This is a genomic window from Micromonospora sp. DT62, from assembly GCF_049847285.1.
GTDB lineage: Bacteria > Actinomycetota > Actinomycetes > Mycobacteriales > Micromonosporaceae > Micromonospora > Micromonospora reichwaldensis.
This window is the reverse complement of record NZ_JBNCOB010000022.1, coordinates 1-53968: the sequence shown is the minus strand read 5'-3', so window position 1 is coordinate 53968 and position 53968 is coordinate 1. Positions and strand designations below refer to the sequence as shown.

The following is a 53968-nucleotide window of genomic DNA, read 5'->3' as shown; positions in this document are numbered from 1 at the left end:
GGCGCGTGACGACCTCGTCCGGTTCGCCCTGCCGTTCGCGGGCCGGCTGGCCCGCCGCTACCGGGGGCGGGGCGAGCCGTTGGAGGACCTGGAGCAGGTCGCCCGGCTCGGCCTGGTCAACGCCGTCGACCGGTACGACCCGGAGCGGGGCTCCTTCACCGCGTACGCGGCCATCACCATCGTCGGCGAGATCAAGCGGCACTTCCGCGACCGCACCTGGGGCGTGCACGTGCCGCGCCGGCTGCGCGACCTGATCCTGGAGGTCGGGCAGGCCACCTCCGCGCTGACCAGCGAGCTGTCCCGGGCCCCGACGGTCGCCGAGCTGGCGGAACGGCTGGAGACCCCGCAGGAGGAGATCCTCGCCGCGCTGGAGTCGGCCGCCGGCTACAGCCCTGCCTCGCTGAACGCCCCCGTCGGCGGGGAGAGCTCGGCGGAGTTCGGCGACCTGGTCGGCGAGTCCGACAACGCGTTGGAGTCCGTCGACGACCGGGTGACGGTCAGCGGGCTGCTGCACCGGCTGCCCTGGCGGGAGCGGCGCATCCTGGCCATGCGTTTCTACGGCAACCAGACCCAGGCGGAGATCGCCGCCCGCTTCGGCATCTCCCAGATGCACGTCTCCCGGCTGCTGTCGCGGGCGCTGACCTGGCTGCGTCAGGCGATGCTGGCCGACGCCCCGCCGCCGTGGCAGAACGGGACCGCCGAGTCGTCCGAGCCGGCGAAGACCAGGATCTCGGTGCGGCACAACGGCGACCGGGTGGTCGTGGAGGTCGGCGGGGAGGTCGACCGCGACGGCGCGGACCAGCTCCGCCGGGCGATGCTGGAGGCGGTGACCGGGCAGCCCGCCGAGGTGGTGGTCGACCTGGTGGGCGCCGGTGGCTTCGACGCCGGCGGCATCGCCGCGCTGATGGCGGGCCGCGAGGCCGCCGCCCGCACCGGGGTGCCGCTGCGGCTGACCCGCGTCCAGCCGGCCGTGCGCCGCTCACTCACGGCGGCCGGCCTGGCGGCGGCCCGCGAGGGCTGACCACGTCGCGCAGAGGGCCGGCACCCCCCCGGGGTGCCGGCCCTCTCGCGTACGCCCGCTCAGCGCTCGGGCGTGTCGCCGGGCCCGCGCGGATGCCGCCAGCGTTCCCTGGCCGGCGGCTCCCGGTCGGCGCCGGGGCGGGTCTCCTCCGGCTCGTCGGTCTGCTCGAAGCTGGGCCGCCGGATGTCGTTCGGCTCGGGGACGTCCACGGGTCGGGCCCCGGACTGCGCCGCGGGCTGGTACTCGGTGGCCTCCCGCGCGCCGTGCGCCCCCTCGGCGGCCGGCGCCTCGGGCGCGTGCTTCTCGCGGCGCAGCTCGTCGCGGAAGTCCTGCGGCGGCTTCGTGGTGCGCTGGGGCAGGTCCCGGCCGAGATCGGCGACGAGCGGGCCGTACTTGGCGTCGAAGGCGGGCCGCTCCGAGCGGATGCGGGGCATCCGGTCGAAGTTGCGCAGCGGCGGCGGGCAGGTGGTGGCCCACTCCAGCGAGTTGCCGAAGCCCCACGGGTCGTCGACGTTCACCATCGCCCCGTAGCGCCAGGACTTCCAGGCGTTCCAGATGAAGAAGAGCGTGGACGCGCCGAGCACGAACGCGGAGATGCTGGAGATGGTGTTCAGCGCGGTGAACCCGTCGCTGGGCAGGTAGTCGGCGTACCGGCGGGGCATGCCCTCGTTGCCCAGCCAGTGCTGGACGAGGAAGGTGCCGTGGAAGCCGAGGAACATGGTCCAGAAGTGGGCCTTGCCGAGCCGGTCGTCGAGCAGCCGCCCGGTCATCTTCGGCCACCAGAAGTAGAAGCCGCCGAAGAGTGCGAAGACCACCGTGCCGAACAGCACGTAGTGGAAGTGCCCCACGACGAAGTACGTGTCGTGGGTGTGCCAGTCGGCCGGCGGGCTGGCCAGCAGCACCCCGGTGAGGCCGCCGAAGAGGAAGGTGACCAGGAAGCCGATCGCGAAGAGCATCGGCGTCTCGAAGGTGATCTGCCCCTTCCACATGGTGCCGATCCAGTTGAAGAACTTCACCCCGGTGGGCACCGCGATCAGGTAGCTCAGGATGCTGAAGAACGGCAGCAGCACCTGGCCGGTGGCGAACATGTGGTGGGCCCACACGGTCATCGACAGCACGGTGATCGCGATGGTGGCCAGCACGAGGCCGGTGTATCCGAAGATCGGCTTGCGGGAGAAGACCGGGATGATCTCGGTGATGATGCCGAAGAACGGAATCGCGATGATGTAGACCTCGGGATGGCCGAAGAACCAGAACAGGTGCTGGTAGAGCATCGGGCCGGCGGTGCTCGGGTCGTACACGTGGGCGTTGAACAGCCGGTCCGCCGCGAGCGCCAGCAGCGCGGCGGCGAGCAGCGGGAACACCAGGATCACCAGCACGCTGGTGAAGAGCATGTTCCAGGTGAAGATCGGCATCCGGAACATGGTCATGCCCGGCGCGCGCAGGGTGAGGATCGTGGTGATCAGGTTGACGGCGCCGAGGATGGTGCCCAGCCCCGAGATCACCAGGCCGATCACCCACATGTTGGCGCCGACGCCGGGGGAGTGCTCCTGGCTGCTCAGCGGCGAGTACGCGGTCCAGCCGAAGTCGGCGGAGCCGCCCGGGGTGAGGAATCCCCCGAGCACCATCAGGCCGCCGAACAGGTAGAGCCAGTACGCGAGGGCGTTGAGCCGGGGGAACGACACGTCGGGGGCGCCGATCTGGATCGGCACGATGTAGTTGGCGAACCCGAACGCCGCCGGCGTGGCGAAGAGCAGCAGCATGACCGCGCCGTGCGAGGTGAAGAGCTGGTTGTACTGCTCGGCGGAGAGGAACTGCAAGTTGGGCCGGGCCAGTTCGGCGCGCATCAGCATCGCCTGGATCCCGGCGACCAGGAAGAAGCCGAACGAGGTCAGCAGGTAGAGCAGGCCGATCTGCTTGTGGTCGGTGGTGGCCAGGAACCGGGTCAGTTTGCCGCCGGGGAGCGCCTTGCGCAGCGGCCCGGGGTAGCCACCGAAGCGTGCCGGTGCCAGGATCGCCGGTCCCCGGTCGCGTGGTTCCGTGGTTACCCGCTTGGGCATGTGACTCTCACCCCGCCAGACGACAGATAGGACGGCGCGGCTACCCGCCCCGCATCCCCATGAAACCAGGCGACAGGGGTTATTCAGGCGAGAGTGGTAAATTCTGTCAATTCGCGGGCAGGATGGCCCAGACGACCTTTCCGTCGCCAGCCGGCGCGCTGCCCCACCGCTGAGCAGTCTCGCGGACGAGCATCAGCCCCCGGCCGCCCTCGGCCCGCAGGTCGGCGGCGCCGGCCCGGACCGAGGTCCGGCTGCCGTCCGCGACGGCCAGGTGCAGGTACGGCCGGCGCAGGGTCAGCGTCACCTGCATCGGCGTGCCGGCGTGCCGGACCACGTTGCCGACCAGCTCGCTGAGCACCAGCGACGCCGGCCCGACGGCCTCCGGCAGGTTCCAGCGGGCGCACGCGTCGGTGACCAACTCCCGCGCCCGCCGGCAGGCCTCGGCCACCGGTTCGAGCCGGGCGCGCAGCCGGGGCGCCGCCGCCGCGTTCGCCACCCGGGTCGCCTCGTCGCAGTCGCGCCGCACGGGCACCACCCGGCAGGCGGTCGACTGGGCCAGCCAGGTCGCCGCCTCGGGCGGTGGGGCGCACAGCACGACGGGCACCGCCGGCCAGTCGGCCGCCCGACGGGCGGTCGCGGCGAAGACCGAGAGGGCGAGCCGGTCACGGACGGTGACGTCGGTGAGGTCGACCACGAGGGCGTCGGGCTGGCTGGCGAGGCAGTCGTCGAGCACGTCCCGCACCGTGCGCATGGTGTCGACGCCGAGGTCGCCATGGAGGCGTACGACGGTCACTGGCGACTCGTCATGCACCTCGCAGGTGATCCGGCTCGGCATCGTGCCCTCGTTTCGCATCGTCGGGTGATCTGCGAACTACCCGGCCACGCGTTGGGTCAAACCGAACCGGCCGGGGCCCGCCGCCCCGGCCGGTCACGATGCGTCACCGGCGGGTCCGGTCCCGCGTGGTCAGGATGCCGAGTGCGATCATGCCCAGGCCCAGGAACAGGTGCAGCCAGTTGTCGGCGTTGTTGACCGGGATGAAGTTGGCCGCGCTGTCGTGGTCGATCACCAGGCCGTAGAGCCAGAGCACCAGGTAGATCGCGCCGCCGCCGACCAGGTACGTCCGCGCGCCCGTGACGGTGCGGGCCAGCAGCAGCCCGGCCACCCCGAAGAGCAGGTGGACGATGTTGTGCAGCACCGAGACCTGGAACAGGCCGAGCAGCTTGGATTCGGAGTCGTGCCCGGCGAAGCGCAGGTCGCCGAAGTTGCTGGTGATGCCCGGCACGAAGCCGAGCACGCCGACCAGGAGGAAGACCACCGCCACGGCGGTGGCGGCCCGCCGGACGGGAGCCCTGCCGTCGGCCGGGTTGTGCCGGGCGCGAGAGCGCGCCATGGGACCGGTCACCGCCGTCTCCTCACTGTGCGAGAACGCTGAGTGGATCGCGCCTTCCCGCTGCTCCCACCGTCAAACCCCGCCGCCGGGGGAACGCCCCGATCCACGCGATCCGGGCGCCGGCACGCGACCGGGGCCGGCCCACCGTGACGGCGGGCCGGCCCCGGGGCGCGGATCGATCGCCGGTCAGGCCGGTTGCAGGCGCGGGGCGGCGGCGAGCTGGCGGACCCGCTCGTAGAGGCCCACGTACTTCTCGGCCATCACCGCGGGGGTGAAGCGGACGGCGGCCTCCCGCCGGCACTCGTCCGGATCCAGCAGGCCGGCGGCCATCAGCAGGTCGCCCAGCTCCTCCTCGTCGGAGGTGAGCAGGCCGGTGCGGCCGTGCTCGATCAGCTCGGGCAGGCAGCCCCGGGCGGTGGCCACCACCGGGGTGCCCAGGGCCAGCGACTCGACCACCGCCGTGCCGCCCGGCTCCTCCCAGCGCAGCGGGAACAGCGAGGCCCGGGCGCCGGCCAGCAGGTCGTCGCGTTCCTGCCCGGCCACGGTGCCCACCCAGCGGACCAGGTCACCGTCGACGTGCGGCGCCACCTCGTCGTAGAAGAACCGGACGTCCGGGTTCTGCCGGGCCTCGTCCCCGGCGGCGGCCAGGTCCTCCGGCCGGTGGTACGGGCCGACGGGCCCGGCGAGCACCAGCGGCACCCCCACCCGCCGGGCGAGGCGCGCGCCCACGTCCTGGCCCTTGCCCGGGTTGATCCGGCCCAGGATGATCAGGTAGTCGCCCTTCTCCGCCCGGGGCCGACGGTCCGCGTCGACGGCGAGCGGGGTGGACAGGTGCACGTGGCCCACCGAGTGCTCCCGCAACGCCCGGGGCGCGCGGGCCAGCTGCGAGGCGGACACCCCGTTGACCCGGACCCGGTCGCCGCCGTCGACGTTGCCGTAGAGCGCCGGGTGCTTGGCCAGGTCCCAGTGCAGCGTGTGCAGGGCCGGCGGGGCGTCCGGGCCCATCGCGGCGAGCGTCGCCAGGCCGACCGCCTCCACGTGGTCGTGCACCAGGTCGATGTCGTCGCGCGAGTGCAACGCGCGCACCACGCCGTTCAGGTGCGCCTGGGAGATGCCGCAGACCTGGTTGTACGGCCGTTGCAGGGCGTGGAACTGCCCGTCGGGGAAGACGGAGAACTTCTCGTCGACCGGCAGCGTGCTGCTGTCGACCGACGCGAGCACCACCCGTACGCCGAGACGGCGCAGCTCCGGCACCAGCGTCGCGATCACGTTCTCGATGCCGCCGTAGCCGGGCGGCGGCACGGACAGCCACGGACCGGCGTTCATCAGGACGGTGAGGCTCATGCGGGATTCCTTCCCTCGGCGGGGGCCTGGGCCGTCCGCGCCCGGTCGTTCGCGGTCACGGGGGGTCGCGTGGTCACGCCGCGGCGACCCGTCGGCGGGGGATCCGGTGCCGCAGCTCGGCCAGGGGCGGCCGCTCCTCGACGGAGACGTCGCTGACGACGATCTCCCGGTCCAGGTTCGGCAGGGCGTCGGAGCCGCCGCGCCGGAACTGGGTCAGCAGGGCGGCGGGCAGCGCGCCCGGTGCCGCCCAGCCGCGCCGCTGCAACCGCGACCAGGCGGTGAGCATGATCTGGGCCGACATCCGGCCCAGCGCGGCGGTGTCCTGGTGGCGGTGCTTGCGCTCGCCCAGGTCCACCTGGGCCAGCGCGTCCAACCCGACCAGCTCGAGCAGGTCGATGAGCATCGCCGTCTCGACCCCGTAGCCGGAGACGAACGGCACCCGCTCCAGCACCTCCCGGCGGCCGGCGTACTCACCGGCGAGGGGCTGCACGAAGCCCGCCAGCTCGGGCCAGAACAGGTTCAGCATCGGCCGGGCCATCAGCTCCGTCACCCGCCCGCCGCCGTCGGCCTCCACGCTCGACGCCCCGACCAGCGGGCGGTGGTAGAAGCCCTTCACGAAGTCCACCGAGGGATCGGTCAGCAGGGGACCGATCAGCCCGGTCACGAAGTGCGGGCGGAACTCGCGCAGGTCGGCGTCGATGAACGCCACCACGTCGCCCTCGGCCGCGGCCAGCCCCGCCCAGAGCGCGTCGCCCTTGCCGGTCAGCCGAGGCAGGCCCCGGGTCATCGCGTCCTGGCTGACCACCTCCGCGCCGGCGGCGCGGGCCACGCTGGCGGTGCGGTCGGTGGACCGGGAGTCCACCACGATCAGCTCGTCGACCAGGGCCACCCGCTCCATCAGGTGCTCGCGGATCGTCGACACGATCGCGCCGACCGTGGCCTCCTCGTTGCGGGCCGGCAGGACCACGCTGACCCTGCTGTCCCCCTTGGCGCGGATCAGCCGCCGCGCCGGCCAGTCACCCGCCGACGTGGTGCGGTAGGTGGCCCACGCCTCCACCACCGGTGACACCATCGTTTCCGAATTCCGCACAGGCACCCCCAGATCGTGGCGGAAAAACCTTCCCTGTTTTTCCCACTACCGCACTCGCGCTAACCCGCAGCATGCCTAACAGCTTGATCACGGCAGTGACGTGACCGGGTTCCGCCCTGGTGAACGTTTGGTTGCGCGCACGCGGGGGGAGTGCAGTCGCGAACGCGAAACTGTGGCGAAGGGGCTCTTACATGCGCACGTGCCGGGTGGGACTGGTTGGGGCCGGCGGGGTGGCGCAACGCCATGCCCGGGTGTTGGGCGGCTTCGCGGACGTGGAACTGCTCGGGGTGACCGACGTGGTGCCGGAGGCGGCGGCGGAACTGGCGGACGCGCACGGCGCCCGGACCTTCGGCGACGTCGGGGAACTGCTGGCCGCCGGCCCGGACGCGGTCTACGTCTGCGTGCCGCCGTTCGCCCACGGGCCGGCCGAGGAGGCGGTCGTCGCGGCCGGGGTGCCGATGTTCGTCGAGAAGCCGGTCGCCGTCGACCTGGTGACCGCCGAGCGGATCGCCGACCTGGTGGCCGGGCGGGGGCTGCTCACCGGCGTCGGGCACCACTGGCGGTACCTGCCGGTGGTGCAGCAGGCCCGGGAACTGCTCGGCGACCGTCCGGTGCGGATGGTCAGCGGGGCGTGGTGGGACAAGGTGCCCCCGGTGGCCTGGTGGTCGCGGCGGGACCGCTCCGGCGGCCCCGTGGTCGAGCAGGCCGCCCACGTGCTGGACCTCATCCGGTGCCTGGTCGGCGAGGCCACCGAGGTCACCGCGTACGGCAACGGCACCCCGCCGCCCGTCGACGGCGCCGACATCGACTCGGTGACCACCGCGACGCTGCGCTTCGCCGGCGGCGCGGTCGGCACGCTCACCGCCGCCTGCGTGCTCGGCTGGAAGCACCGCGCCGGACTGGAGATACTCGCCGACGGGCTGGCCCTCTCGCTCGGCGAGGACGGCCTGGTCGTGCGCGACGCCGACGGGGAACGCCGCTTCGACGCCGACCCCGAGGCCGCGCGGGTGGCCGTGGACCGGGCCTTCGTCGACGCGGTCCGGGGCGTCGGTGACGACGTCCGCGTCCCGTACGCCGAGGCCCTCCGCACCCAGCGGCTCGCCCTCGCGGTCGCCGACTCCGCCCGCACCGGGCAGACCGTACGGCTGGACACGTCCGTCGCCGCGCCGCTCGCCGCGGGGGTGACCGTCGATGCGTGACCACGTCGTGGTGGTCAGCGGCCCGGGCCGGGTGGAGCTGGTCGAGCAGGACGCCGCCGAGCTGACCGAGGGCACGTTCCGGGTCGAGACGCTGTTCAGCGGCGTCTCCGCGGGCACCGAACTCAGCTTCGTCAAGGGCACCAACCCCTACCTGAACGTCACCTGGAACGCCGACCTCGGGCTCTTCCAGCCGGGCGCGGCCAGCACCCCGTACCCGGTGACCCGGCTGGGCTACATGCAGGTCGGCCGGGTGGTGGAGAGCCGTACGCCCGCCGTCGCCGTGGGCACCGTCGGCGCGATGACGTACGGCCACCGCACCGGCTGGGTCGCCGACCCGGTCGCCGAGCGGTTCGTGCCGCTGCCCGAGGACCTCGACCCGCTGCTCGGCGTCTACGTCGCGCACATGGGGCCGATCTGCGCCAACGGCGTGCTGCACGCCGCCGCCGACCTGCACGGCGCCGACGTGCGGTCGCTGGGCGACGGGGTGCGGGGCCGCCGGGTCGCGGTCGTCGGCAGCGGGGTGGTGGCCCTGCTCACCGCCCTGTTCGCCAAGCGGCACGGCGCCGCCTCGGTGGTGGTGCTCGACCCCACCCCGCAGCGGCGGGCCGTCGCCGAGGCGCTGGGCCTGGAGACCCTCGACCCGGAGGCCGACGACCCGGCGGTGGTGCTCAAGACCCGCTGGGCGCACGGACCTGGCGACCGGGGCGCCGACGTGGTGTTCCAGTGCCGGGGACAGGCGGGGGCGTTGCAGCTCGCGCTGCGCCTGCTGCGCCCCCAGGGCACGGTCGTCGACCTGGCCTTCTACCAGGCCGGCGCGGACGAGGTCCGCTTCGGCGAGGAGTTCCACCACAACGGACTGTCGCTGCGGTGTGCGCAGATCGGCCGGGTGCCGCGCGGGCTCGCCCCCACCTGGGACCGGGAGCGCCTCTCCGCCGAGACGATCGACCTGCTGCGCGCGTACGGGGACGTGATCCGCAAGCACCTCGTCTCGGCGGTGGTGCCGTTCGAGCAGGCCCCGGCCCTGCTGACCGATCTCGCCGAGCGGCGCCGCCAGGAGCTTCAGGTGGTGCTGACCGTCTGAGGTCCCCGCGTCGTCCCCCGGGCGGGTGGCGCGGCCCGATACCGTGCCAGCCATGACCGCCGCCGCTCCCGTGACGACCGCCGACGATCCCGTGCCGACCGCCGCCGGCGGTCCGGGCGCCCGCGTGGACGACCGGCGGGTCGGCCTGGCCGCCCTGCTGCCGTACCTGCGCGCCCACCGCGGCACCCTCGCCGTGGTGGGCGCGCTGTCGCTGGCCGGCGCGGCGGCGTCACTGGCACAACCGCTGCTCACCCGCTCGGTGCTGGACGGGCTCTCCGGCAGCCGATCGGTGGCGGGCCTGGTCGCGGCGCTGGTCGCCCTGGTGCTGGTGGCCGCGGCGATCGGCGGGGTGCGGGACTACCTGCTGCAACGCACCGCGGAAGGGGTCGTGCTGGGCACCCGGCGGCGGCTGGCCGGCCACCTGCTGCGGCTGCCGATCGCCGAGTACGACCGCCGCCGCACCGGCGACCTGCTCTCCCGCGTCGGCTCGGACACCACCCTGCTGCGCGCGGTGGTCACCTCCGGCCTGTTCGAGGTCGTCACCGGCGCCGTGATGGTGCTCGGCGCGGCGGGCGCGATGGTCCTGCTCGACCCGGTGCTGTTCGGGGTGACCCTGCTCGGGGTGGCCGCGGGCATCGCCATCGCCGTCGCCTTCGCCCACCGGGTGCGGGGCCTGGCCCGCGCCGCCCAGGAACGCGTCGGCGAGATGACCTCGGCGGTGGAGCGCGCCATCTCCGCCGCCCGGACGATCCGCGCGGCGCGGGCGGAGCGGCGCGAGGCCGACGCGATCGGCGTCAGCGCCGCGCAGGCGTACGCGGCGGGCCTGCGGGTGGCCCGGGTGCAGGCGTTCGTCGGCCCGGCCAGCAGCGTCACCATCCAGGGGGCGTTCCTGCTGGTCCTCGGGGTGGGCGGGGCGCGGGTGGCGGCGGGCGCGATCACCGTCGGCGACCTGGTCGCCTTCATCATGTTCCTGTTCTTCCTGGTCCTTCCGCTCGGGCAGGCGGTGCACGCCTACACCCAGTTGCAGACCGGGCTGGGCGCGCTCCAGCGCATCGAGGAGATGCTCGCCGTGCCGGTCGAGGGGGCCGCCGACCGGCCCGCGTCCGTCCCGGCCCGGGCGCTGCCCGGCGGGGCTCCGGCATCCGTCGAGTTCGACCGGGTGGGCTTCGGCTACCCCGGCGGCCCGCCGGTGCTGCACGAGGTGAGCTTCACCGTGCCGGCCGGCACCCGTACCGCCCTGGTCGGCCCGTCGGGCGCCGGGAAGTCGACGCTGTTGGCGCTGGTCGAGCGCTTCTACGAGGTCACCGAGGGCGCGCTGCGCATCGACGGGGTCGACGTGCGGGACCTGCCCCGCGACGCGCTGCGCGCCCGGATCGGCTACGTCGAGCAGTCCGCGCCCGTGCTGGCCGGCACGCTGCGGGAGAACCTCCTGATCAGCGCGCCGGAGGCCACCGGGGCCCGGCTGCGCGCGGTGCTCGACGAGGTCAACCTCGGCCACCTCGCCGAGCGCGCCCCCGAGGGGCTGGACGTGCAGGTGGGCGAGGGCGGGGTGCTGCTCTCCGGCGGCGAGCGGCAGCGCCTGGCGATCGCCCGCGCCCTGCTGGCCGGACCGCCGGTGCTGCTGCTCGACGAGCCGACCAGCAACCTCGACGCCCGCAACGAGGCCGCGCTGCGCCGGGCCATCGACGCGGTGGCCGCCCGGCGCACCCTGCTGATCGTGGCGCACCGCCTCTCCACCGTCGTCGACGCCGACCAGATCGTGGTGCTCGACGGCGGCCGGGTGGCGGCCACCGGCACCCACGACGAGCTGACCGGGACCAGCCCGCTCTACCGTGAGCTGGCCACGCACCAGCTCCTGGTGAGCTGAGCGGTACACGCCCGCGACCCGCCCGGCGACGACACCGGCGCGGCGGCGCGCCGGGCGGGCCGCCAACACCGGCTCCGGTCGCGTACCGTTGCCGCTCATGGGTGTGTCGCAACGCTTGAAGACCAGGTTCCGCCGGTTCCTCCAGCGCCCGGGGACGACGGTCGACCTGGGGCCGTTGGAGAAGCTGCTGCCGGCCGTCGAGGCGCGCGAGGACGAGCTGTCGGCGCTCGACGAGGCCGAGCTGACCGAGGCCGCCGGCAAGGCCACGGGCTACGAGGAGATCTGCGCGATCGGCCGCGAGGCCGCCCGCCGCGGCCTCGACCAGCGACCGTACGACGTGCAGCTGCTGGGCGCGATGGCGCTGCTCTCGGGCAAGGTCGCCGAGATGGCCACCGGTGAGGGCAAGACGCTCACCGCGACCATCGCCGCCTACGGGCACGTCCGGCTGGGCAACGGCCCGGTGCACGTGCTCACCGTCAACGACTACCTGGCCCGGCGCGACGCCCTCTGGATGGAGCCGGTCTACAAGCTGCTCGGCCTGAGCGTCGGCTGGGTCAACGAGGCGTCCACCCCGCAGGAGCGGCGCGACGCGTACGCCTGCGACGTCACCTACGTCTCGGTCAGCGAGGCCGGCTTCGACTACCTGCGCGACCAGCTCGTCACGGACGTGGAGCACCGGGTGCAGCCGCCGCTGCGCACGGCGATCGTCGACGAGGCCGACTCGATCCTCATCGACGAGGCCCGGGTGCCGATGGTCCTCGCCGGCTCGGTCGCCGGCGAGCAGGACCCGGTGCACGCCGCCGCCGCGCAGGTGCGGGGCCTGCGCAAGGGCAAGCACTACACGGTGGCCGAGGACGGCCGCAGCGTCGCCTTCACCGCCGCCGGCCTGGCCGCCGTCGAGGCCAAGCTCGGCATCGACCTGTACGACGAGGAGCACGTCGCGCAGCTGTCCGCCGTGAACGTGGCGCTGCACGCGCACGCCCTGCTGCACCGCGACGTCGACTACATCGTCCGCGACGGCTCCGTCGAGCTGATCGACGAGATGCGGGGCCGGGTCGCCCAGCGTCGCCGCTGGCCGGACGGGCTCCAGGCGGCCGTGGAGGCCAAGGAGGGCCTCGACGCCACCGCCGAAGGCGAGGTGCTCGGCACGATCGCCGTGCAGGCGTACATCGCGCTCTACCCCAAGGTGTGCGGCATGACGGCGACCGCGGTGCTGGTCGGCGACCAGCTCCGCGAGTTCTTCGGCCTCGAGGTGGCGGTGATCCCGCCGAACACCCCGTGCGTGCGCGAGGACGAGACGGACCGCATCTACGCCACCCGGGCCGAGAAGGAGGAGGCGCTGGTCGACGAGATCAAGCGCCACCACGAGCGCGGGCGGCCGGTGCTGGTCGGCACCCTGGACGTGAAGGAGTCCGAGGGGCTGGCGGCCGGCCTGAACGCCATCGGGGTGCCCTGCGTGGTGCTCAACGCGAAGAACGACGACGAGGAGGCGACGATCATCGCCGAGGCCGGCGCGTACGGCGCGGTGACCGTCTCCACCCAGATGGCCGGCCGGGGCGTCGACATCCGCCTCGGCGGCAGCGACCAGGCCGACCGGGACCGGGTCGCCGAGCTGGGCGGCCTCTACGTCATCGGCAGCGGCCGGCACGACAGCCGGCGCGTCGACGACCAGCTGCGCGGTCGGGCCGGGCGGCAGGGCGACCCGGGCGGATCGGTCTTCTTCGTCAGCCTGGAGGACGACCTGGTCGCCCGGCACGCCGGCGACGCCGTCCCCGCCTCGCCCCGGATGAACGCCGACGGCCTGGTCACCGACGACCAGGTCGAGTACGCCGTCGAGCACGCCCAGCGGGTCGCCGAGGGCGTCAACCACGAGATCCACCGCAACACCTGGCGCTACAGCGTCGTCATCGAGCAGCAGCGCAAGGCCCTCGCGGAGCGCCGCGAACGGCTGCTGACCAGCGACGTGGCGGCGCTGATGCTGCTGGACCGGGTGCCGGAGAAGGCCGGCGAGATGGACGAGGACCTGCTCGCCCGGGTCGCCCGCTCGATCGCCCTCTACCACCTCGACCGGCTCTGGACGGACCACCTCGCGGAGCTCTCCGAGGTACGCGAGGGCGTGCACCTGCGCGCCCTGGGTCGGCTCGACCCGCTGGACGAGTTCCACCGGGCGGCGGTGCCGGCGTTCAACAACCTGATCCCGGAGATCGAGCGGCGGACGATCGAGACCTTCGAGGAGACCGAGTTCACCGACGACTGGGAGCCGGACGAGGCGAAGCTGGTGCGGCCGAGCGCGACCTGGACGTACCTCGTGCACGACAACCCGTTTGGCTCGGAGCTGGACCGGTTGATCGCCTCGGTGGGGCGGCGGCTCAGCTCCGCGTCGCGCTGACGCCCCCTCCGGCCCCTTCCGGCGCCTTCGGGCGCCGGAAGGGGCCCCCTTTTGCGCCGTTTCGATCCCGGTTTGCGAGGGTAGTAGGCCGGGTCCGAGGAGTCGGGAGAGACCAGACGATGGAACACGTGACGGCGCCGGTCGGCCGTGCGGAAGCACGCGCCGGGACGGTGGGGGCAGTGGAGCGGTGAACCTGGAGATGTGGGACCCGGCGGTGGAGCGGCTCGGTGTCCTGGAGACCGCCGCCCTGCTGCGCGAGCTGACGGCCGCGCTGATCGCGGTCGAGGACTTCGACGAGGCGCTGGACGCGCTGGTGCGTACCGCCCACGAGGCGGTCGCCGGCGTGAGTTGGTGCGGCTTCACCGCGCTGCGCGCCGGCGAACCGGCCGGGGTGGCGGCCTCCGACGCGCGCCTGGCGGGGCTGGACGACCTGCGGCACGGCCCCGACTCGCCGGCGATGGACGCGATCCGGCGGCGGGAGATGATCCTCTCCGACCGGCTGGACCGCGAGGTGCGCTGGCCGTCCTGGACGCCGCGGGCACGGGACCTGGGCGTGCACGGGGTGATCTCCGCGCCGGTCGACGTCGACGAACAGGTGATCGGGGCGATCAACCTGTACGCCGGCCCCGCCGACCTGCTCACCCCGGGGCACCAGCTCACCGCGATGCTGCTCGCCGAGCACGCCGGGCTGCTCCTCGCGGCGGTCCGCGACCGGGCGCGCAAGGCGGCCGAGGCCGGGGAACTGGACCCCTCGGCGCTCGGCGACGGGGTGATCGGGCAGGCGATCGGCGTGATCATGACCCAGCGCGGCTGCCCGGCCGGCGAGGCGCTCGACGTGCTGCGCAGCGCGGCGTCGTCGCTGGACATCCCGCTGCGGGAGGTGGCCGACCGGCTGGTCGCCACCGTGTCGCGTCCCCGGGACAACTGAACCCTCCAGCCCTCCGGGGCCGGGGTGGCGCCGTGCGCCCTGCGTGGCCGGCGTGACGATCGGGACCTGCGTGACGGTGGGGGCCGGTGGGCCGCGTGTCGTTTCGGCGTACGGGCGCCCGGGTAGCACCCTGGACTGGTGACGTGTGCCTACCTGGGGAGGAACCATGCAGAGCCGGCTGCGGGTGCAGGGGCACCCGATCCAACCGATGCTGGTGACGTTCCCGTTCGGGCTCTTCGTGAGCGCGACCGTGTTCGACCTGACCGACGTGCTCGGCGGGCCGGCCTTCCTCGGTGAGGTGGGCTACTGGACGTCCGTGGCCGCCCTGGTCGCCGCCGCGCTGACCGCCGTGGCCGGCATGATCGACCTGTGGGACGTGCCGGTCGACCGGACCCGCCGCACGGCGATCACCTTCAACCTGGTGAACGTGGCGATGGCCGCGCTGTTCCTGATCACCTGCCTCGTCCGCGCGGACGCGCCGCAGCGGGGCGCCTCCGTCGTGCTGCTGCTCACCGAACTGGTGGCCCTGGGCATCGGCGCCGTCGGCGTCGCGCTGGGCGCCCGGCTGGTCCGCCGCTTCGACGCCGGTCGCCGGGCCGAGCCCACCACCTTCGACGCGCTGTCCAGCGCCCCCGACTCCACCGTCGACCTGGCCCACCACCGCCCCTGACCCCCCACCCCACCCGTCCCACCCCGCCTGCCCCGCCCACCCCACCTCGGCCGCCCTGGCGGCGCCGATCATGCAGTTTATGGTGGCCGGTTGAGGCCTGTTCACCCCTTTTGTAAGCACCGCTACTGCATGATCGACGAGTCGGGTCGGGCACGAGGTCGGGCGGGCGCGGGGCGCGGGGCTGGGGGCGGCTAGCGGGGGTGGGACTCGGCGTGGTGGGCGGCGAGGACGTCCGCGCCGAAGTCGCTGGCCGGGCGGCGCAGGACGGTGTGCGCGTGGTTGCCGTCGTCGGTGGTGTTGTCGTACTCGATGAGCAGGTCGTCGCCCTGCACGCGGTAGTAGTGGCGCTGGCCGGGCATCGTCGGGCCGGCCCAGGCGAAGTGCAGCTGCCCGGAGTCCAGCCGGCGCGCCTCCCGGGCCGCCAGCTCGGGTGGAAGCCGGTCCAGGTAGAGCGCCACGAGCTGGTCCAGCAGGGCCCGCCCGGTGGGCCCGAGCCGGTCGGCGGGCACCCCGAGCGGCTCCAGCGGCCCGTCCACCCGGGCACGGGTGGCGCTGATGATGTCCCCGGGCGCCTCGTCGGCGACGATCGCCGCCGTCCGGCCCGCCGGGCCCATCGCGTCGAGCAGGGCGCGGGCCAGGTCCTCCTCCACGCCCAGCGGCCGGGAGACCGGGCGGCTGGCGTACCGGACGGTGGCCGGGTTGGCGCCGAGGAAGATCGGCGCGGGGGAGACCTGGTCGGCCACCACGGTCATGCTCACCGAGAGGTGGTGCCCCTCCAGGCGCCACGCCCAGGCGTCGTCGCGGGCCGGGTCGCCGAAGACGGCCACCCAGTAGTCGCCGCTGTGCCGGCCCCGACGCCATTCCTCGGCCCGGTCCAGCACCTCCTCCAGCGCGACGATGGCCATCGCCTGGGCGTACGCCGGTGGGCTCAGCGCGGTGGCCAGCAGCCGGTGCGCGGCCTTGCGCCCGGCGCGGTCCAGGTCGGCCAGGCAGACCCCGGGCCGGGGTCGCGGCCGGTACTCGAGCCAGCGGCGGGCCGCCTCGTCGTCGAACCGGTGGGCGGCCTGGGCGCGGGCGGGTTCGCCCAGCGCGGCCAGCAGCGCCGTGGCGGCGGTGCGCATCTGTTCGGGCAGCGGATCCTCCACCGACCCTGTATACCGGGCGCGGACCGGATGCGCCGGGCGTCGGCGTCAGCCGGTCGGCGCGGCCAGCAGCGCGAGCATCTCGGGCAGGTCGAAGAAGCGGGCGGTCTCCACCGCCGACGGGTTGCCGTGGTGCGGGTCGGCCCCGGCGGCGAGCAGCGCCCGGACGGCCTCGGCGCTGCTGCGGAAGGTGGCGGCGGCCAGCGCCGTCTGGCCCCGGTCGTTGGTCCGGGAGTGGTCGGCGCCGCGGGCGAGCAGCGCGGCGACGGTCTCGGCATGGGCGTGGTACGCCGCGAGGATCAGCAGGGTGTCGCCCTTGTCGTTGGTCAGGTCGACTGGCAGCCCCGCGTCGACGTAGTCGGCCAGTTCGGCGGTGGCCCCGTCGCGGGCCAGGTCGAACATCCGGTGCGCGAACGCCAGCGTCTCCGCGTCGAGTTCCTCACTCACCGGTCCAGATTAGTCGGACGCCCCCTGGTACGTTGCTCGGCCGGCGTACCGGGGCAGGGGGCGATGGACGACAGGGTGTACGTGGGCAACGCGGGCGTGGACGGGGCGACGAACGCCGGCTGGCTGCTCGGCCACTTCATGCCGGCGGGCGACGCCCGGCACAGTGTCGACGTCGAGGTGAAGTGGGGGGTCCATCCGGCGGGGGAGGCGCGCTCCCGATGGGCCACGCAGGAGCGGCGTACGGCCCTGCTGGTGCTGGTCAGCGGCCGGTTCCGGGTCGAGTTGCCGGACCGGACGGTGGTGCTCGGCGAGCCCGGCGACTACGTGGTGTGGGGGCGGGGCGTGGACCACTCCTGGTACGCCGAGCGCGAGTCGGTCGTGTTGACGGTGCGCTGGCCGTCGATCCCCGGCTACCGGGTGGATCCGCCGGTCCGCCGTTGACGCGTCCCAGCCCCTGGGAAAGCATACTAAACCAATAGGGTTTGCAGCCTATGCTTGGTCGACGCACCGCCGAACCGCGAGGACCGCCATGGCCGACCGACGTCCACCCGACCTGCTCGCCACCGCCCGGCGGTGGGCCGCCGACCCCGCCCGCTGGCCGGTGCCGCTGAGCTTCGACCCGGTCTCCCGCTGGTACGCCCGGCTCGCCCACGAGACCGACCACGAGGTGTGGGCGTTGAGTTGGCTGCCCGGCCAGGGCACCGACCTGCACGACCACGGCGGCTGCGGCGGCGCGTTCCTGGTCGTCTCCGGAGTCCTGACCGAGGAGACGATCGGCGGGGGCGTGCTCCGCCCGCACCGGCTGCCGGCCGGGTCCGGACGTCGCTTCGGCCCGCGGCACGTGCACCTGGTGTCCAACCGGGACGACGAGCCGGCGGTGAGCGTCCACGCCTACCGGCCCGCACTGCGCCGGATGACCAGCTACCGGCTCACCGACGGCCGGCTGCGCGTCGCCGAGGTGGCCGAGGCCGGGGTGGCCTGGTGAGTGCGACGCCGTCGCGCCCGGGCCGCCCGCGATCCCCTGCGCGCCCGCCCCGCGCCGGCGGCCCGCCGTCATACGTGAACCGTCAGCAACCAGTGGAGGGAACGACCATGCCGCAGACCGACGACCCGCACGCGTGTCCGGCCCCGGTGGCGCCGCCGGGCTCCCGGGGCATCGACGAGATCCTGGCCGCCGCCCGGGTGCGGCTGGACCGGCTGGACCCGGAGCGCGCACACCTGGCGTACCGGGGCGGGGCCCTGCTGGTCGACATCCGCCCGGCCGCCCAGCGGGCCGCCCACGGCACCGTGCCCGGCTCGCTGGTGATCGAGCGCAACGTGCTGGATTGGCGGTTCGACCCCCGCTGTCCGGCCCGGCTGCCGCAGGCCGTCGGCTACGACCTGCGGGTGATGGTCATCTGTCAGGAGGGCTACACCTCCTCGCTGGCCGCCGCCGCCCTCCAGGATCTCGGGCTGCGCCACGCCACGGACGTCGTCGGCGGCTTCGTCGCCTGGCGGCTGGCCGGCCTGCCCGTGCTCGGCCCCACCCCGCCGCAGCCCACGTCCACCCCCGCGCCCCCGGTGACCGCCGGTCGGGCGCCGTCCTGACCGTCACGCTCCACCGGGCGTGGCGGCACCGCCGCCCAGGAGGCTCCATGTCCCTCGTCGCCATCCCCACCCGACACCACTCGACCGCGCGCCCCGAGCGGATCGGAGCGGTCCGACCGCGCTCCGCCCCGACCGTCACCATCACCCTCGACCTCGTCCCGGGGCCGGTGAGCCCCCGCCTGGCCCGGCTGCTGGAGCTGATCGGCGAACTCGCCGAGTCGGGGGAGGGGCGGCTGGGTCCCGGCGTCGCCGAGGACCGGCCGGCGGCGCCCCGGCCGGTGCCGGCCGTCGTGGACCCCCAGGCGATCCGGATCGCCACCGGCTCGCGGGTGGTCCACCAGGGCTCCCGCGTGATCCCGCTGACCCGCATCGAGTACGACCTGCTGCTGTTCCTGGTGGAGCAGCCCCGCCGGGTGTTCACGCGGCTCCAGTTGCTGAGCCGGGTGTGGGGCTACGAGCACGCGGTGGCGCGCACCGTCGACGTGCACGTCCGCCGGCTGCGCGCCAAGCTCGACCCGGACATGCCTGTGGTGACTACCGTCTACGGCGTGGGCTACCGCCTCGCCGACGAGGCCCGCATCGAGATCGAGCGCAGTCGCTGACGGCGCCACCCGCGTGGCGTGCCCGGCCCCGGGCGCGCCACGCCGCCGCGTCCGTGACCGCGGTGTCCCGTCGCCGGTACGCCGCGCGGCACCCCGGTCGCGTTCCCACGGCCCTCCGGAGGGTCGACGCGATCCACGCTCATCCATTCCCGGCGCACCCGCGCCGACCACCGTGAACCGGGCGGGGACCCCCCTATCGGGTCAACCCGGCGGCTCTGCTGTAATCATCAGGCTTCGTACGCAGAGCGAGCATCCGGCTCCGATGCGTTCGTCAATTGTCACATTCATGCAACGCAGCCGCCCCTTGACCCTCGCCCGGGCGCCGGGAAGCATCGATGGAGCGGCGTCCCGGGCCGTGGGGAGATACCCGGACCAGCCAAGGAGGACCATGTCGGTCAGCCCCGCCTCGTCGCGCGCCGGATGGCATACGTCCCAGCCCGCTGTTCCCGGACGACCCCCGGGGGGCCAGCGTCGCCCTGCCAACACCGCCGCGCCGATGCTCACGGTGACCCTGAACATCCCGTTGGCATCCGAGGAGTCGCTGACCGCGCCCGCCCGACGGCTGCTGGAGGCCGCCCGGGAGATGCTGGAACGCGGCGAGGGCACCATCATCACCGCCACCGTCGAACGCCGCCCCGACCCGGTGCCCGCCGGCCGTGCGCCGTCGCGCCCGGTCGCCGCCACCATCCCGACTCTGCACATCCTCGCCTCGTCCCGGTCGGTGCTGCGCGACGGCGAGCCGTTGCCCCTGACCCGGCTGGAGTTCGATCTGCTGCTGCACCTCGTCGCCCACCCCCGCCGGGTCTTCACCCGGTTGCAGCTGCTCAACGCGGTCTGGGGCTACGAGCACGCCGGCGTGCGCACCGTGGACGTGCACGTCCGTCGGCTGCGCGGCAAGGTCGGCGTCGACGTCCCGCTGGTCACCACCGTCTACGGCGTCGGCTACCGGCTCGCCGACGACGCCCGCGTCACCATCGACCGCAACGGCTGACGCCGCCCGCGCGAGCACCGGCCACCGCGCGAGCACCGCCCACCGCGCGAGCACCGTCCACCGCGCGAGCACCGTCCACCGCGCGAGCACCGTCCACCGCGCGAGCACCGGCCGTGCGAGCTGCTGGCCGCGTGAGCACCGGCCGCGTGAGCACCGGCCGGGCGGGCACCGGCCGCCGCGTCCCGGCCGGGGCCGCCGGCGGGGCACCATGGTCGGATGCGGATCCGACCCATCTCCCCGGAGCTGCTCGTCGCCGAGCTGACCGAGCGCCTCGCCGGCGCCGACACGCCCGGCCGGCTGCGGGTGGCCGTCGACGGCGCCCCGGCGGCCGGCCCGGACGAACTCGCCGCCGCGCTGGTCGACCCGCTGCGCGCGCTCGGCCGGCCCGTGCTGCACGTACGCGCCGCCGACTTCCTCCGCCCCGCGTCGGTGCGCCTCGAGTTCGGCCGGACCAACCCCGACGCGTTCTACGAGGGCTGGGTCGACGAGCCGGGGCTGCGCCGGGAGGTGCTCGACCCGGCCGGGCCCGGCGGCTCGGGGCGGGTGCTGCCCTCGCTGTGGGACGCCACCACCGACCGGGCCAGCCGCGCCGCGTACGTCGACCTGCCGCCCGGGGGAGTCGTGCTGGTCAGCGGGGCACTGCTGCTCGGCGGGGGCCTGCCCTTCGACGTCACGGTCCACCTGGTGCTCTCCCCGGCCGCCCTGGCCCGGCGCACCGATCCCGCGCAGCGGTGGACGTTGCCCGCCTTCGCCCGGTACGCCGACGAGGTCGCACCGGCCTCCTTCGCCGACGTCGTGGTCCGCGCCGACGATCCCCGGCACCCGGCGCTGGTGGAGTCCCCGGTGTCGCCCTGACGCCGTGGCACGGCGGAAAATAGTCGGTTTGACCGTCGGCGTGCCGGGGTATTCGCCCGGCTCACAGAGCGCGGGTGATCCGCCCGCGCGCAGACCACCACGGCGCCGGGCGCACGTACCCGGTGCCCCGGCGGATCCTCCAGGCCAGAAAGGCAGGCAGCGATGCTCGTCCACGACACGATCGGTACGGGCCGATCCCAGGCGGAGATCGACCAGATCCGGCGCTCCCTGCAGGCCCGCTACGACGAGATGTCCGCGGAGTACGAGCAGGCGGTGCTGCAGAGCCAGGTGCTGCGGCTGGTGGAGGTGGGTGACACCGCCGGTGACGACCAGGCCGACAGCGGCACCAAGACGGCGGAGCGGGACACCGCGCAGTCCCTGCTGCGGACCATCCTCGACCGCCGCGCCCAGTACGAGCACGCCCTCACCCGGCTGGAGGAGGGCACCTACGGCTTCTGCGAGGGCTGCACCTCGGCGATCCCCGTCGAGCGGCTGGAGATCTTTCCCTCCGCCACCACCTGCGTGCAGTGCAAGCAGCACCGGGAACGTCGGGCGGCCTGATCCCCACCAGCGGTTGCCGGTCGGTCCGGACCGCGGCGAGGTCGACTGATGGGTGAGATCAAGGTCGGCACCGCCTCCTGGACCGACCGGACCTTGTTGGACTCCGGCTGGTACCCGCAGACCGCCGACACCCCGGAGAAGCGGCTGGCGTACTACGCCCGCCAGTTTCCGCTGGTCGAGGTCGACGCCACCTACTACTCGCCGCCCGCCGAGCGGACGGCGAGACTGTGGGCCGAGCGCACCCCGGCCGGCTTCACCTTCAACGTCAAGGCGTTCAGCCTGCTCACCGGGCACCCGACCCGGGTCGGCGCGCTCTACAAGGACCTCCGGCCGGACACGGGGAAGAAGAACCTGTACCCGGACGACCTGCCGCCGCAGGCGTACGAGGAGGTGTGGACGCGCTTCCTCGCCGCGCTGGACCCGCTGGTCGAGGCGGGCAAGCTCGGCGCGCTGCTGTTCCAGTTCCCACCCTGGTTCACCATCAAGCGGGACAACAAGCAGTACCTGCTGGAGGTGGCGAAGCGCTGCGCCCCGCTGCGCCCGGTCTACGAGTTCCGGCACGCCTCCTGGTTCGACGGCGACAACGCCGACGAGACCCTCGCCTTCCTGCGCGAGCACCGGCTGTCGTACGTCTGCGTGGACATGCCGCAGGGGCACCGCTCGTCGGTGCCCCCGGTGCTCGCCGCCACCGCGGACCTCGCGGTGGTCCGCTTCCACGGGCACAGCGACAAGTGGACCAGCAAGGACATCCACGAGAAGTTCGGCTACCGCTACGCCGAGAGGGAGCTGCGCGACTGGGCGCCGAAGCTGCGCGAGCTGGCCGGCTCCGCCAGGGAGACGCACGTCCTGATGAACAATTGCTACCGGGACTACGCGCAGACCAACGCCGCGACCCTCGCCGGGCTGCTCGACGCGGCCTGAGCCGGGCGGTTCACTCCATCGGGGTGAGGGCCGCTCACCCCGGCGCCCCGCAGCATGGACGGTGTGTGCGGCCGACCGTGGCCGCGGCAGGCGACACCACGGAGGTGGGTGGAGATGACGGTTCGGGTGGTCCCGGGTCGACGACGCGGCCCCGTGCTGCACGTCGTCGGGTCGTCCCCCGACGCCCGGTGGGCGCCGCGCCCCGCCCGGGTCGGTCCGACCCGGCAGCCGCGCGGCCCGGTGGGGCCGCCGCGACGTGACGACGACCGACGGTGGGAGACCGACGTACGGGGGTGGACAGATGGCTGAGCAGCTGCATTCCGCGTTCGAGTCCTCGATGGACAAGACCAACCTGATCCTCAAGGACATCGAGCAGGCCTACGGCTGGCCCAAGGCGCAACGCAACCAGTCCTACTGCGCGCTGCGCACGGTGCTGCACCTGCTGCGCGACCGGATGCCGGTGCAGGAGAGCGTGGAGTTCGCCGCGCAGCTCCCGGTGCTGGTGCGCGGGATCTACTTCGACGGCTGGAAGCCGTCGGACGTGCCGATCAAGCTCAACCGGGACGACTTCCTGCTGGAGGTCCGGCAGGGCTTCCCGTACGACGCCGAGGGCGGGCCGGAGCGCGTGGTGCAGGTGGTGCTGGACACCCTGCGCCGCCACGTGACCCAGGGCGAGTGGGAGGACGTGAAGGCCACGATGCCCCGGGACATGGCGAACATGCTTCCCTGACGCGCCGCACGTCCGCGACGGTCCGCTCCGCCCGGCGGAGCGGACCGCGCGGCCGTTCACGCCGGCCGTACCGGGGTCAGGGGTCGGCCTGTCGTTACCAGAGGTCGAAGTGGAAGACCTCGAAGGCGGTGCCGTGGCGGACGCCCAGTCGGGCGCCGACGGGGCGGCAGAGCCCTTCGAGGAACTCCTCGGGGTCGAAGCTGCCGTCGCCCAGCCCGCTCAGGTACGCGTCGTGCGCCCGCAGCGAGGCCACGCCCCGCGCGAAGGTGTCGGTGACGTCCACCCCGTGCGCGGCGAGGGGTGAGGAGGCGGCCCAGACCTGGCGCACCCCGTTCCACGGCTCGATCCCGTCGACGAGCTGCTCCGGGAACACCCACCGGTTGCCGGCGTCGCGGACGGCGTCCAGCACTGCCCGGCCGGTGGCGATGTGGTCGGCCTGGTTGAGGGCGTACGCACCGTCCCAGGTGTCCCGGAAGTTGTTGGTGAGGACGATCTCGGGGCGGTGCCGGCGGACGACCCCGGCCAGGGCGCGACGCAGCGGCACGCCGTACTCCAGGACGCCGTCGGGCAGGCCGAGGAACTCCACGGTCTTCACCCCGACCAGGGCGGCGGACTCGCGTTGCTCCCGCTCCCGGACCTCCCTCGCCTGCGGCGGGGGCAGCGCGTCGATGCCGGCCTCGCCGCTGGTGACGAGACAGTAGACGACCTGTCTGCCCTGCGCCGTCCAGCGGGCGACCGCGGCGGCGGCGCCGAACTCCAGGTCGTCGGGGTGCGCCACGATCGCCAGGGCGCGCTGCCACTGCTCGGTCACCGGTTCCAGCGGGCGCGGCCCGGTCGGCTCGGTCATCGCCACCTCCTGCTCGGGCAGCACCATCCTGTCACCGTCGGGGCTGCCGCGCCGGGCGGCGCGAACCCCGGCGCCGTCGACGTCCGACCCGCACCGCGGGCTGCGACGTGCCTGCTGGCGTCCCTGGCCGGGCACGGCGAACCACCGGTGTGAACCGGAAAGGACGTCTACGGTGTGGTTAGAGAAGATCGCGTGTGGGGTACCACCCGCTGCACGACGGACCCCGGCGTAACGGCGGGGCGGCACATCCCTAGGGAGCACCGATGGCACTCAACGACGACGACATGCAGACCAGCAGCGGTGGCGGCCCCGAGGGCCCGGCCGACGGCGGCTCGACCCCGGGCCAGCAGGACGGTGGCGCCGACGGCGGTGCCGACCGCGGTGCCGAGCGTGGCGCCGACCAGGGCGCCGACCAGGGCGCGGAGGGTCCCGCCGACGGCGGTGCGACCCCGGGCCAGCACGACGGTGGCGCCGACGGCAGCGCGGAGGGTCCCGCCGACGGCGGTGCCACGCCGGGCCAGCACGACGGTGGCGCCGACGGCAGCGCCTGACGGATCGCCGTGACCGACATCGACCCGCCGGGCGGCGACGGCCGCCCGGCGGTCCCGTCCGAGGCTGCGGCCGCGCTCGCCCGCTGCGTGTCGGTCGAGCCGGCGAAGTTCGCCGCCGCCCACTGGGGACGCACCCCGCTGCTCTCCCGCGCCGACGAACTGCCCAACTCGGCCGGCTTCACCGACCTGCTCAGCCCCGCCGACGCCGACGAGCTGCTCAGCCGCCGCGGCCTGCGTACGCCGTTCCTGCGGATCGCCAAGGACGGCCAGCTCGTGCCGGCGGCCCGCTTCACCGGCGGCGGCGGCGCCGGCGCCGAGATCGCCGACCAGGTCCTCGACGAGCGGGTGCTGGAGCTGTACGCCGGCGGCGCCACCCTCGTCCTGCAGGGTCTGCACCGCACCTGGCCGGCCCTGACCGACTTCACCCGCGAACTCGGCACCGCCGTCGGGCAGCCGTTGCAGGTCAACGCCTACCTGACCCCCGCCGGCAGCCAGGGTTTCGCCACCCACTACGACACCCACGACGTCTTCGTCCTCCAGGTCGACGGCCGCAAGCACTGGCGGATCCACCCGCCGGTGCTGCCGGACCCGCTGGAGAAGCAGCCGTGGGGCGGCCGGGCCGACGAGGTCGCCGCCACCGCCGACGGGCCCGCCGCGCTGGACGTCGTGCTCGCCCCCGGCGACGCGCTCTACCTGCCCCGCGGCTGGCTGCACAGCGCGCAGGCCCAGGAGTCCAGCTCGCTGCATCTGACCGTCGGCGTCCGGGCGCTGACCCGCTACGCCCTGGTCGAGGAGCTGCTCGCCCTCGCCGCCGAGGACCCGCGGCTGCGCGCCACGCTGCCGTTCGGCACCGACGTCGCCGATCCGGACGCGATCGAGCCGGAGCTGACCGAGACGGTGGAGGCGCTGCGGGACTGGCTGCTGCGGGCCGACCCGGCGGCCGTCGCCGCCCGGCTGCGGCAGCGCGCCTGGCCGGCCGCCCGGCCCGCGCCCATCCGACCCCTGGCCCAGGCCGCCGCGCTGGCGGCGCTGGACGCCGACACCCGTCTCGCCCCGCGACCCGGCCTGCGCTGGCGGCTCACCCCTCGGGGCGACCAGGTCGCGCTCGTGCTGTTCGACCGCACGATCACGCTGCCCGCGTCGTGCGCGCCGGCCGTGCACGCCCTGCTCGGCGCCGGGTCCGTCCGGGTCGGCGACCTGCCCGGCCTGGCCGACGACGCCGACCGGCTCACCCTGGCCCGCCGCCTCCTGCGCGAGGCGGTGCTGGTCCCCGCCTGAGCGGGCCACCGCTTCGGCGGCGGGGCGACGACCTCGGCTGCCGCCGGCCGCGCGCCCGCCCGGCCGGCCGGCCGGCCGGCGACGGCACGGCGGCGGAGTCGTGGTTCAGCGGCCGGCGTCGGCACGGCGGCGGAGTCGTGGTTCAGCGGCCGGCGACCAGCAGCGCCACCGTGGTGACCAGCCCGGCGACGAGCACGACGGTCATCGGCCGGGGGCCGAGCACGGCGTGCCGACGGTCGGCGAGGACCTTCGCCGGCACCAGACCGACCAGCGGACCCAGCAGCGTCACCACCAGGGCCAGCACCGGCAGCCCGACCCCGAGCTCGCCGCCGTACCGCTCGCCCGCCGCCCGGGCCGCGCCACCGAGGGCGTACGCGAGCACCGCGCCCGCCACCCCGCACAACGCCAGCAGCGGGTTGACCGAGCCGGGCAGGTCACCCGGCTGGCGGGTGCGGTTGAGCAGGTCCCGCACGCCGGCCAGCAGCGGAGCCGGGTCGCCCGTCGCGCCGGGCACCGGCGCCGGTGGCCCGCCCGCCCGGCGACCCGAGCCGCCGAGCCGGCCACGCAGCAGTTGCCACAGGTCGGCGACCTCGGCGTCCACCCGTTCCTGCTCCTCCCGCGCGTCCACCAACTCCCGCTCCGCGCGCCGCAGCTCGGCCTCCGCCTCGGCGACGGCCCGCTCGGCCGCCGCGCACTGCTGGGCGTGCCAGGTGTGCGCCTCGGCCCGCTGGACGCGCACCCGCGCGCTCAGCTCGGCCAGCCGACGGATCTGGGCCGCGTACGACTCGCTGGTCACCGGTTCGTTCATCGCGCCGGCCCGTAGGGGATGATCACCTGGCCGGTGCGGTGCACCGCCCGATCGAAGAACAGCCCCCGCCAGGGGCGGGGATACCAGTCCGGGCCACCGGTGCCCGGATACAGCGACGAACCCAGCTCGCCGCCGTGGGCATCCAGCGCCACCCAGGCGCCGATCTGGTCCGTCCGGGCCGCCGGCCCGCCCAGGTCGGCCCGCATCCGGGCGACGCCGCGCCACCAGGCCAGCACGTGGGTGCGCCGCTCCGGCCCGTCGTGCAGGATCCGGCGCAGCTCCTCCAGCCCGGTGCGCCGGCCGATCCGCGTGGCCAACGCCCCGGCCGCCGCGTCGACGGCGAACAGCAGCAGGTAGTGCGGCATGCCCGGCGCACCGAGCCCCTCGGCGGTCTCGGCCATCAGCTCGCCGACCGTCTCCTCGTCGTACCAGGCGGCGTCGTCGGCGAGATCCTCGTAGAGGGACCGGGCGGCCGGGTCGGCGTCCGGGTCGAGGCAGGCGATTGAGAACCGGGCCGTGCCGGGGCGGTGCTGGCGGGCCAGGGATCGGGCCGCCGCGTCGAGCACCGCGCACGCCTCGTCCACCCGGGTGCCGAGCACCGCCAGGTTGCGGCCGGGAGCCCGGGGCAGCCGCAACGCCGCCGAGCGGGACTGCACGTCGATGATCTCGCCGAGCAGCGCGACCGGCGTACGCGGGTGCCCCGTCTCCGGCGCGGCCAGCGCCCGGAAGTCCGGCGCGTCGGCGAGGCGGGGGATCGCGTCGCCGTCGAAGAGCCGGGCCGGGGCGGCGTCCTGCGGGCGCATCCGCCACAGCCGGTGCTGCAACTCGCTCCACGTCTCCCAGTCGCTGGCCGACGGGATCCGGGCCACCTGGTTGCCCTCCGCCATGCCGGACTCCGCGTTGACCACCGCGTGGTGGCGCGGCAGGGACTGGGCGGCGTCGTTGCGCTCGGCGAGGATCCGCAGCGCCTTCGGCAGCGCGATGCGCAACGTGAACTGCGCGACCAGGGCCGGCCGGCCCCACAGCGCCTCGATGCCGCGTACGTCCTGCGAGGCGAGCACCAGATGGATGCCCTGGGACCGGCCGCGCCGGGCCAGGTCCTCCAGCAGGTCGGCGGCCTCCCGGGCGACCACGTCCCGCCCGGCCAGCAGCATCTGGAACTCGTCGACCACCGCGACGATCCGCGGCCAGTGCCCCGTGGGGTCGACCGCGCGCAGCTCCGCGAGCTTGGTGACCTCGTGCTTCTTCGCGGCGTCGGCCCGCCGGCGCAGCTCCTCGGCGAGGAAGCGCAGCAACGCCAGGCCGAACTCCCGGTCGGTGTTGACGTTGATGCCGACGAGTCGCATGTGCGGCAGCCAGCTCGGGTCCCGCCGGCCCTTGGCGAACCGGGCGAAGGACACCCCCTCCTTGAAGTCCAGCAGGTAGAACTCCAGCTCGGCGGGAGAGTAGCGGGCGGCCAGCGCGCCGATCCAGGCGAAGATCAGGTTCGTCTTGCCGGTGCCGGACGGGCCGCCGATCAACGCGTGCGGCGGGTAGTCGCCCAGGGTGAGCAGCACCGGCCGGCCGTGCGGCCCCTCGCCGATCGGGGCGGTCAGCCCGGTGGCGGAGTCCTCCCGCCACATCTGCTCCACCGGCGGCAGCAGGTCGGTGAACGGGGTCGGGGCGGGGCCGGCGTTGACCCGCGCCGCCACCTCCCGGCAGGTCTCGGTGACCAGGACCGGCGGGGGCGGCGGGTCGAGGCGTACGGGCAGGCCGTTCGGCCCGCCGATCCGGGCGCCGTCGGCGTGCGCGCCCACCCGGGTCACGGTGGGATCCTCGGGCAGCGACACGCCCCGCACCACCAGGTGCACGCCGCAGGCCGCCCCGGTGCGGACCACCCGGTCGAGCTGGCCGCGTTCGTGCCGCGACAGCTCGTCCCCGCCCAGCAGCACCGCCACCCGCCACGGCTCGGGCCGGCGACCGGTGGCGGCGGCCAGCTCACGCAGCGAGACGTACTCCCCGGCCAGCACCGTCTCGTTGATCCGGCGGATCTGCTCCACCAGGTCGTCGAGGAGCCGGGCCAGCCCGCCCGGGCCGACGAAGGTGAGCAGCCCGGCCGTGCCGAGGGGAGCGAAACCGGCCAGGCCGCCGCCCAGGTGCTCGGGGTCGTAGCCGACCAGCCGTACGGCGCCCGGATCGGCGCGCCCGACACTGCGCAGCAGCAGCGCCGACACCACCGCGTCGCAGCCCTCCCGGTCGTCCCCGGTCAGCTCGACGTGGCCGGCGTCGAGCAGCGGCACCAGCGCCGGAACCGGTTCGGCGCCGGGGATGCGTACCGTGCCGATGCGCAGCGCGCCCGGCGGTTCGGCCCGCCGGGTCGGGGTCGGCCGCCACCGCGTCCAGTCCGCGGAGGCCGCCCCGGGGGCCTCCCGCTGCGCCGCGTCCGCCGCCCGCCGGGCCAGCTCCGCGATCCGCGCGGCGTGCCGATCGTCGATCTCGGCCAGCCGCCGGTCGCGCTGCGCGCCCACCCGCTCCGGTACGACCGACGCGGCCCGCCGGACCTTCGCCAGCCGCTCCCGGGCCGTGGTCAGCTCGGCCTGCGCGCTGGACAGCCGGGTCCGGGTGGCGCCGAGGGCCTCGCCCAGCATGCCCCTGACCCGGGTGACCAGCTGACTCCGCCGGTCAGCCATCGACGCCCCGCCCGCGCGGGCCCGGGGTGCCGCCCGACGCCGGCCGGCCCGCGGGCGGGCTCGACCAGACGCGGCCGGCCGATCCGGGCCGTTCCGCGGCGGCACCATCGGCGGCCGGTCCACCGCGGCGCGCCGGCGCGCCGCCATCGCCCGTCGACCCGCCGGGTCGGCCGGCGGTCGCCGCCCGCTCCCGGGCCGCGGTCGCCTGGTCGTGTGCCGCCTCCGCCCGGTCCCGGGCCGCCGCGACCCGCTCCCGCGCGGCGGCCACCCGGCCCTTCGCGGCGGCGGCGCGTCGCTGCCACTCGGCGTCGTCGGCCCGGTCGCGGGCCGTCTCCGCCTGCCGGTCCCGCTCGGCGGCGGCGCGTCGCTCCCGGGCCGTCTCGGCCTGCCGGGCCCGCTCGTCGTCGGTGGGCAGGTCCCGGCCGAGCCGGGCCAGCAACACCCCGGTGAGCACCCCCGCGGTGACAGCCGGGTCGGCGGCGTGGGGCTGCTCCGCCTCGCCGCGCCGGGGCGGGGGCATCCGGCAGATCCGGGTCAGCAGGGTGTCCAGCACCGCGGGGGGCAGGCCGGGCAGCAGGTCCCGCACCCGGCCGTCCAGCTCGCGGTGCAACCGTCCGAGGTCCTCGGCGCGCGGCGGGTGCCCGAGCAGCTCCCCGGCCAGCTCGCGCAGCAGCGGCGGGGCGACCGCCGCCAGGCCGAGGCCGACGTCGGCGTGCGCGCGACGCAGCTCGGTGTGCAGCCGGTCGCGGTCGCCGGCGCGGACCCCGCCGACGACCCGGCGCAGCAGCTCCCGGGCGTCGTCGATCTTCTCGTCGGGCTGCTCGGGCGCGCCCTCCCGGCCGCCCGTCAGCTCGGCCACCCGTACCGCCCACCAGCGGCGGGGCGTCGTCCTGGCGGCCGGCTCCGGCGCCGGCTCCCCGGGGGCCGCCTCGCGCGGCGCGTCGTGCGCGGGCCGGCGCTGCTGCTCCTGCGGCCCCGGGGCGGGGGAGCCGTCGCCGGCCAGCCCGATCGCGGCGAGGTACGCCGAGAGCTGCTCCTGCGCGACGCGCAACGCGTAGCCAGCGGTCTCGGCGTGCTCGGTGGCGGCGGAGAGCTCCGGCACCCCCATCGGGTCGGCCGACTCCTGGCGGACCCAGCGCAGCCGCTCGGCGGCCAGCCCGAACTTCTCGAGCGCCAGAGCCAGCTGCGCGAGCGGCAGGTCATCGGCGGCGGCGCGGACCTGCGCGCCGACGTCCTCGACGATGGACACGGCCGAGCCTCAGAGCGTCGCGACGTAGAGTTGCGCCTGCTCGACGGCGACGAGTGTCGCGGCGAGGCACTCCTCCAGCTCCTGGCTGGCCTGGGTCAGCGAGGACTGGGCCGCCTCGACGGTCTCGTGCCCGCTGCCCTCCAGCGCGCCGGCCAGGGTCTGCTGCGCCTCGGCCAGCTTCTCCCCGGCCGCCTGCACGGCGCTCTGGCCGTCGCCGATCTGTTGGAGCGCGACATCGATGGCTGCCTTGAGCTCGGCGACGCTCGCCACGGCGAAACCTCCTGGGGGCGGGGAGGCCTCCATTAGAGCCTATCCCTCACGGTGAGAGAACATCCGCCCTGTCAGTGTTCCTGCCCCGCTGACCGGTTGTCGACCGGAAGCGCCGGTAGTCCGGTTGACGGGACTACCCGGGCGGTGCCGGCCGGTCCCGGAGCCAGCGTGGCCCGTACACCTCCGCGCCCTGCGCGACGACGCGTTCCCGCAGCTCACGGTCGGCGGTGACGACCAGCCGTCGGCGCTGCGGCGCGGCGGCGACCAGGTCGACGACGGCGTCGTCGCCGGACCCGGGCGCGGCCACCACCCGGACCTCGGCCGTGCCCGCCACGTCCCGCGCCCGGCCCTCCACCACCAGCACCACCTCCACCGGGGGCGGCAGCTGCGGGGGTAGCCCGGCGGCGGCCACCGGGGCCAGCGAGTCGCGCAGCCGGGCGGTCGCGCCCGCGCGGTCCCGCCACCAACCGTCCGGGCGGGATCCCACCACGTTGGCGGCGTCCACGATCAGCAGCGGCATCGTCGGCTCCATCCCGCCAGCCTCCCACCCACCGCCCGATGTGCAAGGAAGGGACCCTTCCGCCACCGCAGGCGTTGACAAGGGGGCCTTCCTCGCACATCGCCCGGGGGACCCTCGGGGCGGGTCGCGGCGCGGGTGGTGGCGTTTGTCGGGCGGACCGCCGGGTAGCCCCTGGCGACCGTCGCGCCCGACTGCGGAGGACAGACATGATGGGACCCGGTGACTTCGGCTCCGACCCCTGGGACGAGTTCCTGGCCCGGTACTTCGGCCGGGGCGAGGGTGGGCGCCGACCCGCGCACCGGGTCGACATCACCCGGCTGATGACCGCCGACGCCAGGGAGATGCTGGCCGACGCGGCCCGCCGGGCCGCCCAACGGAAGAGCAGCGACCTCGACACCGACCACCTGCTCTGGGCCGCGCTGCAACGCGAACCGCTGCGCGACCTCGTCCGGCGCGCCGGCGCCGACCCGGACACGCTGCTCAACGCGCTCGGTGGGCGCGGCGATGGCGCGCCCAAGGGCGAGGTGCCGCCCAACCTGTCGCTCACCCCCGCGGCCAAGCGGGCGCTGCTCGACGCCCACCAGCTGTCCCGGGCGATGGGCGCCAACTACATCGGCCCCGAGCACATCCTGATGGCGCTGCCGCTGAACCCGGAGTCCCCGGCCGGCCGGATGCTCGCCGCCGGCCGGATCCAACCCGAGTCGTTGCAGGCGGCCAGCGCCGAGCGCGGGCCGATGACCGGGCCGAAGCCCGACCGGGGCACGCCCACCCTCGACCAGTACGGCCAGGACCTCACCGACCTGGCCCGCAACGACCAGATCGACCCGGTGATCGGCCGGGCCGACGAGATCGAGCAGGCCGTCGAGATCCTGTCCCGGCGGACGAAGAACAACCCGGTGCTCATCGGCGAGGCCGGCGTCGGCAAGACCGCGATCGTGGAGGGCCTGGCGGAGCGGATCTGCGACGGCGACGTGCCGCAGACGCTGCTCGGCAAGCGGGTGATCCAGCTCGACCTGGCCGGCCTGGTGGCGGGAACCCGGTACCGGGGCGACTTCGAGGAACGGCTGAAGAAGGTCATCGACGAGATCCGGGCGCACCGCGACGAGCTGATCGTCTTCCTGGACGAGATCCACACCCTGGTCGGTGCGGGCGGGGCGGGCAGCGAGGGCGGCATGGACGCCTCGAACATGCTCAAGCCGGCGCTGGCCCGGGGCGAACTGCGGGTGATCGGCGCGACCACGCTGGACGAGTACCGCAAGAGCATCGAGAAGGACGCGGCGCTGGCCCGCCGGTTCCAGCCGGTGTTCGTGCCGGAGCCCACCGTCGACGACACCGTGGCGATCCTGCGCGGCCTGCGCGACCGCTACGAGGCCCACCACCAGGTGCGGTTCACCGACGAGGCGCTGGTCGCCGCGACCGAGCTGTCCGACCGGTACGTGACCGACCGGTTCCTGCCGGACAAGGCGATCGACCTGATCGACCAGGCCGGCGCCCGGGTCCGGCTGCGCACCCGCACCCCGGCGTCCGACGTGCGGGAGCTGGAGACACAGCTCGAGGAGGTACGCCGGGACAAGGAGCAGGCTGTCGCCGACGAGCAGTACGAGAAGGCGTCCGCGCTGCGCGACCAGCTCGCCGAGCTGGAGGAGCAGATCCGCCGGGCCCGGGGCGACGAGGACGGCCCGTCGCAGGTGCCGGCCGTCGGGCCGCAGGAGATCGCGGAGGTGGTCTCCCGCGCCACCGGCATCCCGATCAGCCAGCTCACCGAGGAGGAACGCGACCGGCTGCTGCGCCTGGAGGGCCACCTGCACGAGAAGGTGGTCGGCCAGGAGGACGCGGTCACCGCGGTCGCCGAGGCGGTCCGCCGCTCGCGTGCCGGGCTGGCCGACCCGGACCGCCCGATGGGCAGCTTCCTCTTCCTCGGGCCCACCGGTGTCGGCAAGACCGAGCTGGCCCGGGCCCTCGCGGAGGCACTGTTCGGCGAGGCCGACCGGATGGTCCGGGTGGACATGAGCGAGTTCCAGGAGCGGCACACGGTCAGCCGGCTCGTCGGCGCCCCGCCCGGGTACGTCGGCTACGAGGAGGCCGGCCAGCTCACCGAGGCGGTCCGCCGCCGCCCGTACGCGGTGGTGCTGCTCGACGAGATCGAGAAGGCCCACGCCGACGTGTTCAACATCCTGCTCCAGGTGCTCGACGACGGGCGGCTCACCGACAGCCAGGGCCGTACGGTCAACTTCAAGAACACCGTACTGATCATGACGAGCAACCTCGGCTCGGAACTGATCACCGGCGCCCAGCGCGCCGTCGGGTTCGGCACCGGCGCGGAGGGCGGCGAGCAGGAGCGCGACGAACTGCGCGAGCGCCTGATGCGCCGGCTCCAGGAGAACTTCCGGCCGGAGTTCCTCAACCGCATCGACGAGGTGATCATCTTCCGCCGGCTGGAGGCCGAGCAGCTGCGCCAGATCACCGGCCTGCTGCTGGAGGAGACCCGCCGCCGCCTGCACGCGCAGGACATCCAGGTCCACTTCACCACCGCCGCCGTCGACTGGATCGCCGAGCACGGCTACCAGCCGGAGTTCGGCGCCCGGCCGCTGCGCCGGGTCATCCAGCGGGAGGTGGACAACCAACTGTCCCGGATGCTGCTGGAGTCGGCGGTCTCACCCGGCCAGAAGATCACCGTGGACGCCCGTGACGGGCGACTCGCCTTCGACGTGACGGCCGGCGAGCGCGGCTACACCCCGGCCACGACGTCCCATCCCCGATGACCGGAGGTCGGACATGAGCGAACCCGAGGAGACCCGGGACGAGAGTGAGCGCAGCGATCCGATCGTGGCCCCGCCGACCGCCAACCCCGCCCGGGTGCGGATGCCGCCGGAGGGCGTGGGCCAGCAGGGCGAAGACCCGGAGCCGGCGGAGTCCGACCGCCGCCGTCGAGAGGAGGGCTGATGGTACGCGAGCAGCGGCTCGAACCCGAGGTGGAGGTGCTCTGGGACGACTTCCACGCCCAGGTGAACGTCCCGTCGGAGCAGTTGCGGCAGTGGTTGCTCACCCGCGGCTCCGGGGAGGAGTCGTTCGGGCCCGACCCGGACCTCGACCTGCCCGGGATGGGCCGGCGGATCCTGCGGGTGCTGGCCAAACGCAAGGTGGACCTCACGCCGGAGGACATCCGGTTGATGCGGGACGCGATCGACGAGATCCAGTCCCTGCTGGACGAGAAGCCGCCCCGCGGCAACGCCGACGACGAGTGGCGGCACGCCCTGCTCGACCTGGGCCACGACGTCCTCGTCGAACGCTGAGCCGGCGGTCGGGCGGTGCCCGGGAGGACCGGGCGCCGCCCGCCGTGGTCAACCGTGGTCGCTCTCCAGGCTGCCGATCGTCAGGCCCGCGGCGTCGGCCGCCGCCTCGCGGTCGGCGCGCGCCCGCTCCTCGCGGGTCAGCAGGTTGGCGTACTCCGTGACGTCCGCCGGGTCGGGCACCTCGGGCAGGCGACGCAGGAACGCCTCCACGTCGCGGGCGGCGGCGGTGTGCGTGGCGGCGGCCTGCCGGAGGATCTCCCGATCGTCGGCGGCGGGGTAGGCATCGGTCATGTCCGCCTGATACCCGGCGCTACGCCGTTCGCACCCCGTCGGCCCCGGCGGCCGTCAGCCGCCGCGCCCCGTAGCTCGGGTTGCGCAGCAGCCAGGCCAGGTATTCCGGGTGCGCCGCCAGCGAGTCGGTGTACGCGGCCAGCGCGAACTCCAGCACCAGTTCGGCGTCGCGGGCGGCGGGGGAGTCGGGATGCCAGCCCAGCATCAGCCGCCAGCGCAGCGGCGTCCCCGTCAGCATCCGGGTGACCAACCCGGCGACCGGGCGGAAGGTGGCCTGGCAGAGCGCGATCGCCTCGCCGGAGTCCACCATGTCGATGCAGCAGCGCACGTCGGTCTCGTACACCTTGCGGGGGGTGAAACCGGCGCGGGCGCAGGCGGCGGCGAAGCAGTCGCCGAAGCAGCCGTCGCCGGGGGCGGCGACCCACTGCTCGTGGCTCAGGTCCACCAGGCCCACCTCGGCGTGCCCGGCCAGCGGGTGCTGCTCCGGCAGCAGCACCAGCACCGGGTCGACGGCCACCTCCCGCCAGCTCAACCCGAGCTCGGCGGGCGGGGCCGCGTCGCCGCACACCCCGATCAGCGCGAAGTCCAGCCGGCCGCCCGCGACGAGCTGGGCCAGCTCGTCGGCCGACCAGGAGGCGTGGGTGGTGATCTGGGCCGGTGGGGGCTCTGCGGCGAGCCGGTGCACGAGCCGGCCGAGGATGGGGCTGTTCACCCCGCCGAACCGGTAGCGGCGGGGCGCGTCCCCGGCCCCGGCCAGCCGCGCCGCCTCGTCCTGCAGGCCCTTCATCGCCGGCAGCAGCACCCGCGCCCGGGCGAGCACCAGCTCGCCGAGGGCGGTCGGACGGGCGCCGCGGCGGTCCCGCTCGAACAGCGGCCCGCCCAGGGTCCGCTCGATGCGCTGGAGCTGGGCGGTGAGTGCCGGTTGGGCCAGGCCGAGCGTCGATGCCGCCTTGGTCACGCTCCCCGTCTCCGCGATCGCGCAGACCACCCTCAGGTGTCGCAGCTCCAGATTCATACCGTGACGGTATGACCCCGTAGCGGCCGACGGAAGGCCCTGAACGGATCAACGCCCCCCAATGTGTGCCCGATCTGCTCCGGCGCGCCGCGCCCGCGCCCGCCGCCGGCTCAGCCCGGCGGCCGCTCGGTGAGGTCGGCCAGGTAGGTGGGCCGGCCGGTGACGGCGTCGCGGACCTTGTCGACGACGCCCACCGCGGGCTCGACGACCCGGTTCCACGGCGGCGTCGCCGGGGTGCCGGGGTGCGGGCGCGTCGGCGCCGCCTCCTCGGCGATCTCCAGCCGGTTGCCCAGGCGGATCAGCTCCTCGGCGCTGGCCACCTCGCGCAGCGCCGCGACGAGCGCGTCGGCCTCCTCGACGTGGCGGTGGACCCGCGCGGCGACGTCGGCGAGCCCCTCGTCGGCGAGCGCCTTCAGGGCGGTCAGCAGGGCCCGGTCGTCCGCGATGGCCCGGTCGATCCGCTCCGCCGCGTCGGGCAGCGCGGCCCGGACGGCGGGCAGCAGGTACTGCTCCTCGGCGGACAGGTGCCGCGACAGCGCCGCCGTGAGCACCTCCAGGCCGCGCTCGGGGGCGGGCTCCGGGTCCGGGTCGGTGAGCCGCCGCAGCAGCTCCCGCAGTTGCCGGTGCTCGGCGTCGAGGATGTCGGCGATGCTGCGGCCGCCCGGCCGGAAGCCCTCGTCCTCTCCGGTCGGCGGCAGCGGTGGCAGGGGAACGGTCATGGTGCCCTCCTCTGTGGCGGGCGGTGCAGGTGGTGGGGAGCGGGTCGCGAGCGGCGGTACCCGGCGGCGTCGGCGGCGAAACCGCCTGGATCGGCCGCCGAGTGCCGGTCGATCCGGCTGGTATGAAGAACCGTTGACATCCTCCCCGCCCTAGAGGGCGCGGGTTCCCTGGGTCGCCCCAGGGGTTTCCTGCTTTATCGCCGACCGCCTCGTCCGGGAGGGTTCCCGTTGAGGTCTTACACCGGCTCCACAGGCAGCAGCCGCCAGCCCGGCGGCCAGGATGTTGCGTGCCGCGTTGACGTCGCGGTCGTGGGTGGTGCCGCACCGGCACGTCCAGGCCCGCACTTTCAGCGGCATGTTCCGCGCGACGGCTGCGCAGGTCGAGCACACCTTGGAGGAGGGGTACCAGCGGTCGATCACGGTGAGGTTCCGGCCGTACCAGGCGCACTTGTAGGTGAGCAGCTCGCGGAACTGGTGCCAGGCCGCATCGTTGATGGCACGGGCCAGGCGGTGGTTGCGGACCATGTTGCGCACAGTCAGGTCCTCGATCACGAGCGTTTGGTTTTCGCGCACGAGTCGAGTGGTGAGCTTGTGCAGGTGATCACGCCTGCGATCGCCGATGCGGGCGTGGACGCGGGCCACCTTGAGCCGGGCCTTGGCCCGGTTGTGGGAGCCCTTCTCCTTGCGTGCCAGCTCTCGCTGGGCGCGGGCCAGCCGAGTGCGGTCGGCCCGTTCGTGCCGGGGGTTGGCGATCTTCTCCCCGGTGGACAGGGTCAGCAGGTGCTCGAGGCCGGCATCGATGCCTACTGCGCTCTCGGCGGCCGGGAGGGTCTCGATCCGGTCCTCACAGAGCAGGGACACGAACCAGCGGCCGGCCGAATCACGGGACACGGTCACGGTGGACGGGGACTGCCCTTCGGGCAGCGACCTCGACCAGACGATGGCCAACGGGTCGGTCATCTTGGCCAGAGTGAGCTGGCCTTCTCTCCAGCGGAACGCGCTGGGGGTGAACTCGGCCGAAGCTCGCGACCTACGCTTGGCCTTGAAGCGCGGATAGCGGGCGCGCTTGTCCCAGAACGCCGCGAAGGCGCCTTGCAGATGCCGCAGCGTCTGCTGCAGCGGCACGGAGGAGACCTCGTTGAGGAAAGCCAACTCCTCAGTCTTCTTCCAAGCGGTCAGCATCGCGCTGGTCGCGTTGTAGTTGACCCGTTCCTGCCGCTGGTACCACGCCTCGGTCCGGGCGTGCAGGGCCAGGTTGTAGACCTTGCGCACACACCCGAACGTTCGGCTCAACAGCTCTTCCTGCTGAGCAGTCGGGTAGAAGCGGAACTTGTATGCCCGCTTCACCCTTGAGGTCACTTTCACAAGCTAACACGATAGTTTGGAACCGGACCTGCGGTATCCGTGCGGTACTTCTGTCGGCCTTGACGGCGACCCTGCCATCCCTGACCTGTCTTGCAGGAGGTCCCGTTCCCCCTCCCCGGCCCGAAGGCCCGGGACACTCACAGAAGGAGTCTGATGACGAGCGACTTCGCCCGACCCGACCCCACCGACGAGGTCGTCGACCTCTGCCGTGACCTGCTGCGGATCGACACCACCAACACCGGGGACAACGACACCAGCGCCGGGGAACGCCTCGCCGCCGAGTACGTGGCGGAGAAGCTGGCCGAGGTGGGCGTCGAGTCCGTCATCCACGAGTCGGCGCCCGGCCGGGCCAACCTGGTCGCCCGCATCCCCGGCACCGACCCGAGCCGCGGGGCGCTGCTGGTGCACGGCCACCTCGACGTCGTCCCCGCCGACGCCGACGAGTGGTCGGTGCACCCGTTCTCCGGTGAGCTGCGCGACGGCTACCTGTGGGGCCGGGGCGCCATCGACATGAAGGACTTCGACGCGATGGTGCTGGCGGTGGTGCGGCACTGGCAGCGCACCGGGGTCCGCCCGCCCCGGGACATCGTGCTCGCGTACACCGCCGACGAGGAGGCGGGCAGCGACTACGGCGCGCACTTCCTCGTCGAGCGGCACCGTGGTCTGCTCGACGGCTGCACCGAGGCCATCGGCGAGGTCGGCGGCTTCTCGTACTCGGTCAACGACAGCCAGCGGCTCTACCTGATCGAGACCGCCGAGAAGGGCATCGACTGGCTGCGCCTGCACGCCAGGGGCCGCCCCGGGCACGGCTCGATGATCCACGACGACAACGCGGTCACGGCGCTCGCCGAGGCGGTGGCCCGGGTCGGCCGGCACCGCTTCCCCGTGGTGGTCACCGACACCGTCCGGGCGTTCCTGGAGGAGGTCTCCGACCTGCTCGGCATCGAGCTGGACCCGGAGGACCCGGAGACCGCCATCGCCAAGCTCGGGCCGATCGCCAACATCATCGGCGCGACGATCCGCAACACCGCCAACCCGACCCGGCTCGCCGCCGGGTACAAGGACAACGTCATTCCCGGCCGGGCCACCGCCACCATCGACTGCCGCAGCCTGCCGGGGCAGTCGGAACTGCTGGAACGGCAGCTGCGCGAGCTGGTCGGTCCGGACATCGTCATCGAGTACCTCCAGCGCCAGCCGGCGCTGGAGACGACGTTCGACGGCGACCTGGTCGACGCGATGTCCGCCGCGCTGCGCGCGGAGGACCCGGGGGCGCGGCCGGTGCCGTACATGCTCTCCGGCGGCACCGACGCGAAGGCGTTCTCGCAGCTCGGCATCCGCTGCTTCGGCTTCGCGCCGCTGCGGCTGCCCGCCGACCTGAACTTCTCCGCGCTGTTCCACGGCATCGACGAGCGGGTTCCGGTGGACGGACTACAGTTCGGCGTGCGGGTTCTCGACCGGTTCCTCCGCACCTGCTAGCCCCCGCCAGGAACCCCGGTGTCCCGGCGGGAACCACTGATCGTGAAGGGACTGACCCACATGACCGACCAGCACGGTGAGCTGGACGCCGCCCTCGAGCGCGTGATCGATGCGGCCCGCCACCACCTGGCCGCCGTCCGCGCCGCACAGGGCCGCGTCGACGACGACGACGTCTGGCAGGCGTACGTCGCGCTCAACAACGCGTCCTTCGCGTACGACGAGCAACTCCTGGACGCCTTCGGCGAGGTCACCCCGTGGGACGTCGAGTCGATCGACCCGGAGGAGGCCGACCAGCGCTTCGGGGCCGCGGAGGGCGTGGAGCCCACCGACCCGCACCCGCGGGTGATCTCGGTGCGCCAGCGGCGCGACTACCGGGTGCCGAGCGTGTCGGCGCTGATCCGGGTCGCCGAGGCCGCCCGGCGGGAGGGCACCCCGGCCGAGGACGAGCCGGAGCCCGTCGAGGGGGTCGGCGAGGCGGTGCTGGAGCTGCTGCAGAGCGGTGACGGCTCGCTGGGCGCGCTGGACGTGCCGGAGCTGGAGGCGCTCGACGGCGTGGTGATGGTCAGCGAGGTCGGCACCCCGGTGGACCTGGAGTCGTTCGACGACGACGACCCGGTGGGCCCGTTCCAGCCGGCCGCCGACGACCGGCTGGTCGGCCGACTCGACGAGCACCCCTTCATGGAGCTCGACGAGGAGCACGACCACGCCCACTAGGCGGTGACGGCCCGCCGGTCAGGCGGCGCAGGCCCGGGGCTCGACCGGACGGTCGGCCCCGGGCCTTGCTTTCGTGGTCAGTACGACAGTCCCGGCTGCGGCTGGTTGACCCGGCGGCGGCGCAGCACCACCTGCCGCGTGCCGTCGCGGTACAGCCGCACCCGCGCCAACTCCCACCCGGAGAACTCCGCCTGGATCGCCAACTGCGCCGCGGCGGTCAACCGGTCGACGTCCGGCGGCAGCCGCAGCGGCGCGTACTCGTAGTCCATGACCTCCATGCTGCCCAGCCCAGCAGGCCTTCGCCACCCCCTCGCCGGTGAGCCGCGCCGCTGCGAGGCGTGGTCGCCCGGCTTCCCGACCATCGCCAAACCGATTGACTTTCGATAGGTTGAGAGCGATAGTCGATGTATGTTCAACGAGCATCGAGCGGTAGCCCCGCTCAGAGTCTTCCTCGTCGTGCTGTTCGGGATCCTGGTCATGCTCCAGACCTTCTCGCTGCCCGGGCAGTTCGCCCACATGGCCGAGGAGTCCCCGGAGCAGGCCTACCTCAGGTGGCCGATGACCGCCGTCGCCGTGTTCTGGGTGCTGTGCGTCCAGGTGGTGGTCGTGTCCACCTGGAAGCTGCTCACCCTGGTCAAGCGCGACCGCATCTTCAGCGACGCCTCGCTGGCGTGGGTGGACGCGATCGTCTGGGCGATCGTCGCCGCCTGGGTCGTGCTGCTGGGCGTCTTCCTCTACGTCGGCTTCAACGCCACGGACCCCGGGCTGCCGCTGCTGCTGTTCCTGCTGCTGGTGGGCGTCGCCGTGCTGGGCCTGCTGATGGTGGTGATGCGCGCGCTGCTGCGGCAGGCCACCACGCTGCGCACCGACATGGAGGCGGTGATCTGATGCCCATCGTCGTCCGCATCGACGTCGAACTGGCGAAACGCAAGATGAGCGTCGGCGAGTTCGCCGAGCGCGTCGGACTCACGCCGGCGAACGTGGCGGTGCTGAAGAACGGCCGGGCCAAGGCCGTCCGGTTCAGCACCCTGGAGGCCATGTGCCGGGTGCTCGACTGCCAGCCCGGTGACCTGCTCGAGTGGGTCGACGAATGAACCCGCGCGCCACGCCCCGGACCGACGGCCACGTACCGCGCGCCGGCAGGTCCGGGACCCCGGCCGCCACCGGGGAGACACCATGAAGTACCTGCTCGCACTCCTCGCCGGCGCGCTCGGCGTCGCCGGCGTCGTGCACGGGGAGGCCGACGACTCGCCCGGCCTCCAGCTCCTGGGCGTCGTGCTCGTCGTCGGCGCGGTCGTGTTCGCCGTACGGCTCGCGCGGCGCGGCCGGTTGCGGTAGGCCGCCGACCGGCGGTCAGCCGGTGGGCGGGTTCGCCGCCAGCAGGGCGGCCAGCGACGCCGCCCCCAGGGCCAGGGCGCGCGGGGTGCCCGCGTCCACCACCAGCCCCCACGCCGGGTCGGGCCAGTCGGCGAGCAGGTCCGCGCAGGGCACGGCGACGAACGGCACGCCCTCCCCGGCGAACGCGGTCAGCGCGTCCGGGGAGGTGAAGACGGGCAGCAGCGGTGCGCCGGTCGGGTCGGTGACGATCGTCCACGGCACCTCGCGGTCCGGCCCCGGCTCCGCCGCCAGCGGTACGCAGACCGCCGCGGCGGCGAGGACGCCGAGGTAGCCGGGCAGGTCCCGCCGCGCGCCGACCTCGCTGAGCAGGTCGAGCACGGACGGGCCGCCGCCCGGGTCCGCCCCGCTCTGCGCCTCGTCCGTGGCGGGGCCCGCGGACGAATCCGTGGGCAGTTCCGCGGGCGGCTGGGCGGGCACGCGCGCGGCCCCGGCGGCGGGGTGCTCGGCTTCGGCGGCGGGCTTCTCAGCTCCGGCAGCGGCGTGTTCGGCCCCGGCAGCGGGGTGTTCGGCTTCGGCGGCGGGCTGCCCAGCTCCGGCGACGGGCCGCTCGGCCCCGGCGACGGGCTCCTTGGCCTCGGAGGCGGGCCGCTCGGCTTCGGCAGCGGCGTGCCCGGCCCCGGTGACGGGTACCGCGGCCCGGACGCGGGGCACGGTCGGCTCCGGGCGCACCCGGGGACCGGTGGGCGGGAGGATCTGGCAGGACAGCGCTCGGGGCTCCGTGGTGAGCACCGTGGCGGCGGTCTGCGCCGCGAACCCGCTCCACCAGCGCAGGCCCTCGGCGGTGCGCGGCGTCTCGTACCACCAACCGCCGGCCCCGCGCGGCGCCTGCCAGCCGAGCTCGGCCAGGCGTCGCTCGTCGTAGGGCGGGCAGACCCCGCGGACGGTGTCCCGGCGCACCATCAGGTGCAGCCGGCGGGGGCCGGCGGCGATTTCCAGGTCGGTGTCGCGGTCGCAGCCCGACAGCGTGTCGTGGAGCCGGGCGACGATGTCTGGCCAGCCCGGCGACGTCATGCCGGCGGCCCCGGCAGGCGGCCGTCGAGCCGGCCGAGCCGTCCCATCGCCTCCTCCAGGCGGCCCAGCGAGGCGAAGTCGCCGGGGGTGCCGAAGATCCCGTTCAGGCCCGCGCCGAGCGTCGCGTCGAGACCCCCGGTGCGCTCGTCGAGCTGCGCGGTCGCCGCCGCGCGGGCCTGCCGGTACGCCTGCAGCACCATGGCCGCGAGGTCCTCGGTGCCCACCCGCAGCGCGGTCGGGGCGAGACTCAGGTCGCTCAGCTCGCCGGTGGCGTCGACGGTCGCGGTGACCAGGCCGCTGTCGTCGGTGGCGGTGGCGCTCAGCTCGTCCAGGTCGTCGGTGAGCCCGGCGAAGCGGCGTTCGATGTCGGCGAGCCGTCCGGCGAGTGCGTCGAACGCGGACAGCGGGTCAGACATGAGAACCTCCCGTGCGCGGTGCCGTCCGGGGTGGCGCCCGGCGGCGGCATGATCGTATCGTCGTCCCGCCGGGCGAGTGGGGGAGGAACGGCGTGCCTGACATCGACGTCGACGTGCAGGCGGTGCGTCGGCTGGAGGCGGCGGCGAAGCGGGTGGCCACCTCGCTGACCGCGCTGGAGAGCCGGATCACGTCAGCGGGCGACATACCGGACGGGGCCTTCGGGCACCTGCCGTTCGTCAGCGACATGCTCCGCGAGAAGTACGCCGAGCAGGTCACCGGGGGGATGGAGCTGTTCCGGTCCGGCCACGACGCGTTCGAGCGGGTCGGCGGCGCGCTGGGCGGGACGGCCGAGGCCTACGAGCGCAACGAGCAGGACATCGACGCCTCCTTCCGCGCCATCGGCGCCGGGATGCCCCGGTGAGTGGGCCCGCGGGCACCGCCGTCGAGCTCTGGAACGGCATCGACACCGCCCTGTCCGGCGTGGACAAGGTGGTCGACAGCGTCTGCCGCACCCTCGCCTGGCCGCTGATCCAGCTCGTCGACCTCGTCGACGGCGAGCCGGCCGCGCTGCGCGCCAAGGCCACGGAGTGGGACGCGCTGGCCGCGCAGGTGCGGGAGTTGGCGATGGGCCACCGCAGCGTGCGCGAGGCCGAACAGGCCGGCTGGCGCTCCCCGTCCGGCCAGGCGTACGGGAGGCGGTTGGCCGAGGTCGAGCAGCAGCTGCTGGACGTCGCCGCGCAGTTCGCCGCCACGGCCGAGTACCTGCGCGGGGTGGCCGACGCGCTCCAGACGGTGCACGACGTCCTGGTCGACATCTGCGTCGAGTTCGTCAACTTCCTGCTGGTGACGCTGGTCACCGCGCTGCTGATGGCCCCGTTCACCGCCGGGGCGTCCTGGGCGGCCGGGGTGGCGCTGGGGGTCACCCGGGGCATGATCGCGCTGACCCGGATGTTGAAGATCATCCGACCGCTGGCGACGCACCTGCAGAAGGTCATCCGGCTGCTGCAACGGGTCCTGCTCCACCTGCGCAAGCTGCGCAACCACCTGGACAAGCTGGTCGACAAGCAGAAGGCGCTGCGCGCCGGCCAGAAGTACGCCGACAAGCGCCGCGCCGCCGGCGACGCCGACAAGTGGCACCACAAGTTCATGGACCCCGCGAAGGGCACCTGGAAGCTCGGCAAGTCCGGCTCGCCGTTCGACATGAGCACGTTCGAGCGCCTCGGGGCGCTGCGGGCGCACGGCATGGCCGACGGGGCGCGGATGATCGGCCGGGACTGGGCCACCAACCTGCCGTGGAACATCCCGAACTCCGTCGTGCACGGCGCCACCTGGGGCACCGTCGCGATGGTCTCCGGCCTGTCGGTGCCCGGCATGGACCAGGTCGGCGACAAGGTCGACGCGGCGGTGCAGGGCGGCGCCGAGTGGATCGACCAGAATGTCTTCGGGCAGCCGCCGGCGCAGCAGCCGGCCGGCAGGTGACGGCCGATCGAGGGGGTGGGGCGTGTCCGAGGGGCGTAGCCGGCTGGGCCGGCTGACCGACGCGGTGCTGGGCGGTGCGCGGACCGCCCGGGACAAGGCCCGTGAGCTGCGCGACGAGTTCCGCACCACCGACGAGCCCGAGCGCGCCCTGGTGGCGCCCCTGCTGCCCGACGAGGAGATCCGCTACGTCGGCCTGGCGCCGGTCCGGGCCCCGGAGAACCACCGGGCCGGCAGCCAGCTCGCCGACCGGGTCAACGCCGAGCTGGCCGAGGCGCTCGATCCGCGCGCGCTGTTCGGGCTGCTCAACATCGTCAACCCGGTCGCCTGGGTGGACGCCGTGCTGACGCCCGTACGCATCGCCGCGGGCGTCCTGCTGCTGCCCGGCAAGGCCGCCGTGCTCGCCGCGGGCACCCCGGAGCCGGCCGAGCCGGAACCGGCGCCGGGCGGCGCGCCCCGGGAACCGCTGCCGCTCACCGACGAGCAGGAGGCGTTCCGCGCGCTGTTCCGGCTCAGCCGCTACCGACCGCTGGCCGACCAGCTCGCCGAGATCGCCTACCGGCGGCGGTACGTCTTCAGCGGCGACCTGGCCACCCTCGCCGGCAGCCTGCTGCTCTTCCTCGAGCGCTACACCGGCACCCCGCTGGCGGTCACCGACACCCACCTGCACCTGCTGCGGATGGGCCGCCGCCCCGACCTCGACCGCGAGGACCGGCGGCGCCCCCAGGTGCTGTGGAGCGTGCCGCGGCGGCGCATCGCCCGCATCGAGTCCGAGCACGGGGCCCGCCTCATGCAGTTCCCGTCCACCATCGTGTTCGACGACGGGTCCTGGATCCGGATCGTCAACCCGGCCACCCGCGACGACCAGTCCCGCTTCCTCGCCGCCGTACGCGACGTGCCCGGCCAGCGCCCCACGGCCTGACCGCGCGCTCGCCCCGCGCGACGCGGGGTCAGCCGTCGCGCTCGGGGTAGCCCACCGGCACCGCCGACACGTCGTCGAGCGCGGTGACGATCTCCTCGGGCAGGGTCACCCGCTCGACCTGGAGCGCGCCGAGCAACTGCCCGACCGTCCGCGCGCCGAGGATCGGGGCCACCACCCCGGGCCGGTCGCGGATCCAGGCGAGCGCCACCTCCGTCGGGGAGACACCCAGCCCGCCCGCGGCGATGGCGACCGCCTCCACGATGCTGGAGCAGCGGGGCTCCAGGTAGGTGGCGACGAAGCGCTCGAAGTGCGGCGAGGCCGCCCGCGAGTCGGCGGGCCGGCCGTGCCGGTACTTGCCGGTGAGCACCCCGCGGCCCAGCGGCGACCACGGCAGCACCCCCAGCCCGAGGGCCTCGCACGCGGGCAGCACCTCCCGCTCCACGCCCCGCTCCAGCAGCGAGTACTCCACCTGCGCGGCCACCACCGGGGCGCGCCCCGGCCAGGCGGTCTGCCAGGCCGCGGCCCGCGCGGTCTGCCAGCCGGCGAAGTTCGACACCCCGACGTAGCGGACCCGGCCGCTGGCCACCGCGTGGTCGAGCGCCGCGAGCGTCTCCTCCAGCGGCGTGTCCGGGTCGTAGCCGTGCAGTTGGAACAGGTCCACGTGGTCCGTGCCCAGCCGGCGCAGCGAGGCGTCCAACGTGCGCAACAGGTGCCCCCGGGAACCGTCCCGCCGCCGGCCGCTGCCCGGTCGCAGCCCCGCCTTGGTGGCGATCAGCAACTCCTCGCGCGGCACCAGGGAGCCCAGCAGCGACCCGATCACCGACTCGGCGTCGCCGTCGCCGTAGACGTCGGCGGTGTCGATCAGGTTGCCGCCCGCGTCGAGGAAACTCTTCAGCTGGGCGGCCGCATCGTCGGCGTCGGTGTCCCGGCCCCACGTCATGGTGCCGAGCGCGAGCCGCGAAACCGCCAGCCCGCTTCGGCCGAGCGGTCGCTGTTGCATGGGTGAACCTTATTTCGAACGAGGGCCCGCCGATATCCTCGCTCCCGTCAAGTGTGCCGGGGGCGTCGCGTTTCCGACCGTCCGGGCATCGCCCCCGGTGGTGGCGACCGGTGAACGGGTCGACTTGCGGCATTGCGTAACCTGATGCGACCTGTGGTGCGGATGGGGGAGGACCTAGTGCGACTCGGGCTCAGCCTCGGATACCAGACGGCGTGGAGCACACCGGCCGATCACCTGGCTTTCGCCCAGGAGGCGGACCGGCTCGGCTACTCGGTGGTGTGGGCGGCGGAGGCCTACGGCTCCGACTCGCCGAGCATGCTCGCCTGGATGGCCGGGCAGACGGAGCGGATCGACCTGGGCAGCGCGGTGATGCAGATTCCCGCCCGTACCCCGGCGATGACCGCGATGACCGCGGCGACCATCGACGCGCTGTCCGGCGGCCGGTTCCGGCTGGGCCTCGGCGTGTCCGGCCCGCAGGTCTCCGAGGGCTGGCACGGCGTACGGTTCGCCAAGCCGCTGGCGCGGACCCGCGAGTTCGTGGACATCGTCAAGCTGGCCGTCGCCCGCAAGTCCGTCGCGTACGACGGCGAGTTCTACACGCTGCCGCTGCCCGACGGCCCGGGCAAGGCGCTGAAGCTGGGCTTCCACCCGCCGCGCGAGCACATCCCGATCTACCTCGCCGCCGTGGGCCCGAAGAACCTGGAACTGGCTGGCGAGATCGCCGACGGCTGGCTGGCCGTCTTCTACGCCCCCGAGTTCGCCGAGGAGCAGCTCGCGTCGGTGCGTGCCGGTCGGGCGAAGGCCGGCAAGGAGCTCGCCGGCTTCGACGTGGTCCCGTCGGTGCCCGTGGTGGTCGGCGACGACATCGCCACCTGTGCGGAGCTGGTCCGCTGGTACGCGGCCCTCTACGTCGGCGGCATGGGCAGCCGCCAGCAGAACTTCTACAACCAGCTCGCCACCCGGATGGGCTACGGCGACGCCGCCCGCGAGGTGCAGGAGCTCTACCTGGCCAAGCGGCAGCGCGACGCCGCGGCCGCGGTGCCGATGGAGTTCATCGACCGCACCTCGCTGCTAGGCCCGAAGGAGCGCATCGCCGAGCGGATGCGGGAGTACGCCGCCGCCGGCGTCACCACCCTGTCCGTGACCCTGTTCGCGGCCGACCGGGACAGCGGCGTGCAGACCCTGCGTACCGTCGCCGAGGCGCTGGACCTCTCGGGAGTCGGGGAGTGACCTGGGTCGAGGCCATCGTCCTGGGCATCGTCCAGGGACTGACCGAGTTCCTTCCGGTCAGCTCGTCCGGTCACCTGCGGATCACCTCGGCGATCTTCTTCGACCGGGACGCCGGGGCGTCGTTCACCGCGGTCACCCAGCTGGGCACCGAGGCGGCGGTGCTGATCTACTTCGCCAAGGACATCTGGCGCATCACCCGTACGTGGCTGGTCGGCATCAGGGACAAGTCGGTGCGTTCCAGCCTCGACTACCGGATGGGCTGGTACGTCATCGTCGGCTCGATCCCGATCGGGCTGTTCGGTTTCCTGTTCAAGGACCAGATCCGCACCGCCGGCCGGAACCTGTGGCTGGTGGCGACCACGCTGATCGTGTTCGCTTTCGTGCTGGCGTTCGCCGAGTACTGGGGGCGGCAGACCCGCACCCTGGTGAACTTCAAGATGCGCGACGGCGTGGTGATGGGCTTCGCCCAGGCGATGGCGCTCATCCCGGGGGTGTCGCGCTCGGGCGGCACGCTCACCGCCGGGCTCTTCCTCAACCTCACCCGGGAGGCGGCGGCGCGCTACTCGTTCCTGCTGGCCATCCCGGCGGTGGTGATGTCCGGGATCTTCAGCGTCGGCGACGTCTTCGAGCCGGCGGCGCCCGGCACGTCGGTGCCGAGCATGGCCCAGATGGTCGTCGCCACGATCATCGCCTTCGGCGTCGGGTACGCGGCCATCGCCTGGCTGCTGCGCTACGTCGCCCACCACACCCTGTACGTCTTCGTGCTGTACCGGGTCGCGGTGGGCACCCTGGTGCTCGCCCTGCTGATGACGGGCACCATCAGCGCCACCTGATCCGCCCGCGCCTGCCCCCGCGACCGGCCCCCGTCCCCGCACCACCGGACGGGGGCCGGTCCGTGTCCGACCACCGCCGGCCGTCACTGCCTGCCTGGCGCCTTGGCGCTCTGGCGTCTGGCGCCGCGATTCGCACCCGGACCACAACCCCGGCGACCCGAAGGCCGAGGAGCGTATTCGCTCTCGCTGGATTGCGTCAGCCGCGCTCGCCGTCCTTACGTCGAAATCTTGGACAGTTGCCGTTGGCGGTGAGCGGTAACTGTCCAAGATCTCGGGCTGGAGATGCCGGCGCCCCTGTCGGGGTGCCGGCCGTGGGGTGGTGGGTGGTGTCGTGGTGGATGTGCCGCTGGCCGGCACCCCGTGTTCGGGTGCCGGCCAGCGATCCCCCTTGTGGTGAAAGTCTGTGTCAGCTGTTCCAGTGCTCGGTCACGAGGTCGGCGGCCTGCTGCTCCCACTGGGCGTAGTGGTCGGGGTACGCCGACACCTGCACCGTCTGCGCGGCCTTGGTCAGCGGCATGTCCTGCCACCCGTCGACCTGCTTGAGGCCCTTGAGGAACGCCGTGGTGGAGTACTCGGGGTCGGTGATCTGCTCGATGGTGCCCCAACCCGAGGACGGGCGCTGCTGGAACAGGCCCTGCGAGTCGTGGTCGTTGCGGTCACCCAGGTGTCCCAGGTTCTCCAGCTTCGACTCCTGCAACGCCGTCGCGATCGACACCACCGCGGCGCGCTCGTCCATGCCGGCCTTCTTCGTCGCCGCGATGATCGCCTTCACGTTCGCGACCTGCTCGTCGGACAGGTCGACGTGCGACTGGGCGCCCTGCACACCGTGCGGGACCAGCTTGCCCTTGTCCACGGCCGGCTTGTCAGCCTGCATGGCCACAGCCGCCACGGGCGTGGTGTCGACAGTCGTCGGGGTGCTGTCGGTCATCGGGCCGGCAGCCACGCCACCGGCGAACGCGAGACCAGCAATACCGAGAACGCTGTTACGAATGAACGTGTTCATGGGGGACGCTCCATTCGGGGGTTGGCACCACACACCGAAGGGGGATCGGCTCTGTGTGCGGGTGCAAGCACCGTCCGGCGCTCGATGAACAACGGGGAACCTCCGGCGTCCTGCCGGAGGAAAGATCAGAGTCGGCCGCGTGGGGCGGAGGGGGATGCCCTGCACATGGGCCGGGACCATGTGTAACGACCTGCCGGCCGCCATCATTCCGGGGCCCGGGCTGGCCACCTGCCCGGGAGGCGGGGCGTGCCCTTGCTCGGTCGTACGCATGGTGTAACGACCCGGGGCCGGCCACGATTCCGCCCCCACGATGCCCCCGGTCACACCTCGAAACCGGACATCCGTCTCGATGTCGACTCGTTTCGGGTGGGTGTGGTGCGGGTTGTGGTAGGCGTTCCGGATTGGTGTCGGTCGGGGTAGAGGGGCGGCGAAGCCGCGTGCCAGGGGATGAACCCGACATGTGGGTATCGGGTGATGTCCGTTGGTGGCTTCCGCGGGCGGTCATCCGGTTCGCGGTCACCACGCCCACCGCCACGTCCGGCCCGGCGCCGGCCCGGGGCATGGTCAACGGTTAGCCGAGCCTGTCTGGCCGTCCCCGGTTGCGAGATCTTGGCGAGGATCGGCCCCTGAAGGGGCACTCTCGTTCCAAGATCTGCCGACGCCGACGCCGACGCCGACGCCGACGCCGACGCCGACGCCGACGCCGACGCCGACGCCGACGCCGACGTGGTGTGGGCGCGGGGCCGGCAGGCGCGGGGCGATGCGGGATACGTGCGGGCCGGGGGTGTTACGCCTGGTGTGGGGCCTGCCATCGCCGATTGGGCGGTCAGCGCCGTCGAGGTGAGTCGGGCTCGGGGCCGTAGCGCAGATGGGGAGCGCGGGTCATACCCCGCACCGGGGAGGCAGCCGTGGCCGGACACAGGTCATAGGGTGGTCCCGTGGCGACCCTTCTGCTTCTGCGACACGGCCGGACGACCGCGAACGCCGACGGCGGGCTGGCCGGCCGTCAGCCCGTGGAACTGGACGAGACGGGCCGGGCCCAGGCGACCGCGGTCGGCGAGCGGCTGCGGACGGTGCCGCTCGCGGCGGTGGTGACCAGCCCGCTGATCCGGTGCCGGCAGACCCTGGAGCTGGCGTTGCCCGGGGTCGCACCGGTGGTGGAGGAGGGGCTGATCGAGTGCGGCTACGGCTCCTGGGAGGGGCAGCCGCTGAAGAAACTCGCCAAGGAGCCGCTCTGGCCGGTGGTCCAGCAGCACCCGAGCGCGGCGGTCTTCCCGGAGGGGGAGGCGATGGCGGCGATGGCGGCGCGGGCGGTCACCGCGGTGCGTACGTGGGACGCCCGGATCACGGCGGAGCACGGCCCCGAGGCGGTCTGGCTGGCGTGCAGCCACGGCGACGTGATCAAGGCGATCGTCGCCGACGCGCTCGGCGTACACCTGGATCTGTTCCAGCGGATCGTGGCCGACCCGGCCTCGGTGACGGCGATCCGCTACACGCCGCTGCGGCCGTTCCTGATGCGGCTCAACGACACCGGCGGCGACCTGGCCGGGCTGGTGCCGCCGCCGCGCAAGCGGCGCCGACGGGCGGCGCGGGCGGCCGGCGCGGCCGACTCGGACGCGCCGGTCGGCGGCGGCGCGGGAGCGGGCCGGTGACGGCCCGGCGGCGACCCGACCCACGGCCTCGCGGCAGGGTGCCGCGTCCGGCGGGATGGCGCCGGTGCGTGGCGGCCGTCCCGCCCGCGAGGCTCGCCCCGGCCGACGAGGAGTCCGCGCGCCGGTGCCGGCCGAGGGTCCCGTCCGCGACCACGCTGCGGTGCGGGCCCGGGGTCTCGCCGGCCGCCACGCCCGGGTGCGGCGCACGGTGTGCCGGGCGCGGCGGGGGTACGGCGATTCGCGTCGGTGGGGTGCGCGGCGCTGTGGCGCGCCGGATAGGGTCGTGGGTATGACCCACCAGGTGCACGCCTTCGAGCCGCCGGAGCGGTTCGTCGCCGGGACGGTCGGGCCGCCGGGGGAGCGCGCGTTCTTCCTCCAGGCGCGCGGCGGTGGCCGGCTGGTCAGCGTCGCGCTGGAGAAGGTCCAGGTGTCGTTGCTGGCCGAGAAGCTCGAGGAGCTGCTCTCCGAGGCGCAGCGCCGCTTCGGGGTGGACCTGCCCGAGCCGGTGGCCGTCGTCGGCGACAACGACCCGCTGGACACGCCCGTCGACGAGGAGTTCCGGGTCGGCACGCTCGGGCTGGCGTTCGACGTCGACACCGCGACCGTGGTGATCGAAGCCATCGCCGTGGGCGAGGCGGAGGTCGAGGTCGAGCTCGGCGAGCCCGACGACGACGAGGACGCCGAGGACGAGGACGAGGAACCGGACGAGGACCTCGACCGGCTCCGGGTGCGGCTGACGCCCGAGGCGACCCGACAGTTCATCGAGCGGGCCCGGCGGGTGGTCAACGCCGGCCGTCCGCCCTGCCCGCTCTGCGGCCAGCCCCTCGACCCCGCCGGCCATCTCTGTCCGCGCCACAACGGCTATCACCGGTGACGTCGTCGGATCTCCAGCCCCGACAGGACGGCGAGGCCGCGCTCCGCTTGCTGCGTGACGGCCACCTCGACCTGGAGGGGCGGCTCGTCGACGCCTCCAACACCACCCTGCGCGGCATCCTGACCCTCGACGGGGTGACGGCCCGCTGCGTCTACAAGCCGGTGCGGGGCGAGCGCCCGCTGTGGGACTTCCCGGACGGCACGCTGGCCGGCCGCGAGGTCTCGGCGTACGTGGTCTCCCGGGCCACCGGCTGGGATCTGGTGCCGCCGACCGTGCTGCGCGACGGCCCGTTCGGCCCGGGGTCGTGTCAGCTCTGGATCGACGAGCCGGAGGAGGCCGAGCCCCTGGTCGGGTTCGTGCCGGCCGACGCGCTGCCGCCCCGGTGGTTCCCGATCGCGGCGGCCCGCGACGACGACGGCACACCGTACGCGCTGGCGCACGCCGACGATCCGCGGCTGGCCCGGCTCGCGGTGCTCGACGCGGTGATCAACAACGCGGACCGCAAGGGCGGGCACGTGCTGGTCGGTCCGGACGACCGGATCTACGGCGTCGACCACGGGGTGTGCTTCCACGTCGAGGAGAAGCTGCGCACGGTGCTCTGGGGCTGGGCCGGGCGGCAACTGCCGGCGGACGCCGTGGAGATGCTCGACGCACTCGCCGGCCAGCTCCCCGGGGCGCTCGGCGCCGAGCTGGCCGACCACCTGACCATCCGGGAGGTCGCCGAGCTGGCGGCGCGGGTCGACCGGCTGCGGCACACCGGCCTGTTCCCGCAGCCGTCGCAGGACTGGCCGGCGGTGCCCTGGCCCCCCATGTGAGCGCGTCCGTTCCGTCCCACGGGGCTGTCATGTTGATCACTATGGGCCGGGCCTGCCGCGCCGCGTCGGCTGGTTAGGCTGACGGTCATGGACTCTTGGGCGGGACATGAGGTGCCGCGGCTGCCGGGCAGGGGCCAGCCGCTGTCGTTGTTCGACTCTGCGCGGCAGGGCGCCCACCCGAGCGATCCGGCCGGCACCGCGACCATGTACGTCTGCGGCATCACCCCGTACGACGCCACGCACCTGGGCCACGCCGCCACCATGATCGCGTTCGACCTGGTGCAGCGGGTGTGGCGGGACGCCGGCCGGGACGTGCACTACGTGCAGAACGTCACCGACATCGACGACCCGCTGCTGGAGCGGGCCGAGCGGGACGGCGAGGACTGGAAGGTCCTGGCGATGCGGGAGACCGCGCTGTTCCGCGAGGACATGGAGGCGCTGCGGATCATCCCGCCGGCGCACTACGTCGGCGCGGTGGAGTCGATCCCCGACATCGCCGACAAGGTCCTCCTGCTGCTCAAGGACGGGGCCGCGTACCGCCTGGAGGACGGCACCGGTGACGTCTACTTCGACATCGCCGCCACCCCCCGCTTCGGCTACGAGTCCAACCTGACCCGGGAGCAGATGCTGGAGATCTTCCCCGAGCGCGGGGGCGACCCGGACCGGGCCGGCAAGCGCGACCCGCTCGACCCGCTGCTGTGGCGGGGCGCCCGCGAGGGCGAGCCGTCCTGGCCGGGTGGCGAGCTGGGCGCCGGCCGTCCCGGCTGGCACATCGAGTGCACGGTCATCGCGCTCAATCTGCTCGGCGACCGGATCGACGTGCAGGGCGGCGGCAACGACCTGATCTTCCCCCACCACGAGTGCTCCGCCGCGCACGCCGAGCGGCTCACGGGCGCCGCGCCCTTCGCGCAGCACTACGTGCACGCCGGCATGATCGGCCTCGACGGCGAGAAGATGTCGAAGTCCCGGGGCAACCTGGTCTTCGTCTCCCGGCTGCGCGCCGACCAGGTCGACCCGATGGCGGTCCGGCTGGCCCTGCTCTCGGGGCACTACCGCACCGACCGCGCCTGGACCGACGAGCTGCTCGCGACGTCGCTGGAGCGGCTGGACCGCTGGCGGCGGGCCGCCGCCGCGCCCGCCGGCCCGTCGGGCGAGGAGTTCCTGGCCAGCGTACGCGCCCGCCTCGCCGACGACCTGGACTCGCCGGGCGCCCTGGCGCTGGCCGACGGATGGGCCGAGGCCACCCTCGCGGGCACCGCCGACGACCCGGCCGCCCCCGCCCTCTTCGCCGCCACCCTGGACGCCCTCCTCGGCATCCACCTCTGACAGTGATGATGTGGGAGCGGGTCACCCGGTCGGTCTGACTCAGCCTCTGACTGACCGTGGTGTCTTCTAG

Annotated in this window: 57 protein-coding genes (1 of these 57 cut by a window edge); 35 read left to right on the top strand and 22 right to left on the bottom strand. The window is 74.2% G+C overall.

All coding sequences use genetic code 11. The features are described from left to right. Nucleotides 1-1021, top strand: the 3' portion of a protein-coding gene (locus tag ACPXCB_RS24730; protein WP_425877893.1) for a SigB/SigF/SigG family RNA polymerase sigma factor. The gene continues 122 nt to the left of window position 1, outside the view; only the last 1021 of its 1143 coding nucleotides appear in the window; its start codon lies off the left edge, out of view; its stop codon occupies nt 1019-1021. 59 nt (nt 1022-1080) lie between these two features. Here the strand turns inward: ACPXCB_RS24730 and ctaD are convergent, their stop codons facing one another. The 5 genes from ctaD to ACPXCB_RS24705 form a co-directional block, all read right to left on the bottom strand. After that, complete coding sequence (ctaD, locus tag ACPXCB_RS24725) at nt 1081-3081, bottom strand: cytochrome c oxidase subunit I (RefSeq protein ID WP_425877892.1); 2001 nt, start codon at nt 3079-3081, stop codon at nt 1081-1083. 106 nt (nt 3082-3187) lie between these two features. Beyond that, nucleotides 3188-3916, bottom strand: coding sequence for an ATP-binding protein (locus ACPXCB_RS24720; RefSeq protein ID WP_425877891.1), 729 nt, complete (start codon nt 3914-3916; stop codon nt 3188-3190). Between the two features lie 103 nt (nt 3917-4019). Next, complete coding sequence (locus ACPXCB_RS24715; RefSeq protein ID WP_132238116.1) at nt 4020-4472, bottom strand: DUF4383 domain-containing protein; 453 nt, start codon at nt 4470-4472, stop codon at nt 4020-4022. A gap of 186 nt (nt 4473-4658) precedes the next feature. Then, the gene (locus tag ACPXCB_RS24710) at nt 4659-5816 is read right to left on the bottom strand and encodes a glycosyltransferase (protein ID WP_425877890.1); all 1158 of its coding nucleotides are present in this window, start codon (nt 5814-5816) and stop codon (nt 4659-4661) included. 73 nt (nt 5817-5889) lie between these two features. Further along, nucleotides 5890-6888, bottom strand: a complete 999-nt coding sequence (locus ACPXCB_RS24705; RefSeq protein WP_396888661.1) for a glucosyl-3-phosphoglycerate synthase — start codon at nt 6886-6888, stop codon at nt 5890-5892. A gap of 209 nt (nt 6889-7097) precedes the next feature. Here ACPXCB_RS24705 and ACPXCB_RS24700 point away from each other — a divergent pair, with 209 nt between their 5' ends. The 6 genes from ACPXCB_RS24700 (at nt 7098) to ACPXCB_RS24675 (ending at nt 15040) form a co-directional block, all read left to right on the top strand. Continuing rightward, nucleotides 7098-8105 carry a Gfo/Idh/MocA family protein gene (locus ACPXCB_RS24700; protein ID WP_425877889.1) on the top strand — a complete coding sequence of 336 codons (1008 nt, stop codon included), beginning with the start codon at nt 7098-7100 and terminating at the stop codon, nt 8103-8105. Beyond that, on the top strand, nt 8098-9186 hold the full coding sequence (locus ACPXCB_RS24695) for a zinc-dependent alcohol dehydrogenase (RefSeq protein WP_425877888.1): 1089 nt from the start codon (nt 8098-8100) through the stop codon (nt 9184-9186). Before ACPXCB_RS24700 ends, ACPXCB_RS24695 begins: the two co-directional genes overlap by 8 nt. Before the next feature lie 52 nt (nt 9187-9238). Beyond that, nucleotides 9239-11053, top strand: a complete 1815-nt coding sequence (locus ACPXCB_RS24690) for an ABC transporter ATP-binding protein (protein ID WP_425877887.1) — start codon at nt 9239-9241, stop codon at nt 11051-11053. 97 nt (nt 11054-11150) lie between these two features. Continuing rightward, nucleotides 11151-13442: an accessory Sec system translocase SecA2 gene (gene secA2, locus ACPXCB_RS24685; protein WP_425877886.1), complete on the top strand. Its 2292-nt coding sequence runs from the start codon at nt 11151-11153 to the stop codon at nt 13440-13442. A gap of 187 nt (nt 13443-13629) precedes the next feature. Continuing rightward, the gene (locus ACPXCB_RS24680) at nt 13630-14370 is read left to right on the top strand and encodes a GAF and ANTAR domain-containing protein (protein WP_425877885.1); all 741 of its coding nucleotides are present in this window, start codon (nt 13630-13632) and stop codon (nt 14368-14370) included. A 166-nt stretch (nt 14371-14536) separates the two neighbouring features. Further along, nucleotides 14537-15040: a DUF2231 domain-containing protein gene (locus ACPXCB_RS24675; protein WP_425877884.1), complete on the top strand. Its 504-nt coding sequence runs from the start codon at nt 14537-14539 to the stop codon at nt 15038-15040. 191 nt (nt 15041-15231) lie between these two features. Here ACPXCB_RS24675 and ACPXCB_RS24670 read toward each other — a convergent pair whose 3' ends face one another. Together ACPXCB_RS24670 and ACPXCB_RS24665 are read right to left on the bottom strand one after the other, a co-directional pair. Then, nucleotides 15232-16185 carry a DUF3500 domain-containing protein gene (locus ACPXCB_RS24670; RefSeq protein ID WP_425877883.1) on the bottom strand — a complete coding sequence of 318 codons (954 nt, stop codon included), beginning with the start codon at nt 16183-16185 and terminating at the stop codon, nt 15232-15234. A 45-nt stretch (nt 16186-16230) separates the two neighbouring features. Continuing rightward, complete coding sequence (locus tag ACPXCB_RS24665) at nt 16231-16629, bottom strand: ankyrin repeat domain-containing protein (protein ID WP_132237950.1); 399 nt, start codon at nt 16627-16629, stop codon at nt 16231-16233. 63 nt (nt 16630-16692) lie between these two features. Here ACPXCB_RS24665 and ACPXCB_RS24660 point away from each other — a divergent pair, with 63 nt between their 5' ends. The 9 genes from ACPXCB_RS24660 (at nt 16693) to ACPXCB_RS24620 (ending at nt 22876) form a co-directional block, all read left to right on the top strand. Then, nucleotides 16693-17070 (top strand): signal peptidase I, encoded by a 378-nt coding sequence (locus ACPXCB_RS24660; protein ID WP_425877882.1) that lies wholly within the window; start codon nt 16693-16695, stop codon nt 17068-17070. Between the two features lie 88 nt (nt 17071-17158). Beyond that, a complete protein-coding gene (locus tag ACPXCB_RS24655) occupies nt 17159-17614 on the top strand; it encodes a cysteine dioxygenase (protein ID WP_425877881.1) in 456 nt (151 codons plus the stop codon). A gap of 107 nt (nt 17615-17721) precedes the next feature. Beyond that, the gene (locus ACPXCB_RS24650) at nt 17722-18216 is read left to right on the top strand and encodes a rhodanese-like domain-containing protein (RefSeq protein WP_425877880.1); all 495 of its coding nucleotides are present in this window, start codon (nt 17722-17724) and stop codon (nt 18214-18216) included. A 47-nt stretch (nt 18217-18263) separates the two neighbouring features. Then, entirely contained in the window at nt 18264-18818 is a 555-nt protein-coding gene (locus ACPXCB_RS24645; RefSeq protein ID WP_425877879.1) for a winged helix-turn-helix domain-containing protein, read from the top strand. A 388-nt stretch (nt 18819-19206) separates the two neighbouring features. Next, nucleotides 19207-19809, top strand: a complete 603-nt coding sequence (locus ACPXCB_RS24640) for a winged helix-turn-helix domain-containing protein (RefSeq protein ID WP_425877878.1) — start codon at nt 19207-19209, stop codon at nt 19807-19809. A 216-nt stretch (nt 19810-20025) separates the two neighbouring features. Next, nucleotides 20026-20664 carry a uridine kinase gene (locus tag ACPXCB_RS24635; protein ID WP_425877877.1) on the top strand — a complete coding sequence of 213 codons (639 nt, stop codon included), beginning with the start codon at nt 20026-20028 and terminating at the stop codon, nt 20662-20664. A gap of 162 nt (nt 20665-20826) precedes the next feature. Beyond that, nucleotides 20827-21225: a TraR/DksA family transcriptional regulator gene (locus ACPXCB_RS24630; RefSeq protein WP_425877876.1), complete on the top strand. Its 399-nt coding sequence runs from the start codon at nt 20827-20829 to the stop codon at nt 21223-21225. Nucleotides 21226-21273: 48 nt separating this feature from the next. After that, nucleotides 21274-22146, top strand: coding sequence for a DUF72 domain-containing protein (locus ACPXCB_RS24625; RefSeq protein ID WP_425877875.1), 873 nt, complete (start codon nt 21274-21276; stop codon nt 22144-22146). Nucleotides 22147-22447: 301 nt separating this feature from the next. Then, nucleotides 22448-22876 carry a DUF2267 domain-containing protein gene (locus ACPXCB_RS24620; RefSeq protein WP_425877874.1) on the top strand — a complete coding sequence of 143 codons (429 nt, stop codon included), beginning with the start codon at nt 22448-22450 and terminating at the stop codon, nt 22874-22876. A gap of 94 nt (nt 22877-22970) precedes the next feature. Here ACPXCB_RS24620 and ACPXCB_RS24615 read toward each other — a convergent pair whose 3' ends face one another. Continuing rightward, the gene (locus ACPXCB_RS24615; RefSeq protein WP_425877873.1) at nt 22971-23750 is read right to left on the bottom strand and encodes a PIG-L deacetylase family protein; all 780 of its coding nucleotides are present in this window, start codon (nt 23748-23750) and stop codon (nt 22971-22973) included. A 236-nt stretch (nt 23751-23986) separates the two neighbouring features. On the opposite strand from ACPXCB_RS24615, the gene ACPXCB_RS24610 reads away from it, so the two are divergent. After that, on the top strand, nt 23987-24274 hold the full coding sequence (locus ACPXCB_RS24610) for a hypothetical protein (protein WP_425877872.1): 288 nt from the start codon (nt 23987-23989) through the stop codon (nt 24272-24274). Between the two features lie 9 nt (nt 24275-24283). After that, entirely contained in the window at nt 24284-25552 is a 1269-nt protein-coding gene (locus ACPXCB_RS24605) for a cupin domain-containing protein (RefSeq protein ID WP_425877871.1), read from the top strand. A 142-nt stretch (nt 25553-25694) separates the two neighbouring features. Here the strand turns inward: ACPXCB_RS24605 and ACPXCB_RS24600 are convergent, their stop codons facing one another. The 5 genes from ACPXCB_RS24600 to ACPXCB_RS24580 all read right to left on the bottom strand — a co-directional run bounded on the left by ACPXCB_RS24600 (nt 25695) and on the right by ACPXCB_RS24580 (nt 31080). Then, nucleotides 25695-26360, bottom strand: a complete 666-nt coding sequence (locus tag ACPXCB_RS24600; RefSeq protein ID WP_151454311.1) for a hypothetical protein — start codon at nt 26358-26360, stop codon at nt 25695-25697. Beyond that, nucleotides 26357-29029: an FtsK/SpoIIIE domain-containing protein gene (locus ACPXCB_RS24595; RefSeq protein WP_425877870.1), complete on the bottom strand. Its 2673-nt coding sequence runs from the start codon at nt 29027-29029 to the stop codon at nt 26357-26359. The genes ACPXCB_RS24600 and ACPXCB_RS24595 overlap by 4 nt, the downstream gene beginning before the upstream one ends. Beyond that, a complete protein-coding gene (locus tag ACPXCB_RS24590) occupies nt 29022-30278 on the bottom strand; it encodes a hypothetical protein (RefSeq protein WP_425877869.1) in 1257 nt (418 codons plus the stop codon). Before ACPXCB_RS24590 ends, ACPXCB_RS24595 begins: the two co-directional genes overlap by 8 nt. Nucleotides 30279-30287: 9 nt before the next feature. Beyond that, nucleotides 30288-30548 (bottom strand): hypothetical protein, encoded by a 261-nt coding sequence (locus tag ACPXCB_RS24585; protein WP_089000636.1) that lies wholly within the window; start codon nt 30546-30548, stop codon nt 30288-30290. A 133-nt stretch (nt 30549-30681) separates the two neighbouring features. Then, entirely contained in the window at nt 30682-31080 is a 399-nt protein-coding gene (locus ACPXCB_RS24580) for a hypothetical protein (protein ID WP_425877868.1), read from the bottom strand. 194 nt (nt 31081-31274) lie between these two features. Between ACPXCB_RS24580 and ACPXCB_RS24575 the strand changes: the two genes are divergently transcribed. From ACPXCB_RS24575 to ACPXCB_RS24565, 3 genes are read left to right on the top strand one after another with little or no spacing between them, the layout of a single operon-like run. After that, complete coding sequence (locus ACPXCB_RS24575; protein WP_425877867.1) at nt 31275-33830, top strand: ATP-dependent Clp protease ATP-binding subunit; 2556 nt, start codon at nt 31275-31277, stop codon at nt 33828-33830. Between the two features lie 13 nt (nt 33831-33843). Beyond that, a complete protein-coding gene (locus ACPXCB_RS24570; RefSeq protein WP_425877866.1) occupies nt 33844-34011 on the top strand; it encodes a hypothetical protein in 168 nt (55 codons plus the stop codon). Further along, nucleotides 34011-34361: a DUF3140 domain-containing protein gene (locus ACPXCB_RS24565; RefSeq protein WP_425877865.1), complete on the top strand. Its 351-nt coding sequence runs from the start codon at nt 34011-34013 to the stop codon at nt 34359-34361. The genes ACPXCB_RS24570 and ACPXCB_RS24565 overlap by 1 nt, the downstream gene beginning before the upstream one ends. A 48-nt stretch (nt 34362-34409) precedes the next feature. Here ACPXCB_RS24565 and ACPXCB_RS24560 read toward each other — a convergent pair whose 3' ends face one another. From ACPXCB_RS24560 to ACPXCB_RS24545, 4 genes are all read right to left on the bottom strand, one after another. Further along, nucleotides 34410-34652, bottom strand: a complete 243-nt coding sequence (locus tag ACPXCB_RS24560; RefSeq protein ID WP_132237913.1) for a hypothetical protein — start codon at nt 34650-34652, stop codon at nt 34410-34412. Between the two features lie 19 nt (nt 34653-34671). Further along, nucleotides 34672-35667 carry a LysR family transcriptional regulator gene (locus ACPXCB_RS24555; RefSeq protein ID WP_425877864.1) on the bottom strand — a complete coding sequence of 332 codons (996 nt, stop codon included), beginning with the start codon at nt 35665-35667 and terminating at the stop codon, nt 34672-34674. 110 nt (nt 35668-35777) lie between these two features. Further along, nucleotides 35778-36386, bottom strand: coding sequence for a hemerythrin domain-containing protein (locus ACPXCB_RS24550; protein WP_425877863.1), 609 nt, complete (start codon nt 36384-36386; stop codon nt 35778-35780). Between the two features lie 150 nt (nt 36387-36536). Then, nucleotides 36537-37745, bottom strand: a complete 1209-nt coding sequence (locus ACPXCB_RS24545) for an RNA-guided endonuclease InsQ/TnpB family protein (RefSeq protein ID WP_425877862.1) — start codon at nt 37743-37745, stop codon at nt 36537-36539. Between the two features lie 159 nt (nt 37746-37904). Here ACPXCB_RS24545 and ACPXCB_RS24540 point away from each other — a divergent pair, with 159 nt between their 5' ends. Together ACPXCB_RS24540 and ACPXCB_RS24535 are read left to right on the top strand one after the other, a co-directional pair. Then, a complete protein-coding gene (locus ACPXCB_RS24540; RefSeq protein ID WP_425877861.1) occupies nt 37905-39227 on the top strand; it encodes a M20/M25/M40 family metallo-hydrolase in 1323 nt (440 codons plus the stop codon). A gap of 60 nt (nt 39228-39287) precedes the next feature. Then, complete coding sequence (locus tag ACPXCB_RS24535; protein ID WP_425877860.1) at nt 39288-39941, top strand: hypothetical protein; 654 nt, start codon at nt 39288-39290, stop codon at nt 39939-39941. 77 nt (nt 39942-40018) lie between these two features. Here the strand turns inward: ACPXCB_RS24535 and ACPXCB_RS24530 are convergent, their stop codons facing one another. After that, complete coding sequence (locus ACPXCB_RS24530) at nt 40019-40210, bottom strand: DUF5703 family protein (protein WP_121399254.1); 192 nt, start codon at nt 40208-40210, stop codon at nt 40019-40021. A 139-nt stretch (nt 40211-40349) separates the two neighbouring features. Here ACPXCB_RS24530 and ACPXCB_RS24525 point away from each other — a divergent pair, with 139 nt between their 5' ends. From ACPXCB_RS24525 to ACPXCB_RS24515, 3 genes are all read left to right on the top strand, one after another. After that, entirely contained in the window at nt 40350-40829 is a 480-nt protein-coding gene (locus ACPXCB_RS24525; RefSeq protein ID WP_151454303.1) for a DUF2975 domain-containing protein, read from the top strand. Beyond that, a complete protein-coding gene (locus ACPXCB_RS24520; RefSeq protein WP_026874506.1) occupies nt 40829-41035 on the top strand; it encodes a helix-turn-helix domain-containing protein in 207 nt (68 codons plus the stop codon). Before ACPXCB_RS24525 ends, ACPXCB_RS24520 begins: the two co-directional genes overlap by 1 nt. Nucleotides 41036-41117: 82 nt before the next feature. After that, nucleotides 41118-41279: a hypothetical protein gene (locus ACPXCB_RS24515; protein WP_425877859.1), complete on the top strand. Its 162-nt coding sequence runs from the start codon at nt 41118-41120 to the stop codon at nt 41277-41279. Nucleotides 41280-41294: 15 nt separating this feature from the next. Here the strand turns inward: ACPXCB_RS24515 and ACPXCB_RS24510 are convergent, their stop codons facing one another. Then, nucleotides 41295-42350: an SseB family protein gene (locus tag ACPXCB_RS24510; protein WP_425877858.1), complete on the bottom strand. Its 1056-nt coding sequence runs from the start codon at nt 42348-42350 to the stop codon at nt 41295-41297. Then, complete coding sequence (locus ACPXCB_RS24505) at nt 42347-42766, bottom strand: YbaB/EbfC family nucleoid-associated protein (protein WP_425877857.1); 420 nt, start codon at nt 42764-42766, stop codon at nt 42347-42349. Before ACPXCB_RS24505 ends, ACPXCB_RS24510 begins: the two co-directional genes overlap by 4 nt. 92 nt (nt 42767-42858) lie before the next feature. On the opposite strand from ACPXCB_RS24505, the gene ACPXCB_RS24500 reads away from it, so the two are divergent. Genes ACPXCB_RS24500 through ACPXCB_RS24490 form a run of 3 tightly spaced genes read left to right on the top strand, consistent with a single transcriptional unit; the run spans nt 42859 to nt 45165 of the window. Beyond that, nucleotides 42859-43188, top strand: coding sequence for a hypothetical protein (locus ACPXCB_RS24500; RefSeq protein ID WP_121397959.1), 330 nt, complete (start codon nt 42859-42861; stop codon nt 43186-43188). Next, nucleotides 43185-44246 carry a WXG100 family type VII secretion target gene (locus ACPXCB_RS24495; RefSeq protein WP_425877856.1) on the top strand — a complete coding sequence of 354 codons (1062 nt, stop codon included), beginning with the start codon at nt 43185-43187 and terminating at the stop codon, nt 44244-44246. The genes ACPXCB_RS24500 and ACPXCB_RS24495 overlap by 4 nt, the downstream gene beginning before the upstream one ends. Nucleotides 44247-44268: 22 nt before the next feature. Next, nucleotides 44269-45165 (top strand): hypothetical protein, encoded by an 897-nt coding sequence (locus ACPXCB_RS24490; protein WP_425877855.1) that lies wholly within the window; start codon nt 44269-44271, stop codon nt 45163-45165. A gap of 28 nt (nt 45166-45193) precedes the next feature. On the opposite strand, the gene ACPXCB_RS24485 is transcribed toward ACPXCB_RS24490, so the two are convergent. After that, on the bottom strand, nt 45194-46165 hold the full coding sequence (locus ACPXCB_RS24485; RefSeq protein ID WP_132237889.1) for an aldo/keto reductase: 972 nt from the start codon (nt 46163-46165) through the stop codon (nt 45194-45196). A gap of 177 nt (nt 46166-46342) precedes the next feature. Between ACPXCB_RS24485 and ACPXCB_RS24480 the strand changes: the two genes are divergently transcribed. Then, nucleotides 46343-47395, top strand: a complete 1053-nt coding sequence (locus ACPXCB_RS24480) for an LLM class F420-dependent oxidoreductase (protein ID WP_425877976.1) — start codon at nt 46343-46345, stop codon at nt 47393-47395. Further along, nucleotides 47392-48228, top strand: coding sequence for an undecaprenyl-diphosphate phosphatase (locus ACPXCB_RS24475; RefSeq protein WP_425877854.1), 837 nt, complete (start codon nt 47392-47394; stop codon nt 48226-48228). The genes ACPXCB_RS24480 and ACPXCB_RS24475 overlap by 4 nt, the downstream gene beginning before the upstream one ends. Before the next feature lie 406 nt (nt 48229-48634). Here ACPXCB_RS24475 and ACPXCB_RS24470 read toward each other — a convergent pair whose 3' ends face one another. Then, nucleotides 48635-49231 (bottom strand): hypothetical protein, encoded by a 597-nt coding sequence (locus tag ACPXCB_RS24470; protein ID WP_425877853.1) that lies wholly within the window; start codon nt 49229-49231, stop codon nt 48635-48637. Nucleotides 49232-50169: 938 nt separating this feature from the next. On the opposite strand from ACPXCB_RS24470, the gene ACPXCB_RS24465 reads away from it, so the two are divergent. The 4 genes from ACPXCB_RS24465 to mshC all read left to right on the top strand — a co-directional run bounded on the left by ACPXCB_RS24465 (nt 50170) and on the right by mshC (nt 53898). Next, nucleotides 50170-50883 carry a histidine phosphatase family protein gene (locus ACPXCB_RS24465; RefSeq protein WP_425877852.1) on the top strand — a complete coding sequence of 238 codons (714 nt, stop codon included), beginning with the start codon at nt 50170-50172 and terminating at the stop codon, nt 50881-50883. A 289-nt stretch (nt 50884-51172) separates the two neighbouring features. Then, nucleotides 51173-51757, top strand: a complete 585-nt coding sequence (locus tag ACPXCB_RS24460; RefSeq protein WP_425877851.1) for a DUF3090 domain-containing protein — start codon at nt 51173-51175, stop codon at nt 51755-51757. After that, nucleotides 51754-52572 carry an SCO1664 family protein gene (locus ACPXCB_RS24455; RefSeq protein ID WP_425877850.1) on the top strand — a complete coding sequence of 273 codons (819 nt, stop codon included), beginning with the start codon at nt 51754-51756 and terminating at the stop codon, nt 52570-52572. The genes ACPXCB_RS24460 and ACPXCB_RS24455 overlap by 4 nt, the downstream gene beginning before the upstream one ends. Nucleotides 52573-52659: 87 nt before the next feature. Continuing rightward, a complete protein-coding gene (gene mshC / locus ACPXCB_RS24450) occupies nt 52660-53898 on the top strand; it encodes a cysteine--1-D-myo-inosityl 2-amino-2-deoxy-alpha-D-glucopyranoside ligase (protein WP_425877849.1) in 1239 nt (412 codons plus the stop codon). Nucleotides 53899-53968: the final 70 nt, after the last annotated feature.

Excerpts from the sequence above, each read along its gene's own strand:
- ACPXCB_RS24675 (WP_425877884.1), top strand. The coding sequence starts at position 14,537 with ATGCAGAGCCGGCTGCGGGTGCAGGGGCACCCGATCCAACCGATGCTG.
- ACPXCB_RS24560 (WP_132237913.1), bottom strand. The coding sequence starts at position 34,652 with ATGACCGATGCCTACCCCGCCGCCGACGATCGGGAGATCCTCCGGCAG.
- ACPXCB_RS24635 (WP_425877877.1), top strand. The coding sequence starts at position 20,026 with ATGCGGATCCGACCCATCTCCCCGGAGCTGCTCGTCGCCGAGCTGACC.
- ACPXCB_RS24570 (WP_425877866.1), top strand. The coding sequence starts at position 33,844 with ATGAGCGAACCCGAGGAGACCCGGGACGAGAGTGAGCGCAGCGATCCG.
- secA2 (WP_425877886.1), top strand. The coding sequence starts at position 11,151 with ATGGGTGTGTCGCAACGCTTGAAGACCAGGTTCCGCCGGTTCCTCCAG.
- ACPXCB_RS24720 (WP_425877891.1), bottom strand. The coding sequence starts at position 3,916 with ATGCCGAGCCGGATCACCTGCGAGGTGCATGACGAGTCGCCAGTGACC.
- ACPXCB_RS24610 (WP_425877872.1), top strand. The coding sequence starts at position 23,987 with ATGGCACTCAACGACGACGACATGCAGACCAGCAGCGGTGGCGGCCCC.
- ACPXCB_RS24630 (WP_425877876.1), top strand. The coding sequence starts at position 20,827 with ATGCTCGTCCACGACACGATCGGTACGGGCCGATCCCAGGCGGAGATC.
- ACPXCB_RS24710 (WP_425877890.1), bottom strand. The coding sequence starts at position 5,816 with ATGAGCCTCACCGTCCTGATGAACGCCGGTCCGTGGCTGTCCGTGCCG.
- ACPXCB_RS24620 (WP_425877874.1), top strand. The coding sequence starts at position 22,448 with ATGGCTGAGCAGCTGCATTCCGCGTTCGAGTCCTCGATGGACAAGACC.
- ACPXCB_RS24690 (WP_425877887.1), top strand. The coding sequence starts at position 9,239 with ATGACCGCCGCCGCTCCCGTGACGACCGCCGACGATCCCGTGCCGACC.
- ACPXCB_RS24650 (WP_425877880.1), top strand. The coding sequence starts at position 17,722 with ATGCCGCAGACCGACGACCCGCACGCGTGTCCGGCCCCGGTGGCGCCG.
- ACPXCB_RS24640 (WP_425877878.1), top strand. The coding sequence starts at position 19,207 with ATGTCGGTCAGCCCCGCCTCGTCGCGCGCCGGATGGCATACGTCCCAG.
- ACPXCB_RS24600 (WP_151454311.1), bottom strand. The coding sequence starts at position 26,360 with ATGAACGAACCGGTGACCAGCGAGTCGTACGCGGCCCAGATCCGTCGG.
- ACPXCB_RS24515 (WP_425877859.1), top strand. The coding sequence starts at position 41,118 with ATGAAGTACCTGCTCGCACTCCTCGCCGGCGCGCTCGGCGTCGCCGGC.
- ACPXCB_RS24625 (WP_425877875.1), top strand. The coding sequence starts at position 21,274 with ATGGGTGAGATCAAGGTCGGCACCGCCTCCTGGACCGACCGGACCTTG.
- ACPXCB_RS24645 (WP_425877879.1), top strand. The coding sequence starts at position 18,264 with ATGTCCCTCGTCGCCATCCCCACCCGACACCACTCGACCGCGCGCCCC.
- ACPXCB_RS24530 (WP_121399254.1), bottom strand. The coding sequence starts at position 40,210 with ATGGACTACGAGTACGCGCCGCTGCGGCTGCCGCCGGACGTCGACCGG.
- ACPXCB_RS24660 (WP_425877882.1), top strand. The coding sequence starts at position 16,693 with ATGGACGACAGGGTGTACGTGGGCAACGCGGGCGTGGACGGGGCGACG.
- ACPXCB_RS24565 (WP_425877865.1), top strand. The coding sequence starts at position 34,011 with ATGGTACGCGAGCAGCGGCTCGAACCCGAGGTGGAGGTGCTCTGGGAC.
- ACPXCB_RS24520 (WP_026874506.1), top strand. The coding sequence starts at position 40,829 with ATGCCCATCGTCGTCCGCATCGACGTCGAACTGGCGAAACGCAAGATG.
- ACPXCB_RS24555 (WP_425877864.1), bottom strand. The coding sequence starts at position 35,667 with ATGAATCTGGAGCTGCGACACCTGAGGGTGGTCTGCGCGATCGCGGAG.
- ACPXCB_RS24595 (WP_425877870.1), bottom strand. The coding sequence starts at position 29,029 with ATGGCTGACCGGCGGAGTCAGCTGGTCACCCGGGTCAGGGGCATGCTG.
- ACPXCB_RS24485 (WP_132237889.1), bottom strand. The coding sequence starts at position 46,165 with ATGCAACAGCGACCGCTCGGCCGAAGCGGGCTGGCGGTTTCGCGGCTC.
- ACPXCB_RS24575 (WP_425877867.1), top strand. The coding sequence starts at position 31,275 with ATGATGGGACCCGGTGACTTCGGCTCCGACCCCTGGGACGAGTTCCTG.
- mshC (WP_425877849.1), top strand. The coding sequence starts at position 52,660 with ATGGACTCTTGGGCGGGACATGAGGTGCCGCGGCTGCCGGGCAGGGGC.
- ACPXCB_RS24460 (WP_425877851.1), top strand. The coding sequence starts at position 51,173 with ATGACCCACCAGGTGCACGCCTTCGAGCCGCCGGAGCGGTTCGTCGCC.
- ACPXCB_RS24535 (WP_425877860.1), top strand. The coding sequence starts at position 39,288 with ATGACCGACCAGCACGGTGAGCTGGACGCCGCCCTCGAGCGCGTGATC.
- ACPXCB_RS24505 (WP_425877857.1), bottom strand. The coding sequence starts at position 42,766 with ATGTCTGACCCGCTGTCCGCGTTCGACGCACTCGCCGGACGGCTCGCC.
- ACPXCB_RS24615 (WP_425877873.1), bottom strand. The coding sequence starts at position 23,750 with ATGGTGCTGCCCGAGCAGGAGGTGGCGATGACCGAGCCGACCGGGCCG.
- ACPXCB_RS24655 (WP_425877881.1), top strand. The coding sequence starts at position 17,159 with ATGGCCGACCGACGTCCACCCGACCTGCTCGCCACCGCCCGGCGGTGG.
- ACPXCB_RS24715 (WP_132238116.1), bottom strand. The coding sequence starts at position 4,472 with ATGGCGCGCTCTCGCGCCCGGCACAACCCGGCCGACGGCAGGGCTCCC.
- ACPXCB_RS24540 (WP_425877861.1), top strand. The coding sequence starts at position 37,905 with ATGACGAGCGACTTCGCCCGACCCGACCCCACCGACGAGGTCGTCGAC.
- ACPXCB_RS24550 (WP_425877863.1), bottom strand. The coding sequence starts at position 36,386 with ATGACCGTTCCCCTGCCACCGCTGCCGCCGACCGGAGAGGACGAGGGC.
- ACPXCB_RS24510 (WP_425877858.1), bottom strand. The coding sequence starts at position 42,350 with ATGACGTCGCCGGGCTGGCCAGACATCGTCGCCCGGCTCCACGACACG.
- ACPXCB_RS24470 (WP_425877853.1), bottom strand. The coding sequence starts at position 49,231 with ATGAACACGTTCATTCGTAACAGCGTTCTCGGTATTGCTGGTCTCGCG.
- ctaD (WP_425877892.1), bottom strand. The coding sequence starts at position 3,081 with ATGCCCAAGCGGGTAACCACGGAACCACGCGACCGGGGACCGGCGATC.
- ACPXCB_RS24525 (WP_151454303.1), top strand. The coding sequence starts at position 40,350 with ATGTTCAACGAGCATCGAGCGGTAGCCCCGCTCAGAGTCTTCCTCGTC.
- ACPXCB_RS24580 (WP_425877868.1), bottom strand. The coding sequence starts at position 31,080 with ATGGAGCCGACGATGCCGCTGCTGATCGTGGACGCCGCCAACGTGGTG.
- ACPXCB_RS24705 (WP_396888661.1), bottom strand. The coding sequence starts at position 6,888 with ATGGTGTCACCGGTGGTGGAGGCGTGGGCCACCTACCGCACCACGTCG.
- ACPXCB_RS24700 (WP_425877889.1), top strand. The coding sequence starts at position 7,098 with ATGCGCACGTGCCGGGTGGGACTGGTTGGGGCCGGCGGGGTGGCGCAA.
- ACPXCB_RS24695 (WP_425877888.1), top strand. The coding sequence starts at position 8,098 with ATGCGTGACCACGTCGTGGTGGTCAGCGGCCCGGGCCGGGTGGAGCTG.